The following is a 57,671-nucleotide window of genomic DNA, read 5'->3' as shown; positions in this document are numbered from 1 at the left end:
TGCACAGGTTGTCAGCAACATGGTCGGGCCGTTCATCAAGCTCGGCGGGACCGTCGTCGAGGCTGCGTTGAATGCCGGTTGCCACTACATGGATACCACCGGTGAGCAGGACTGGGTACTCGACGTCCAGGAGAAGTTCAGCGACAAGTATCAGGAGAAGGGCCTGCTTCTCTCGCCCGGTATCGCGCAGATGTACACCACCGGTGAGATCGCGGCCAATATCGCACTGGAAACGCCGGGCCTCGATACGCTCGACATCCTCGTGCTGTGGAAGGGATTTCCCACCTACGCGTCCACTCAGACGATCTTCACCATCCTCAAGGCAAACTGGTACTACCTCGAGCAGAACAAGTACGTGCAGTGGGCGCCCGGCCAGACTTTCGACGTCGTCGTTCCGGGCCAGCACGAAACTGCGCTTGCATTGCCGTGGGGCGGAACGTGCCACCCGGTGTGGTTCAAGAACGATCCGCGAGTTTCCAACGTCAAGGCTGCGGGCGGAGTGTTCGACCGCACCGTGATGGAAGGCGTTGTCGCGACGCAGAAGATCGTGGAGGAGCAGATCAAGACCCTGCCCGCCGACGAGCAGGAAGCCGCCTTGGCCGAGATCGCCGGATCGGTTCAGGCCGGTATGCCCCCTCGTGAAAATCCGCGCATCAACACCTCACTCGACTCCGTCTACGCGTCGGGCCCGCTGGGTCGCTCGCACGTCGTGATCCACGGAAACTGTAACTACAAGCAGACGGGCCTCCTGCACGCCTATGCAGCGCATTCTCTGCTCCAGCAGGCGCCGAAGCGGACCGGGCTTGCCTCGGCTTGCCAGGCGTTCGGCCATCGCGAACTGCTCGGCGCGCTACGTAGTTTCGGGCTGGCTCTGGAGCCGGAAGTAACCATCAACGCCTAACTCGTCGCCCTCGTCATCATGTTCACGGCTCCCGGCGTGTAGCGCGCCGGGAGCCCCGCCCTGGAGGCTCCCCATGCGTTTGACCGACTATCTCGACAAGGGAGCCTCTCTTGGTTCCACCGCACCGTGTTTGACGATGGGGGAGCGCACTCTCTCCTACGGCGAGGTGCAACAGTTCAGCCGACGCTTCGCAGCTTCGCTCGCGGCTTCGGGCATCGCGCCGGGCGAAAAGGTCGCGATTCTGTCCGGCAACGACCCGATCTCGTTCTCCTGCGTATTCGGTATCAGTAGGGCTGGTGCAGTCTGGTGCCCGATCAACCCTCGCAACGAAGCTGCGGAAAACCGAGACCTGTTGGATTTGTTCGATTGTCGCGCTCTGTTCTTCCAGAAGTCCTATGCGCCGCTAGTCGACCAGATCAAGGATGCGCTTCCCCAGTTGGTGACGCTCGTCTGCATCGACGGCGAATCGGAATCGGCACAATCTCTCGAAAGCTGGCTCGGGGAAGACGAACTCGACGTCGCGGCGCCCGACGACGTCACCATGCTGGTCGGCACCGGTGGTACAACTGGACGGCCAAAGGGAGTGATGTTGACCGGGCACAACATCGAGACGATGACCGCAATCACTTTGATGAGTTATCCGTTCGAGGGGTGCCCGGTGTATCTGGCGCTGGCACCGTTGACTCACGCCGCCGGTGTTCTGTGCTTCCCGATCATGGCCCTCGGCGGCGAAGTGGTGATCATGCCGAAGCCCGATCTCGGGTACTTCCTCGCGAACGTTCAGAAGCACAAGGTGACTCACACCTTCCTGCCGCCGACGCTCATCTACATGCTGCTCGAGCACGAGGCCCTGTCGGCCACGGATCTCAGCTCGCTGCAATGCTTCTGGTACGGAGCGGCGCCGATCTCCCCGACCAGACTCGCGGAGGCGATCGACAAGATCGGCCCGGTCATGGCTCAGCTGTTCGGGCAGAGTGAAGCCCCCATGATGATCTCGACGATGTCACCGAAGGAGCACTTCGGCTCGGACGGCACTGTCGCAACGTCACGACTTTCGTCGGCGGGTCGACCGTCGCCGTTGGTGACAGTGGGGATCATGGACGACAAAGGCGCGCTGCTCGGACATGGCGAGCGTGGTGAGGTGGTGATTCGCAGTTCGTTGGTGATGGCGGGTTATTACAAGAACCCCGACGCAACCGCGGAAGCGTCAGCCCACGGCTGGCATCACACCGGCGATATCGGGTACCTGGACGAGGACAATTTCCTGTTCATCGTCGACCGTGCGAAGGACATGATCATCACCGGCGGTTTCAACGTCTATTCGGTCGAGGTGGAGCAGGCACTCATGGCGTATCCGGGGATTCAGGACTGCGGAGTGATCGGGTTGCCGGACGACAAGTGGGGCGAACGCGTTGTGGCAGTGGTGCAACCGCACCTCGGCGCCGACATCGACGGCGCCGAGGTGATGGCTTTCGTGAAGGCTCGCATCGGAAGTGTGAAGACTCCGAAGCAAGTGATCGTCTGGGACGATCTACCTCGCTCCAAGGTCGGCAAAGTTCTCAAGAACGAGATCAAGAGCGATCTGACGGGCTGAGGTCACGACTCGCACACCACGTCTTCGGCCGGCAGTGAGCCGTCGAGCAGGTACGAGTTGACGGCGGCGTTCGCGCAAGTATTCGCGTAGCCCGGGAACACCGCATGAGTGCGGCCTGGAACTGTCACGAGCCGTGAGCCTTTCATCGCTTCATGCATGCCGAGGCCTTCGTCGTACGTCGTGCGGGTGTCACCGGTTGCCTGGATCTGCAATGCCGGAACGTTGTTGTCGATGTCGATCCGCGTAGGGGCCTCACTGCGCCAGAACGCGCACGGCATGATCGTGTTGTGTGTGCCGGCAAAGATCGGCTGATCATCACGGTGCTCCTCCAACTTGTTGCGGTACCACTGGGGATCGCTCGGCATCGATACGTCTCCGCAGACGATGGCGATTGTCCCGGCATAGTCAGGACCGGTTCCCAGTTCGGTCTGGAACCATGCCTGCATCAATCCCGTCAGCTGGGGATGGATGTTCTCGACGGTCTTGCCTGCGGCGAGATCGCGCAACTGAACCAATACCTGTGCGAATGCCTCACTTTCCTTCTCGGTGTCGCCGGTTCCGTTGACGTACATCAGGAATGGAAGGACGTGATCGTCGACGGCATGGTCACCGATCTGTATCGGAGTGGTGGCCGCGTCCGAGATCAGCTTCTCGATGAGGGCGCGAACTTCGGCGGGCGTCGATCCGAGTGCATAGGTGGAGTTGTGTTCTGCTGCCCACTGCGAGAATCCGTCGATCGCTTTCTCGTTGGCCGGGCCCATGTCCTGGAACATCTCGTATCCGTATTTCTTCGGATCCGGTGCACTGTCGAGAACCACACGGTCGATCCTGTCCGGGAACATTTGAGCATAGGTTGCACCGAGGTATGTACCGTACGACCACCCGAAGTACGACGCCTTCTCCTGGTCGAGGGCGCCACGAATCACGTCGAGGTCTCGGGCGATGTTTTGAGTATTGATGTGCGGCAGATAGTCCGGGTACTTGTCCCAGCATGTGTCAGCGGCCTCGCGTGCGAGCGCAACACTCTCGTTCCATCCCTCGTCCGTGGTGCCCGGCGACCGCATCCATGTCATCTGTTCGACGCCGCAGTCGATCGGTGTGCTCTTGCCGAGTCCTCGGGTATCCATGCCGATGACGTCGTATGCCGCTGCGACTTCCGGTGTCATGCCCGCATTCAGAATCTCGGGCAATCCCAGTCCTCGGCCACCCGGGCCGCCGGGGTTGGTGAGCAGGATCCCGCGTCGCTGTGCGGGGTCGGTGGATGCGACCCGCGAGATCGCCACTTCGATCGTTTTGCCGTCAGGGACGGAATAGTCCAAAGGTACTGTGACCATGGCGCATTCACTTGCGGTCGACGCTCCGGTGTCTGTGGCGCATGGCCCCCACTCGAGATCCTGTTCGTAGAACGCGCTGAGATTCGATTGTGGATCTTCCTGCGGAGTAGCAGGATCCGAGCACGCCGCCAATGCAGGTACGGCGAGCGCGGCAGCGGCGATTGTGGTAGCCAGCCACCTTCGTGGTCGAGGCATGCGTGATCTGGGCATGGTGAATCCAGTCATTGTCGTGTCCTTGCGTTGAGCCCATTTTCGGGCAGTGTTGGTCACCCCACTTCGAATGTGGGGGTTGATCAGGGGTTTTCAGAGGCGGGATTGACGGGCGGCGAATTCCGCGGCCACAGCCTTCGCGAATCTTTCCTGGGTGACGGTTCGTCGATCCGCTTGGTGTTCGCGCAGTACCGCTACCAGCCGGGTGGGGGAAGCGTCCTCCGGTGCAGCCTGTTCGGGTAGCACGCTCTCGGTGAAGTCGCAGAACTGAATGGCAAGGGCCGCAATCGTGTCCGCGTCAGCCGGTGCGTCGGCGAGGGCATACATGCGAGTTATCAATTCGACGGCCTGCTCGCGGTTCGGCTCGGCCAATACCCGGCGATGGGCGGACAGGAGTGAATCGCAGACCTCGGGATCGCCCCCGGAGACCGTGAGTGCGAGGATCAGAAGTTCACGCTCGTTGTCGATCCACGCTGTCGGCGCACCGGCAACGACGTACTGTGCGAGCACTTCCGAAAACGCGTCGGGTAGTTCAGGATCGGCATTGCGGCGTAGCGACTCGATGTGCGCACGCTGAACAGCGATCTGTTCGGCCTTCGTCGCCAATTCCTTGTCGAGGGCATCGAGTGCGGACCGAGTGTCGTGAGCGTCGCCGTCGAGTAGTTCGGCGATCTTGGCAACAGGAATCCCCAGATCGCGCAGGCGGCGGATGCGACTCAGTCGTGCCAGGTCCACCGCCCGGTACATGCGGTAGCCGTTGGGTTGGCGTTGTGGTTCTTCGAGAAGGCCGTTCGAGTGGTAGTAGCGCACGGATCTGACGGTGGTGCCGGCCAATTTGGCCAGCTCGCCGATGGTCATCATCGCCCTGCCCTCCCGTGATCGAATCGGATTCCGTCTGTGAAAACCATTCTCCAACCTTGACGCGGCGTCAGGGTCAAGATTCGCGCCGGAGAACGTGACCGTTGACACTTTAAGGAGGCGGACTTAATCTGACTTTTGTCCTTTACGACATCGTCGATTTCGAGGAAGTGCCCTGATGGCTACCCTTTTTCCTGCGGCAACAATCTTTCCGATCCCCACCGACCCGCTTGCTGCGTACGGTCCACTCGTTGCTCGCCGGAATCCCGAGTCGGTAGATCCGGCACCGTACGAACACCTTGCGGTCAAGGCGGTCGCGCCGACGATCGGAGCGGAAATCTCCGGTATTCGACTCGGCGGGGGTCTGTCTGATGCCGTGATTGCGGAACTCCGCCGAGCTCTCCTCGAATGGAAAGTCCTCTTCTTCCGCGATCAGGACCTCGACCGAGCGGAACATCGAGCTTTTGCCGAGCGTTGGGGCGATCTCGAACAGCATCCGTTCTTCAAGTACACGCAGCCCGGGCAGACGGACGTCGATGTCACGACACTGGCGAAGGATGCGATGGTCGGCGGAGTCGAGAACAACTGGCACAACGACGTTACGTGGCACGAGTTTCCTTCGTTCGCAGCAGTTCTTCGTGCGGTGGAGGTGCCGGAGGTGGGTGGTGACACTTTGTGGGCCGATACTGCAGCTGCCTACGATCTGCTTCCTGAAGACATCAAGAAGCGTATCGACCCGCTTGTTGCAGAACACGATTGGATCAACTCGTTCGGCAGGTCGATGCCGGTGGATGCGGTCGAGATGTTGCGTCCGAAGTTCCCCGCTGTGCAGCATCCGGTGGTTCGGATCATTCCGGAAAGTGGCAGGCGGGTGTTGTTCGTCAACATGACCTTCACGCAACGGATCTTGGGTGTGTCAGAAGAAGAATCGAACGAACTTCTCACGATGCTGTATCGCCACGTCAATCGTCCGGAATTTCAGGTCCGTTTGAAGTGGGAGCCGAATACTGTTGCCTTCTGGGACAATCGGACCTGCCAGCACTACGCGGCCAGTGACTACTTCCCGGCTCGTCGTGTGATGGATCGAATCTCGATTGTCGGGGATCGACCGGTGGGCGTCGGGGGCTGATACGACGCTCAGCGCCTCGAGTGTCTACTATGGGAAGTAGTAACGCACCTCACATAGTTTTTCGACGCCTTGTCGATATGATTTCGACAAGGCGTCGATAAAAGTCGGCGTGACTCGTATCGACGACTTTGGAGCTTCCCGAATGTTCCTCGCCCTGCGTGAACTGTGGTTTGCGCGAAATCGATTCCTCTTGATGGGTGCCGTGGTTGCCCTCATCTCGATCCTGATGGTGATTCTGTCCGGCCTCTCGTCCGGACTGGTAAATGACGGTGTCTCCGCTTTGCAGCGGACGCCGATTCAGGCGTTTGCCTTCGCGCCGGACACCAAAGCCGACTCGGCGTTTTCGCGCTCGGTCGTCACCGAGGAGCAGGCGCAGGCATGGCGTATGCAACCCGATGTCCAAGACGCCGAGCTCTTCGGCAACATGATCGTCAATGCAAAAACTCGCAGTGGCACGCCTGTCGATCTCACGCTCTTCGGCATCGAACCTGGCTCCTTCCTCGAGCCCGTCTCCGCCGACGGGAGGGGGCTGCATGCCGACACGGACATCATCGTCAGCTCTACCTTCCGTGACGACGGTGTTGCGATCGGTGACACCGTGATACTCGATCGACTCGGTACGGAGCTGACAGTTGTCGGATTCACCGAAGACAAGCGCACTTTCGGTCACGTCGACGTCGCCTACCTGCCCCTGCGTACTTGGCAGGAGGTTCACGCCGGTGCCAAGATCGGCGAAACCGCCAATGCCAGTGCCTATTCCGAAGCAAGTGTTGTTGCGATTCGGGGCGTTGGTGGCGCGTTGCCGGACCTCGTGTCGGGCGATGCGGCGGCGGGAACGTCCGCAAAGACGCTCGAGGAATCTTTCGACTCCTCACCAGGGTTCTCCGCGGAAATGATGACAATGTCGATGATCAAGGCGTTTCTGTACGCGATTTCGGCCCTGGTGGTCGGTGCATTCTTCAGTATCTGGACGGTTCAGCGCGGTCGTGAACTCGCAGTGTTGCGCGCGATGGGAGCCTCTACCGGCTTCCTGCTTCGTGACGGCATGGCGCAGGCACTGGTAGTGCTGCTTGGTTCCATCGGCCTCGGTGTGTTGCTGGGCTTGGGGCTCGGTTCGGGGCTCGAAGGCGGGGGGATGCCGTTCGCCCTCGAGTCCGGCCCAGTCGTCAACGGCGCAGTGCTCTTGGCGGTACTCGGGCTGGTCGGCGCAGCCGTTGCCATCGTCCGTGTTACCCGTGTCAACCCGCTCACCGCATTGGGAGAAAACCGATGACCACAGTCGAAAAGACCACAACCGGATTGGTATTGACCGCTGTCAGTCTTCGATTCGGTGACGGTGACTCCACCGTGCTCGCCCTCGACAACGTGAACCTGGAGGTCTCGTGCGGCGAACTTGTCGCGATCGTCGGACCGTCAGGCGCTGGAAAGTCGAGCTTGCTCGCTGTGGCAGGCGGACTCGGTCGGCCGTCGAGTGGAACGATTGTCATCGACGGCGTGGACGTGTCGGCGATGCCGGCCCGTGCTCTCGCCAAACTTCGACGAGACAAGGTCGGCTTCGTCTTTCAGTCCGGCAACCTGATTCCAGCGCTGACGGCGCGCGATCAGCTTCGGCTGATTCCCAAGCTCACGGGGCGGCCGGGTCGCGATCCCGAGGAGTTGCTCGACTCGGTCGGTATGAGTCACCGTGCAGATCGTCGACCCGGTCAACTCTCCGGCGGTGAACGCCAGCGCGTCGGTATCGCTCGGGCATTGATGAGCAATCCCTCGCTACTGCTCGTCGACGAGCCGACGGCTGCTCTCGACCGCAAACGCAGCCATGAGGTGGTCGAACTGCTCTCGCGCGAAACTCACGAGGCCGGCGTCGCTACGATCATGGTGACCCACGATCACGACGTGCTCGGGCACTGCGACCGCATCCTCGAAATGGTTGACGGTCGGTTGCGTCAGAGCGAGTAAGCCCGCGAGGGGACTGGAGGAGATTCGGTGCCGAGGATCGATGCGCCCACTGTGGTCGAGCATCGTGCTGCTCAGCGCCGTGCCCTCCTCGACGCTGCACACGCTCTTCTGTCCGAGGCCCCGGACCGGCCGCCGGGGCTCGGTGAGGTGGCAGCGAAGGCAGGGCTCGCCAGGTCGAGTGCCTACCACTACTTCCGGTCCCGGGAAGATCTCCTCAGTGCCGTCGTCGAAGACATGTTCCCGCGCTGGAACGACAAGATCGTCGAGGCGATGGCAGGCGCAGACGATCCGGTATGGGCGTACGTTGAGGCAAACCTCCAACTGGTTGCCGACGGGGAGCATGCGATAGTCGGAGCGCTGGCGACGCTGACCCCACAAACGTTTCGAGATTCGCGGATCATGGAAATGCACGACAGTCTTGTGCTTCCGCTGGTCGAGGCCCTTCGCCTCCGTGGCGTGTCGGACCCGAAGCTCACCGCCAAGTTGATCAACTCGCTGGTGCATACGGGTACTGAACTGATCGAATCCGGTTGCAGCATGGACGAAGTCAGGTCCGCCGTGCGTGAGGTCCTCGCATGACGGGCACCCTCAGGCCGTAATCAGATCCATCCGAAGGTACTCGGTGATGCGGAGCAGCCTCGGGGGTTGGGACACGTCTGAGGAAAGTGCTTGAAATGCTTCGTCTTTCGCGACGAGGCGTGGGGTGCCGAGGCTCACCTCCGTCTCGTCGACCGACAGTCGAGCGCTTCCCGCTTTCAGGACGTTCTGCACCCAGTCCGAGCCTGATCCGTACACCAGAATGAAGACGTAGCCACCCTCGACCGGATAGGCGTCGAGGGGCGTCCGGTAGGTCGTGCCGGATGTGCGTCCGACGTGAGTCAGTACTGGCCATCTACCGCTCGAAATTGCACGCGGGTTGAACACTCGCTTGTTGACATGTCCCCACCATCTCGGCATCGGCATTGCGATCTCCCTTCGCGAGCGCCTTACGAACGTAAGGCTGGCTTACACCTGTAAGGGTGACTTACGCATGTAAGGTTGTCAACGTATTCGTTCCGCCGAGGGGAGTCTGTGTGTCACGGCAACCGCGACAGTCGCTGAACAGGACTCGCGTAATCGAGGGTGCGATCCGCGTTGCCGACGCGGGTGGTGTCGAGGCCGTCACGATGCGACGGGTGGCCCAGGAGCTGGGCATCGAGGCGATGTCGCTCTACCACCACGTGCCCAACAAAGATGCGATTCTCGACGGCGTCGTCGATGCGGTCTTCGAGGCGATCGACCTGCCCGACAGTGAGTGTGTGGATTGGCGAGACGCAATCCGTGGACGCGCCTTTTCTGCTCGCACAGTCCTGTCGCAGCACCGTTGGGCTCTCGGTCTGCTGGATTCGCGACGCAACCCTGGCTCGGCGACCCTGCGTCATCTCGACGCTGTGCTCGGAGTGCTCCGGAAGGCCGGGTTCACACTCCCGATGGCCGCCCACGGAGCCTCGCTGATCGACAGCTACATCGGCGGATATGTTCTCCAGGAGGCGAATCTGCCGATCAGCGGGCCCGTCGACGTCGAAGAGGTTGCGAGTGACATCCTCGAGCACCTTCCGGCTGAAGAGTTGCCCTTCCTTCACGAGATGATCGTCGATCACGGTCTGAGTCCGGCTTACGACCACACGAGTGAGTTCGCCTACGGTCTCGATCTCATCCTCGATGCGCTCGAGGCGCGTCGCGCATCGGCGGCACCGGTCCTCGAATAGCGACGATTCGTGCCCAGTTGCTCACTCGTACTGGGGTAACGCAAGGTGTGTGCATGCGGATGAGCTGCAGTGTCCCTATTGACAGGTGGCTGTATATACAGGACTATACATTCATCAAAAGTGACCCAAGGCACATTACGTAGATGATGTGATGCACGCCGACCGCGGTGGCCGAGTCCTTCGATCGATGGAGTTCTGATGACTGAACGTCTTCCTGGAGAAGACCGGACGGAAGACGACAATGTCCTGCTCGACGGGAAAGGGTTGTCGGTTCACCGGGTGAACGAAATCGCGCGAGAGCCGGCCGTGATTCGACCTGCCGACGCGGCTCTCGAGCTCACACGGCGGTCATGGGAGACCGCGGTTCGGGTTTCCTCCCGTCAAGCGGTGTACGGGCGCACTACCGGGGTGGGCGGGAATCGCGAAACATCCGTCTCCGACGGTGTGCAGCAGGATCTGAGGCTTCTGAGAAGTCACGCAACGGGATCGGGCCCCAGGCTCCCCGACCGGGTGGTGCGCGCCGCGATCGTCATCCGCACCAACCAGATCCTCAACGGCGGCTCAGGTATGCATCCCGACATCATCGACGGTCTGGTTGCTGCTGTTGCTTCGCAGAACCTGCCGACAGTGCACGCACGCGGTGCGATCGGAACGGGTGACCTGAGTGCGTTCTCCGAAATCGCCATGGGGCTGATCGGTGAGAGCCCGCTTCGCGACGGACGCACCGGAATCGGTTGGACTCCGCACCACGGTGATGCGCTTCCGTTCATTTCCACCAATGCGATGACGGTGGCGATCGCCGGCGACACCAGTATCGAAGTCGCGGGGTGGCTTCAGCACTGCTTGGTTGTCAGTGTTCTTTCCGTGCTTGCGTCGCGTAGTTCTGTCGAACCGTTTGCTGCACAAGTACAGTCGGCAAGAATGCACTTCGGTCAAGCGGAAGTCGCAGAGCGGGTTCGCGATCTGCTGGCACCACACGACATCACACCCGTGAGAGTTCAGGACTCGTTCGGGTTTCGCGCCCTACCGCAAATCTTGGGTGCCACCTGGCAAGCGGTGCATCGACTGCAGAACACGCTGAGTATCGAGATGAATTCGTCTTCGGAGAATCCGCTGGTGTCGGTCGAAGACGACATGGTGTTTCACAACGGAAATTTCCACGCAATGCCAATAGCCCTTGCAGTCGACGAGGCGAAGTTGGCGGTCGCCAGTGCTGCCCTGCTCTCGCAATGTCGGCTCGCCAACCTCTCCGACCCCGCAGTCACCGGCCTTCGTGCGTTCCTTGCAGACGGTCCCGACGGCAGCAGCGGAACCATGCTTCTCGAATACACGACTTCTGCTGCCATTGCCGAGATCCGCTCGTCGGCGGCACCGGGGTCGTTGGGCCACACGGTAATTTCGCGCGGCACCGAGGATCACGCAAGTTTCGCATCCCAAGCTGCAACTCAATTGGCGGACATTCTTGCCCAATCTCGATTGGTGCTGGCGTGTGAACTGATCTCGGCAGTTCGCGCACTCTCGCAACAACAGCGTGAGCTGGATCCGGCGACCGAGCTCGGCGCGTACCTCGCGCGTGCGCGTTTGGTGCTGGACACGAGGACCGAAGACCGGCCACTCAGTGCAGATCTGAGTGCCGCCGTGAACTTTCTTTCTCAACCGCTCGACCAGTAAGCAGGTGGACCGAATCACAAGTAGGTGTGTGCTCGAACGGAACTCGACCATTTCTCCTGGGTGCGTCCGGACTCAGGTCGACACGAAAGTAGTTCGTAGATGATCAAATTCGACAAGGTCACCAAGGCGTATCCAGACGGAACCATTGCCGTCGATGCTCTCGATCTGGAGTGCCCGACGGGAAAGATCACCGCGTTGGTGGGTCCTTCCGGCTGCGGCAAGACGACCTCACTCCGCATGATCAACAGGCTGATCGAACCGACGTCAGGCACGATTTCGCTCGACGGCGAGTCCACGGCGGGAATGGATCCGGCCCTTCTGCGTCGACGCATCGGGTACGTGATCCAGCACGCGGGTCTCTTTCCCCATCGCACCATCGTCGACAACATAGCGACCATGCCTCGATTGCTCGGTGCGAGTAAAAAGGAATCTCGCACTCGCGCTATGGAATTGCTCGAAACGGTTGGTCTGACGACCAACTTCGCCGACCGCTATCCGTGGCAGCTCTCCGGAGGGCAGCAGCAACGAGTCGGTGTTGCGCGAGCATTGGCTGCGGATCCGTCATTCATGCTGATGGACGAACCGTTCAGCGCCGTTGATCCGGTTGTTCGCGGCCAGCTGCAAGACGAGTTTCTCCGTCTGCAGAAGGAAATCGGAAAAACGATCATCATCGTCACCCACGACATCGACGAAGCGCTGAAACTCGGGGATCAAGTGGTGGTTCTGCGTACCGGCGGCATTCTTGCGCAGGCGGCGACGCCCCTCGAATTGCTGACTCAACCTGCCGACGAATTTGTTGCCGACTTCGTCGGACGTGACCGTGGGTACCGATCGTTGGGGTTCACGACATTGGACGGCGACCTACCGACGGTGTCAGAACCCGTTGCGCATCTGGGCGATTCCGCTGCGGCGGCCCGCGCACTCACCGGCGATACGTGGCTGTTGGTAGTGGATCCCGCGAACAAGCCGCTCGGGTGGGTGAGGCCGGACGCGCTCACGGATTGTATTCGCCCGGATGACTTGAATCTCAGTGGAACACTTGCTGATTCCACCGGGACGATGCGCGCTCTGCTGGATGCGGCGCTGTCAGCGCCGAGCAAGCGGGGCGTTGTCGTGGACGACGCCGGACGCCTGGTGGGAACCGTCACTGCGCATGCTGCAGTGGAAGCCATCGAGGCTGCCGATCTGGCTGACGCGGGGAGGGCGCTCCGATGAACTTCGAATGGCTTGGACGTCAGTCCGACCGGATCATGGACTTGGTGGGATGGCATGTTCTGCTGTCGTTGATTCCCTTGGTGATCGGCTTGGTGGTCGCGTTGCCGATCGGCTGGGTCGCCTATCGCAGTCGTCGGTTGCATCCCTACGTGGTGGGGACGGCCGGATTGCTCTACACGATCCCTTCGCTCGCGCTCTTCGTGCTCCTGCCTCCAATTCTGGGTACCAAGATTCTGGATCCGATGAACATCATCGTGGCGCTCACCGTGTACACCGTAGCTCTGCTCGTGCGGGTAGTGGCCGACGCGCTCGATTCGGTTCCGCCGGAGACGGTTCTGGCAGCGACGGCGATGGGTTACCGGCCGTATCAGACGCTGTTGAAAGTACAGTTGCCAGTAGGAGTTCCGGTGATCTGTGCAGGTTTGCGCGTCGCAGTCGTCTCGAACGTCAGTCTTGTCTCACTCGGCGCACTCCTGGGTATTCCGCAGATAGGTTCCTTGTTCACCCAGGGATTTCAGTTGCGTTTCTACACGCCCATCATCGCGGGTATCGCTCTGTGTCTGGTGCTGGCGTTGATCCTTGATCTCCTCATCATGTTGGCGAATCGGCTGTTGACGCCGTGGACCCCGAAAGTGACTACATCATGATCAGCTTCCTTCTCGACGGATCCCACTGGACCGGGCCGGACGGCATCCCCACCCTTCTCGTTCAGCATTTGATGTACACATTCGCCGCGCTGGCGGTGGCTGCGGTTATCGCGATCCCGCTCGGTCTCTACATCGGACATACGGGCCGAGGCTCCGTTGTTGTTGCTGGACTGGCCAACTCGCTACGAGCGCTGCCGACCATCGGTCTGCTGATCCTACTGGTTCTCATCATCGCGCCGTCATTCCCGAACAAACTCGCGTATCTGATCCCCAGCCTCATCGTCCTGGTGCTTCTCGCGATCCCTCCCATTCTCACCAACACGTATGCCGGAGTTCGAGCGGTCGATCAGGCTGCGGTCGACGCAGCGCGGGGGATGGGATTTCGGTCGATGCGGATCTTGACCGAGGTCGAGATTCCATGTGCCCTGCCACTCATGTTGTCCGGCATCAGAAGTGCCGTTCTTCAGATCGTCTCCACTGCGACTGTGGCCGCTTACATTTCGTTGGGCGGGCTCGGTCGGTTGCTGATCGACGGAAAAGCTCAGAGCGACTACGGCCAGATGGCGGCCGGAGCCGTACTGGTATCGCTGATTGCCCTGGTTTTCGATCTCGGAATCGGCGCACTGACTGCGCGGGTCGTTTCGCCTGGCCTGACCAGGCGCGATCGGAAGAAGAAGACAGAGAAGCCTGCCGCCACCTCACAGCGCACTGCTGTGCCTGAGCCCGCACCGATCTGAGGACGTTCGACATGAAGAAGGTATTGATCGCCGCGTTGGTCGGCGTGACAGCGGTTGCGTTGTCCAGCTGCGGAATCGGCAAGGACCCCTTGGCTACGGACGGCGGCGGTAGCGCTGAGGGCGCCATCGTGATCGGTTCCGCCGATTTTCCCGAGAGCCAACTGATTGCGACCATTTACGCCGAAGCGCTTCGTGCCAACGGTATCGACGTTACCGAGAAGTTGAACATCGGTAGCCGAGAACTCTATGTACCGGCACTGCGCGACGGTTCCATCGATCTGATCCCCGAGTATTCCGGCGCCTTGTTGCAATATCTGGACAGCAAGACAACGGCGACGGCTTCAGATGAAGTATCCGCTGAAATCGATGCGAAATTGCCCAAGGGCCTGGTGGCTCTCGAGCCCTCGCCCGCAGAGGACAAGGATGTACTTGCCGTCAAACAGGAGACGGCGGAAAAGTATTCGCTGGAGACCGTCGAGGATCTGGTGCAGCATGCCGACGAGTTGACTCTCGGCGGACCGCCGGAATGGAAGACGCGCGAAAACGGCGTCGCCGGCTTGAAGACCAAATACGGCCTGACATTCCGGGAGTTCCTGGCACTCGATGCAGGTGGACCCCTCACGCTCAATGCGCTTCTGAGCGGGCAGATACAGGTTGCCGATGTCTTCAGTACCGATCCTGCGATGCGCTCGGAGAACTTGGTTGCACTCGAGGATACGAAGCACCTCTTCCTCGCGGAGAACATCACACCGATCATCAACGAGCTGAAGGCTCGCGATGACGTCCGCTCAGTGCTCGCGGGGATTTCGGCGGCGCTGACCACCGAAGATCTCATCGAGATGAACCAGCGCGTTGCCGATCTCGACGACATGAGTGACATCGCTCAGGACTGGTTGCAGGAGAACTCCCTGGTGCCATGATCGAAGGCCGGGGTGGCGTCCTTGTCGTCGGCCGAACAGACGATATCGATTCGACCCCGCTCGGGGTAGCGTCGCGAAGTCAGGCATGCCTCGACCTCGCGGCGAGCCGTTCCGACCAAGGATGCCGACATGCCGAGAAGCCGACCGCGCACACCCATTGGACGAGTTCGGAACGGCGCAGCCACTACAACCACGGTTGTAGTGGCCGGCGTGTGTCTGGCATCAGGCTGGAACGCCCATGCAGTTTCCGAGTTGCGCTGTAGTTCCGTTCACGACGCCTGGTGGCACCGGACGGGCAATTCTCACCAGCGAGGGCGTCACCGTCATCGAATCACCGCCGGGAACGCTGACCGACCGCGGCGTCGGTGACGGCTCCACCGTCGCTCAGATCGAATCGGTTTACGGCAACGATCATTCGACACGGACGATTCAGACTGAGTCAGGCCAATCGATCTTCGTCACCACCGGTGATCCGGGGCAAGTCGGTAATGGCGACCCCGGAGGGTTGATCGGCTTTTCGATTCACGACGGTACGGTCGGGCCTCCTGCGATCGGTGGTGTCCCCGGCTTCGAGTACTGCTCGGGCAATTCGTCGACTTCGACTTCACGATTGCCGACTGCATCCACATCCGAGGGGTGCGGAACGATCACGTACCCCGAGACAGGCGTTGTCGCCGCCATCGGCAATCTGCAAGGCGGCATCACTTGTGAGGTGGCAAAGGACATAGTTTGGAGTGCTCGGACAGAACTCGTGGAATCAGTTTTCAGGCAGGCCCGTAGATCTGCTGGAGGCGCGCCGAGGCTAGCGCTGAACCGGCACGTGCTTCGTGACTGTCCGGTGGATCAGACGAGCAGCCGTTCGGGCGGTGCGATTGTCGACGTCGAGGCTCGGGTTCAGTTCGGCGACATCGAGAACCGCGAGTTTTCCGCTGGACGTGACTCGGTCACATACGTATTGGATGGTTTCGAGGCTGACTCCGTAGGCCGCAGGTGCGCTGACGCCCGGCGCCACAGCTGCAGGCAGGACGTCGAGGTCGATGGTCAGGTAGACCAGATCGACGTCGTCGAGGAAGTCTGCGAGGAACTGATCCACGACGCCTCGGCCGATCGCTCCGCATTCTTCGTCGAGCAGATAGCGAACACCGAGGCGGTGAGCCGTGTCGAACAGCGCCGTGGTGTTGCTCGGTTGGCTGATTCCGATCACGCTGTACTGATGCGAGGTGCCTGCCGCGGCTTCGTCCTCGGCGATCTGACGAAAGGGTGTGCCGGAGCTGGGTATCGGATCGCCCCGCAGGTCGAAATGCGCATCCAAGTTGAGGATTCCGAGTTTGGCTCCGGCGGTTCGCAACTCGGAGCCCGCGACGCCGAGGTATGTACCGTAGGCGATTTCGTGTCCTCCCCCGAGAACCACGGGGAAGTGTCCCGAATCAAGCGCAGCGCTGACGGCGTTCCCGAGTGCGGCTTGACCGGCCTCGAGTTCTTCAGCGGACACCGCAACGGTTCCGGCGTCCTGAATCTGCAGTGGTTCGGCCAGCGCCATGGAAGCCAACCCGGCTCGCAAAGCGTCGGGGCCATCCGCGGCGCCGCGGCGGCCCTTGTTGCGGCGGACTCCTTCGTCGCTGGAGAATCCGATCAGAACACAGTCGCCGGGAGCTGTTTCGGCTGAATACGGTTGCACGGCATGATGCCACCGCAGATGCTCGGCAGTGGTGCCGTCGGAGCGCCCGGTCCACGGCTTGGGTTCGATGTCGACTGCGATCTGATGTGCCACGACGGCCTCCCGGTGAGTGTATTTCAGTAGCTTGTGGCGAGTGCGCCGTTTTTCCAGACCTCGCGCACCAGAGGGACGCCCGGGCGGTAGGCGAGGTGGAGGTACGACGGTGCATCGAGCGCGATGGCGTCGGCACGTGTTCCGAGAGAAAGGGTTCCGACGTCGGTGCGCTGCAGCGCCCGGGCGCCTCCTGCAGTGGCTGCCCAGACTGCCTCGGCGGGTGTCATGTGCATGTCTCGCACCGCAATTGCTATGCAGAACGGGAGGCTGGTGGTGTAGCAGGTGCCGGGATTGCAGTCGGCGCCGAGAGCTACTGTGACGCCGGCGTCCAGCAGTGCGCGGGCGTCGGGGTACTTGTTGCGGGTGGAGAAGTCGGCGCCGGGCAACAGTGTTGCGACGGTAGAACTCTGAGCCAGGGCGTCGATGTCCTCGGCGGTGACGTAGGTGACGTGATCGACGGACGCGGCTCTCATCTCGACGGCGAGCTGAACTCCTGGCCCTTCGCCGAGTTGATTGCCGTGGACGCGGGGGATCAGTCCAGCGGCGACGCCTGCGCTCAGGACTGCATGTGCCTGTTCGCGGTTGAACGCGCCTCGCTCGCAGAAGACGTCGATCCACTTCGCGTGTGGCGCACAGGCAGGGATCATCTCGTCGCACGCCATGGCGACGTAGTCATCGGCGCGACCGGCATATTCGGGTGGTGGAACGTGGGCGGCCAGCAGTGTGACCTCGTCGGTGAACTGTCCGGCGATCAGTGCGCTGCGTAGTTCGCTCTCGGTGTTCTGCCCGTATCCGGTCTTGCATTCGACGGTTGTGCTGCCCGAGCGCAGGGATTCGTCGAGTAGGCGTCGAACATTGGCCTGCAATTGTTCGTCGGTGGCCGAGCGCGTCGCTTCGATGGTGTTGCGAATACCGCCGGCGGCGTACTTCTCGCCCGCCATGCGAGCTGCGAATTCCTCGGCCCGCTCGCCACCGAACACCAGGTGCGAGTGACTCTCCACGAATCCGGGGAGCAGGGCCCGACCGCCGAGATCCTGACCGATATCGGCAGCCGGGGCGTCGGCGGAATCGCCGACCCAAGCAACAACGCCCTCGTCGAAAACGATTGCCGCGTCGTGTCGTACGCCGAGCTTGCCCTCACCCAGAGTCGGGTCATTGGTGACGAGGGTTCCGATGTTGGTCAGAACTGTGGTTCGAGAACCATTCGTGGTCAATGTAATTCCTAACTCAGGGTGAGGTGGTGGAGCTGTTTCAGTTCTCGGTCATCGGGATTCGGACGCCGCGCGTGGCCGCCGTGTCGATGGCGTGGTCGTATCCTGCATCCGCATGCCGGATGACGCCCATCCCGGGATCGTTGGTGAGAACTGCTTCGAGCTTCTTGGCTGCGAGTTCGGTGCCGTCGGCGATGCACACCTGTCCCGCGTGGATGGAGCGTCCCATACCGACGCCGCCGCCTTGGTGGAGTGAAACCCACGAAGCGCCGGACGCGGTGTTGACCAGGGCGTTGAGCAGCGGCCAGTCGGCGATCGCGTCGGACCCGTCGATCATCGATTCGGTTTCGCGGTACGGCGAGGCGACCGATCCGGAGTCGAGGTGATCGCGGCCGATGGCGATCGGTGCGGAGAGCTCGCCCGAGGCCACCATCTCGTTGAACTTGAGGCCGGCGAGGTGGCGCTCACCGTATCCGAGCCAGCAGATGCGAGCCGGAAGGCCTTCGAAGGCAACCTTTTCGCCGGCCATGGTGATCCAGCGGCGCAGGTGCTCGTTCTCGGGGAAGAGTTCGAGGATGGCCTTGTCGGTGGCCTCGATGTCCTTGGGATCACCCGAGAGCGCTGCCCAGCGGAAGGGGCCGAGGCCTTCTTCGAAGAGTGGACGGATGTAGGCGGGAACGAATCCGGGGAAGTCGAATGCACGGTCGTAGCCGGCCTTGCGGGCCTCGTCGCGGATGGAGTTGCCGTAGTCGAATACCTCGGCGCCGGCGTCCATGAATCCGACCATGGCCTTGACGTGTGCGGCCATCGCGTTGCGGGAATCTTCGGTGAACTTCTGCGGATCCTTCTCCGACATGGTCTTCATGTCGCCGAAGTCGATGCCGATCGGCAGGTAGGCGAGGGGATCGTGCGCCGAGGTCTGGTCGGTCACGATGTCGATGGGGGCCTTCATCTCCAGCAGCGCCGGGAAGATCTCTGCCGCATTGCCTTCGAGGCCGATGGAGAGCGGCTTCTTGGCATCGCGTGCCGCGGTCGCCAGTTCGAGCGCGTGCTCGATGCTGTCTGCCTTGGTGTCGAGGTACTTGTGGGCGATACGACGGTCGATGCGGGTGATGTCGCAGTCGACGCAGATCGCGACGCCGTCGTTCATGGTGACGGCGAGAGGCTGAGCGCCGCCCATGCCGCCGAGACCCGCAGTGAGGGTGATCGTTCCGGCGAGTGAGCCGTTGTAGCGCTTCTTCGCGATGGCGCCGAAGGTCTCGTACGTACCCTGCAGGATTCCCTGGGTGCCGATGTAAATCCAGGAGCCTGCGGTCATCTGGCCGTACATGGTCAGGCCGAGGTCTTCGAGACGGCGGAACTCTTCCCAGTTCGCCCAGTCACCGACCAGGTTGGAGTTGGCGATCAGCACTCGCGGTGCCCACTCGTTGGTGCGGAAGACACCGACCGGCTTGCCGGACTGCACCAGCATGGTCTCGTCGTTCTTCAGGGTCTTCAGCGTGGCGACCATGGCGTCGAAGGCAGCCCAACTACGCGCTGCGCGACCGGTTCCGCCGTAGACGACGAGGCTGTCCGGGTGCTCGGCAACATCGGGGTCGAGGTTGTTCATGAGCATGCGCAGGGCACCCTCCTGCTGCCAACCGAGCGTCGTGAGCTCGGGGCCGCGGGGAGCTCGGACGGGGCGCGGCTCGTGGCCGGGGGTGCTGATTTCCATTGTGTTCTCCTAGCTTGCTGAAGTTCGAAAGACGTTGGGGGATCAGACGCGAGAGTCGGTCATCGCGGTGTGATCGGGGTAGATCATCGACGAAGGGGGATTGCTCGTGCGCTTGGCGAGTGGGTAATAGATCAGCCCGGTGAACACGATGCCGACCAGCCACGAGATGTCGGCGCCGCCGAGCATGTCCGTGACGGGGCCGGTGTACATCTTCTGGGCGAGGAACGGGATCTGGGCGAGAACGCCGGCGGCGTAGCAAGCCAATGCGGTGAAGTTCCATGCTCCGTATCGACCGTTGACGTCGTACAGCGCCGGAATGTCGATGCGTTCCTTGGAGATCAGGTAGTAGTCGATCAGATTGATCGCACTCCACGGCGTGAACACCATCAGCAACACCAGGACGAAGTTCTTGAAGTTGTCCAGGAAGTCGGCGCTGGCGGCGATGGCGATCAAGACCGAGACCGCAGTGAAACCGAGGATGTAGAGGGTGCGCGCGGTGCTCGAGATTCGCGACTGTCCGTTGAAGGCGGTGACGGTGGTCAGGATCGACATGAATCCGCCGTAGGCGTTGAGCACGTTCACCGTCAGCTTGCCGACCAGGATGACGAAGTAGATCAGGAAGGCGATGGCAGCGGGTCCGGCCAGATCTCCCATGAAGCCGACCTGGTTACCCAGGAACGCGTCGCCGGCGCAGGCCGCGACGAGAGCGCCGAAGGTCATGGACCACTGCGATCCGATGACACTACCGAGGAACGTCGACCAGAACGTGGTGCTCTCGGAAGTGCTGCGCGGCAGGTAACGCGAGTAGTCGGCGACGTACGGGCCGAAGGTGAGCTGCCAACCGGCACCCAGCGAGATCGCGAGCAGGAAGGTGACTATGTCGAAGCCCTTGATGCCGACGTACGAGGCGACGTCGTACTCGAGGAACAGTCGAACGGCCAGGTAGGAGAATCCGACGATGCCCACGACGGTGGCGATCCTGCCGACGATGTGGATCAGCTTGTAGCCGGTGACCGCGACGAATGCGGTGAGGAGACCGAAGACGACGATGCCGACGGTGGGGCTGTCGATGTGCAGGATCTTGTTGACGGCCTGTCCGGCCAACACGGTGCCGGTGGCAGCGAAGCCGAGGTACATCAGGATGACGAGAACAAGCGGTACGACTGCTCCCTTGACGCCGAACTGGGCGCGACTCGAGATCATCTGGGGGAGACCCATACGCGGGCCCTGTGCGGAGTGAAGCGCCATGACAGCGCCACCGAAGATGTTGCCGATCAGAAGTCCGACGATCGCCCAGATGGCGTCCGCGCCGAATACGACGGCGAGAGCGCCGTCGACGATTGCAGTGATCTGCATGTTGGCGCCGAACCAGAGAGTGAACTGGCTGCGCGGGGTGCCGTGTCGTTCTGCATCCGGGACGACGTCGATAGTGCGTCGTTCCGGAGTGAGGATGACCTCGGCCGGTCCATCGTGAGTCATAGGCCTGTCTTTCTGCTGCGAGCCCGTCGAGCGACGGAATCGACGTCGGGGTATTGCCCACCTTCTTCGTGCTTGGTGCTTTGCGCCTTGTGCTTTGTGCGCTGGGTCACTGTCACTGCGGATAAATGTATATGCCTGTATATACAGGCGTCAATACCCGGGACCCGTTTTCGCGTAAATGCTGTGTAACACCGCGCGAGAAATCAGAAACCCTTACCCGGGTTGAGGATTCCGAGCGGGTCGAAGGCAGCCTTGATCGATCGGTGCAGTTGCATGCTGTCCTCACCGAGCTCGAGAGAGAGCCAGCGACGCTTGAGAACGCCGACGCCGTGCTCTCCGGTCAGAGTTCCGCCGAGTTCGAGAGCACGCCGGAAGACCTCGTCCGCGGCGGTCCACACGGCTTCGGGGACCGAGCCGTCGGCAGCGCGGTCGAAGACGAAGGTCGGATGGACGTTGCCGTCACCAGCATGCGCGACAGTCATGATCTTGACCATGTGCTCGGCGGCCGCTCGGTCGATACTCTCGAGCATGTCGGGCAGTTTCGACCGCGGGACCCCGACGTCTTCCACGAGACATTGCCCGAGTCGTTCGGAAGCCGGATAGGCGAGTCGGCGAATCTCGAGTAGCTGTGCGGCTTCTGCCGCGTCCTGCGAGACGGCGACAAAATCGGCGCCCGCCCTCTCGAAGTGTTTCTGCATCGCCGCGGCTGCTGCGTCGGCATCGACCCCGTCGGCCTGTGCGATCAGCATCGCGGCGGTGTTGTCTTCCAATCCGATTCGTTTCCAGTCGTCGACGGCGCGCAGCGTTGCTCGATCGATCAGCTCCAGCAGGCTCGGCCCGATTCCGTCGCGAACGACCGCGGCAACCGCGTCCGCTGCGGAGCGGAGAGAATCGAAACTGCCGACGACGGTGACCGGTGCTCTCTTGGGCTTGGGCTGCAACTTCAGCGTGGCACTCGTGACGACTCCGAGTGTTCCTTCCGAACCGACAAGAAGACTGGTCAAGTCGTATCCCGCAACACCTTTGACGGTCCTTCGGCCTGTCCGCACGATCCGACCGTCGGCGAGCACAACCTCGAGACCCAGGACTGAATCGCGGGTGACGCCGTACTTCACGCAACGCAGTCCACCGGCGTTGGTGGCGATGTTTCCGCCGATCGTGGAGATCTCGAAACTGCTCGGATCAGGGGCGTACATCAGCCCGTACTCGTCTGCTGCTCGGCTGATGTCAGCGTTGATCACCCCGGCTTCCACGACAGCGAGCTGATCGTCCGGATTGACCTCGAGAATCGAGCGCATGCGAGTGGTCGAGATGACCAGGCAGCCCTCGACGGCTGCCCCGCCGCCCGCCAAACCGGTTCCCGCACCGCGGGTTACCACCGGGACACGGTGAGCAGTAGCCCATTTCAGAGCCTCGGAAATGTCGGCCGCAGTTTCGGCGAGCATGACGGCTACCGGATGGCCGGGTTCGGCGAGATGGGCCTCGTCACGGCGGTACGAGTCCATTACCGCAGGGTCGGTGATCAGGCGACTCGAACCGATCGACCGAGCAAGTTCGTGGACGGACATTCTTTTCTCCAGTCGGTCAAAGGTTGTGTGCGAGTGCATCCACAGCGGCGATCACGGCGTCTTCTGCTGCCCGCTCACCTACGGTCACCCGCACTCCCTCGCCGGGGAACATCCGGACCGAGACACCCTGCGCGACGCAGGCCGCTTCGAGTGCAGAAGCTCTCTTGCCGAGAGGGATCCACACGAAGTTGGCACCGCTCGGGACCGTCTCGACGCCGCGCAGAGCCAATTGCTCACGTAGGTGAGAACGACCCGCGGTCACCGTTTCGGCTATCGAATCGGTGTGTGCCGGATCGGTCAGGGCCGCGCAGGCTGCGGCCTCGGCAACGGCGCTGAGCCCGAAGGGCGGTGCAGCGCTGCGAAGATCCGCTGCGATCGCCGAGTTGGTGACGGCATAGCCGGCACGAAGTCCGGCCAATCCGTAAGCCTTGGAGAAGGTTCGGAAGACGACGATGTTGGGAAAGGCTCGAAGCAGGTCGACGCCGTCGACATCGCTGGTCGCGAACTCCCGGTAAGCCTCGTCCAGAAGGATGAGGACGTCACCCGGGATCGAGCGGGCGAACGAGACGAACTCGGCGGTCGAGAACTCGCTTCCGGTCGGATTGTTGGGGTTGCAGACGAGTACTGCGCGGGTCCGCGGAGTCACGGCTGCCGACATTGCACTCAGATCGTGCCGATGTTCGGAATCGAGTGCGACGGGGACACCGCTCGCCCCGGCGATTCCGATCAGTATCGGGTACGCCTCGTAGCTGCGCCACGGGTAGACGACTTCGGTGCCAGGGCCCGTGTATGCGGTCAATACCTGCTGGAGCAGTGCCAACGAACCGGCGCCGACCAATACCTGGTCGTCGCCGACGCCCAGGCGGCCGCTCAACCGAGCGATCAGCGTGTCGCCGAACAGCGACGGATACAAGTGCGAGTGTGAGGCCGCGAGATTGACGGCCTCGAGAATGGCCGCCGAGGGTGCAACCGTCGACTCGTTGCTCGACGCCCGCCACCGAACCTGCTCGAGGCCGGCGGCTTTGGAGTATCGAGGGAGTGCTTCGATTTCGGGTCGGGGGCGAGGCCTCAGCGCACCGGGCGCGCTCATGCCAGGGCGCCGATCGCGTTCTCCGCGGCCGCAACAAGTGCACCCGATGCCGCCAAGTCCACCGCGGCCTCGATCTCGGGGGACAGGAAGCGATCGGTACCCGGCCCCTGCACCTTCTCGCGCAGGGTCCGAAGGACGGCTCCGGTGGCGGGGGAGGGCTCGAGTGGGGAGCGCAAATCGATTCCTCGTGCTGCAGTCAGTATCTCGATCGCGAGAACTCGGGTGAGACCGTCGATGGACCGGCGGAGCTTGCGTGCACCCGACCATCCCATGGAGACGTGATCTTCCTGCATGGCCGAGGAGGGAATCGAATCGACACTGGCCGGGCTCGCGAGTCGCTTGAGTTCGGACACGATGGCAGCTTGTGTGTACTGCGCGATCATCAGTCCGCTGTCGACACCGGGGTCGTCGGCGAGGAAGGGGGTCAGACCGTGATTGCGTGCTACGTCGAGGAAGCGGTCGGTTCGGCGTTCGCTGATACCCGCGACATCCGCGGTCACGATGGCGAGAAAGTCCAAGACGTAGGCCACGGGAGCTCCGTGGAAGTTACCGTTCGACCGAACCCTTCCGTCGAGAGTGACGACGGGATTGTCGACAGCACTGGCCAATTCGCGCCCGGCAACCAGTCGGGCGTGATCGACGGTGTCGCGTGCGCCGCCGGCAACCTGCGGTGCGCACCGCAGTGAGTACGCGTCCTGAACTCTGGTGCAGTCAGGGCCCGCATGGCTGGCGACGATCGGGGAGTCGGCAAGCAAGCGCACCATGTTCGAGGCGGCCGCGCCCTGTCCGGGGTGGGGGCGAAGCGCCTGAAGATCGGCGGCGAACACTTGATCGGTGCCGAGCAAGCCCTCGACGCTCATAGCGGCAGCGATGTCGGCCAACTTGAGCAGATGATCGAGATCGGTGATCGCAAGGGCCAGTTGACCGAGCATCCCGTCGGTACCGTTGATCAGTGCGAGGCCTTCCTTCTCGGCCAGAACCACCGGTTCGAGACCATGGGCAGCCAATGCCGTTGCCGCATCGGTGAGTTCACCGTCGGCGGTGCGGACGGAACCTTCACCGATGATTGCCATCGCCACATGCGCCAGTGGTGCCAGATCTCCCGAGCATCCGAGGCTGCCGTATTCGTGCACCACCGGGGTGATGCCTGCGGTGAGTAGGTCGGCGTACGCCTGTGCGACTACAGGGCGCACTCCGGTCCGCCCGGTGGCGAGCGTCGACAGACGCAGAAGCATCAAGGCCCGGATCACTTCGCGTTCGACTTCCGGTCCCGAACCTGCCGCATGTGAGCGGATCAGGCTGCGCTGCAACTGTGTCCGCAGATGCGCCGGAATGTGCCGGGTGGCGAGTGCGCCGAATCCGGTGGAAACTCCGTAGACCGGTGTGGGGTCTGCGGCCAGGGCTTCGATGCGTGCACGACTTTCGGCGATCGCGGCCAGTGATTCCGCGGTCAATGCAACGCCGTATCCGTTGCGCGCGACGTCGACGACGTCGGCGATGGTGACAGCGCCGATTCCGACCTCGATGGTTCGGGTGGCTGTCTGGGTGGCAGGGGTGGCGTTCATGGGACTCCAATGATGATGCGTGGCTATCTAACAAAGTCTTGTATACGAGACTCTAGTCTTGAATATGAGACGAAAACAAGGCCCGCAAAGTACGGAACGGAGAAATTGGCTACATGTCTGCGGTCGGGGTCTCCACCATTCGATCTCCGAGATCGGCGGAGAACTCGGCGCTGACGGCGCGCACTCGGTCGGCGATCAGGGCACTCTCCTCGGCCGATTTGGAGCCGGAGAGGAAGGTGACGCCGAGAGCTGCGACCGGACGACCGTCCCGTGTGATCACGGGGCTGGCGATGCAGTTGATCCCGGATGTCGTCGCATTCTCTTCGACCGCATATCCGCTCTCACGTGCTGCGGCGAGCAGTTCTCGCAGTTCGGCGAGCGTCGACGGACCCGTTCCGGTCCGCGTCGGCCAGGTGTACCCCTCGTAGAGCGCGCTGATCTGTTCCGCATCCAGACGGCTCAGAATCGCCCGCCCGACTGCGGTGAGATGCGCCGGAAGGCGGGTCCCGATCTCGGTCACCAACCGAACGCCGGGCTTCAGAGGTTCACGTTTGTCGAGGTAGATGACGTCAGAACCCTGAAGTACCGCCAGATGGGAGGTCTCGTCGGTCGACTGAGTGAGTGCCAGCATGAATCGTTGGCCCTCACGGTGAAGTGGGCCGGACCGCATGTACGACGCACCGACTTCGAACGCCGAGACACCCAGGGTCCAGGCGCGTTGATCAGCCCAGTACGAGACGAACCGTCGATCCCGCATGACATTGAGGAGGTGATGCGTCGTACTCTTCGGCAGCTCGAGGGCGCTGGAGATTTCTGCCGTCGCCAGCGGCACACCCCGGCGGGCCAGGAGATCGAGCACGTCGAGCACGCGCTCAGCAGATTTCACGCGGCTCGTCGTCATGTGGGGTGTGTCCTTACGGGTAGGGCTGAGGTGGAGCGGGGAACCACATTGTCTCGGATACGAGACTGAATCGCCAAGTGCTCGGGGTGGTCAGGGTGTCTGGCTGCCGAGTTCCGCGGACAACCGGGCGCAGTGCTCCACCAAGACACGACCGTGGCTGGCGCAGACCTCGTCCGTCAGACGGAATGTCGGGCCCACGACGCTGAGCGCTCCGGCTATCTGACCGACCGCGTTGTAGATCGGCGCGGCAACTCCGGTCGAGTGATCCTCGATGGTGTCGTGCGCAATGGCGTACCCGCTCTCGCCTACCTTGCCGCTCAACGCTGCGCCGACGGCGGTGCCGTCCAGGGGAACGCTCTGGCCCACCCACCCCATGTGGCGGATCGCGTGCGTGCCCTCGATCTGATCGAGATACAGCGCAGTGTCTTTCGGTCCCTTCGTCGACAGGTAGGTCGACTCTCTCGTGGTTTCGGCGATGGCCTTCATCGCGGGCCGCGCTCTCGGCAACAGTTGATTGTCACCGAGTGCGCGAGCCCCGATCTGTAGTAGCCGCGGGCCGACGCGATAGACGTTGTCCTCGCCGCGGACGACGAACTCGGTTTGTTCGAGGCTTCTGATCAGGCGAAGCGCGGTACTGGTTGCCAGATCGGTTGCCTTGGCGGCGTCGCCGAGCGTCAACCCGCCGTGCTCGACGATCGCACCGAGAAGTTCGAACGTGCGATTCGCGCTGCGGGTCACGTCGCCGGGGGCCATGTCCTACTCCAAGTGCCGAGGGATGTCTGCGCTGAATCTATCGCGAGCCCGGCAGTACCTCACCGTGGTGCTCGTCCAGCAGGGGACTGCGGCGGACATCGGGGCGTCGGCTATCACCGAACACGACGGGTTGTCGTACGTAGGAGATTTTTCCTGCTACCGGGTGCTCGAACGATTCGACGACTCCGCGATACTCGGCCTGCGCGGAGGTGAGTGCCTGCTGGACGTCCCAGATTTCCGAGCCGGCGAGGCCCGCGTCGCCGAGAATATCGACCACGTCGGAGACGGTCTTTCCGGCAGCCCAGTTTTCGATCTCCTTGCGCAGTGCCGGTTCGTTCTCGGTCCGGGCGGTGTCGTCGGCAAATCGAGGATCTGCGATCAGGTCGACGCGATTCATCGTCTGCGCCAGCTTCTCGAAACCCGACTGGCTCGCAACCGCGAGGACGAAGAGTCCGTCGTCGGCCTTGTAGGTGTCGAACGGTGTTGACACCGGATGACGGTTGCCGACGCGTGGGGGAGTGAGCCCGGTGGATTGCAGTTGGCTGTGTGCTGTCGGCAGCATGGCGAGCATGCTGTCGAACATCGCGACGTCAAGGTGCTGCCCGAGTCCGCTCGCCCGTGCACTCAGCAGGGCGGTACTGATTCCCCAGGCGGCGAACAGCCCGGCGACCAGGTCTCCGAACGACTCACCCAATCGTGTCGGCCCGGATTCCTCCGAACCGGTGATGCTCATGATTCCCGAAAGAGCCTGGACTACAAGGTCGTAGGCGGCGGCTCCGGACATGGGCCCGTCCTGTCCGAAACCGGAGATGGACGCGTACACGATCCGCGGATTGCGAGCCCGCGCAGCCTCGTAGTCGATTCCCAGGCGCTTGGTGACGCCGGGGCGAAAGTTTTCGACGACGACGTCGGCGGTCTCGATGAGCGTTAATAGCGCCTCACGGTCCCCGTCGTTCTTGAGGTTGAGTGCCACCGAACGCTTGCCACGATTGAGCACGTTGAAGTAGATGCTCTCGCCGTCGCGGAACGGGCCGAGGTGCCGAGAGTCTTCACCGTGTTCGGATTCGATCTTGACGACGTCCGCACCGGCGTCGGAAAGCAGTGCGGTGCAGTAGGGTCCGGCAAGGACGCGTGAGAGGTCGATGACCCGGATGCCGTCGAGTGGGGGAAGTGCAGTCATGTCCGCGCCTTTCAGAACTCGGTGGAACGCGGCGACGGAGCATTGCCGGCAATGGTGAGCAACTGGATCTGCGAGGTGCCCTCGAAGATGCGGAGAATGCGGCAATCGCGGTACAGGCGTTCGATTTCCGATTCGCGCATGAAACCTGCGCCACCGTGGATCTGTACGGTTTGATCGACGATCGAGAAGCAGGCTTCGGTGGCGACGTACTTCGAAATCGATGCGGCGCGGCGGATGTCCTGACCGGCGTCCTTGACGTCGGCGGCCCAGTCTGCGGTGACGCGTGATGCGACAAGTTGCGCGTCGCAGCCACCGAGGAGTAGCTGGATTGCCTGGAAGTCGAAGATCGGCGTGCCGAACTGCTTTCGCTCCGTTGCGTACTCGCGTCCCAGTTCCCAAGCGCGCAAAGCGATGCCGTTTGCCATTGCCGCTACGTCGATGCGTGCTCGGTTCAGGGCGGTCAAGGCAATGTTGCCGCCGCGACCTTCGGTGCCGATCACGGAGTCGAGCGGCAGAACGACGTCGTCGAGGTAGACGGTGTACGTCGGGGCCGAACGAATTCCCATCTTGTCCTGCGGCTCCGAGTAGCTGATTCCCGGAGTTCCCTTGGGGACGACGAAGGCGGTGATGCCTCGGAATCCTGCGCTCGGGTCCGTCTTGGCGAAGAGCACGACCAGGTCGGCTTCCTTGGCGTTGGAGATGTACGTCTTCGATCCGGAGAGATGCCAGCCGTCGTCCTCGCGTCGGGCGACGGTACGCATCGAGGCGATGTCGGAGCCGGCATCGGGTTCTGTGAGTGCAAAGCCGGCCAGTAGTTCGCCCGACGCGAGCTGGGGCAACCAGCGATGCTTCTGCTCTTCGGAGCCGCCGACGAGAATCGGCTCGAGGCCCAGGTAGTGGGCGGTGTAGATCGATGCCAGCGCGGCGTCGGTGCGTGCAACTTCTTCGATGGCGACCAGTTGGGTTCGTGTCGACAGACCCAGGCCGCCGAATTCCTCGGGCACGGAAATGCCCATGAGGTCCTGCTGCCCGAGGCGCTTGACCAGCTGCGCCGGGAACTCCTTGGACTCGTCGCGTGCGGCTGCTCCTGGGTGGATCTCGGCGTTGGCGAAGGCTCGGACAGTGCTGCGGAACTCTGCGAGATCGACGCTGTCGGTGTCGGGCGCGGTCTGGGTAGTCACGGGGGCTCCTTCGAGGCGGAATAGTTACGAATTTCATCTAATGAAATCTAATTGCCACTAGTTGGCATGGACTGACTATGGCCGAGGGTGGCGAATTTGTCCAGGGGTGAAGTTGTTGTGTCGCGGCTCACGTTCTGCAATGATCAACTTGTCTAAGCCTGTATAGACAAGTTGATTGCGGATCGAACCCACTACAAGTCGGAAGCAGCGTGGCTTTCGACGGAAGGTGCTGACATGAGCCTCGTTTCAGTCGACACGACACCGGACTCCGAGAATGTGAGGAGGGTGTCCAGTACGTATTTCGAGGGCTTGTCGGCGGATCGATACGCTGCGCTCGCCGAAGACCGCAAGCTGGCGATTGTCGCCGCGCACATGGACCTTTCGCGTCGACGAGGACACAACTCGTCGATCTCGCGACTCGCGCCGGCCGGGGAGTTAGGGGATGGCCCCGCGATTCAATACGTCGGCGACGACATGCCGCAGCTCGTCGAAGCGGTCTTGGCGACACTTGCCCGTGCCCGCGTGGAACCTGAATTCGTGGTGCACCCCGTGCTTCGCACAGCCGTACAACCGGCGCACAGCACCGAAGACGCCCGGGCCGGGGAGCGCACCGAATCATGGATCCACATAGGACTACCCGCACACTGTTCGGACGCGCAGGCGCAGGTGATCGCGGACGACGTCGCCGGAATCCTCGACCGTATCGCGCGTGCCTTCCGCGATTCCGTGCCCCTGCGGGACCTCGTCGACGAGGCGCGCGAGCAACTGGACTCGAACGGCTACGCCGAAGAAGCTGACTTTCTCCGGTGGTGCAGCGCCGGAAACTTCAGTGTCATCGGTGGTGCGCGAACTGTCGACAGTGACGAGCCGTACGCCATCGGCGTGCTCCCCGATCCAACCGGCTCTTCGGATTCGAAAGCGGCGCCCCTCGCGATTGCAGTGGTGTACCTCCGGCAAGGGTTCGGTGGATCCGAATACGCCACCGAGATCGACGTGTCCGTCGGCGACCGTGCGTACCGATTCGTCGGGTTCTTCACCGCGACCGGTATCGTCGCCGACGTCAGGCGAACCCCGCTCGTGCGAGGACGCGTCGCAGACATCTTCGAGGCCTCAGGATCCACCGTCGATTCGTTTGTCGGACAATCGATGCTGGCAGTGATTCAGTCGATTCCGGTCACAGTGCTCCTGGCGGCCGAGCCGGCCCGAATCGCGGACGCGCTGGACGAACTCACTTCCGTGGACGGCCGCACATCGATCCATCTGTTCTTGCAACCGGTGGGAAGTTCCCCGGTCACAGGGCGAGATCAAGAGTTGTCGGCTTTGCTCTTCGTTCCGCGCGAGAAATTCAGTACGACGATCAGAACAACGGCCGAGTCGGTACTCGCCGACGCACTCGGTGCCCACAATATCGAGTTCTCCAGTCGAGTCTCGGAATCCCCCTTGGCCGTCGTACATTTCACGGCCACAGTCGGCGGCGGCGCGAACTTCGCGTCGGCGCGACAAGCACGGGAGATTCGGGACCTCGTCGTCGACGCGTGCCTGACGTGGGACGAACGATTCGTTCTGGATGCTTCGCACTACGACGAGCGGCGCAGGCGTGCTCGGTTCGCCGAGCGCGTTCCGGTGGCATACAAGCAGGATTTCGACGCTGTCCGAGCCGCCGAGGACATGGCGGTGTTCGAGGGCCTCGCGCCCGGAGAAGTAAGTCCACGGTTGGCCCGTTCTGTCGACGGACCGGGTACTCACCGTCTCGGGCTGTACGTCTCGGGTGATCCGCTCTCGCTGGGCGAGGTGCTGCCCGTATTGCAGAGCCTGGGCGTCGAAGTGGTCGACGAGCGTCCGTACGAGATCGCACCGGCGGGAACCGAACAGTCCAGGATCTACGAGTTCACGCTCGACTATCCGAGTGCTCCGGTCGAAGGCTTCGACAACTTTGCCGCGCGATTCGCGGCGACGTTTGCCGCGGTTCGAAACGGTGACGCCGAGCCGGACTCGTTCAACGAATTGGTCGCGATCGCGGGACTCGGCTGGAAACAGGTAGTGGTGCTGCGGGCATACGCGGAGTTCTTGCAGCAAGCGGGATTTCCTTACAGCACCGGTCGCGTCGCCGAGGTACTTGCCGATCATCCCGAGATCGCCGGCAGATTGTGCGAATTGTTCGAGAGCCGTTTCGATCCTGACGTCGTCGACGGAGATCGAGGTGCACGTGCAGCAGCGGACGTGGAAACGGCCGTGGCGCAGGTGCAAGGACTCGACGCCGATCGGATCCTGCGCGCGTTGTCCGAACTGGTCCGTAACACGTTGCGTACCAACTATTTCGTGTATCCCACTGAATCGCTCGGCGCGCTCTCGTTGAAGTTCGATTCGGAGAAGCTGTCCGTATTGCCTTTCCCTCGACCGAAGTTCGAGATATTCGTGTACTCACCCGATGTAGCAGGTGTGCACCTTCGTTTCGGTACGGTGGCTCGCGGCGGCTTGCGCTGGTCGGATCGGAAAGAGGACTTTCGCACCGAGGTACTGGGATTGGTGAAGGCGCAGGCAGTCAAGAACGCAGTCATCGTGCCTGTCGGAGCGAAGGGCGGATTTGTCGTCAAACGCCCACCGGTTCCAGGGCGGGGCGCAGACGCAGACCGAGAAGCTGCGTTGGCGGCCGGGATCGATTGCTACCGATCCTTCATTCGCGGACTACTCGATCTGACCGACAACGTCGACAAGCAGAGCGGGGCCGTTGTCGCGGCGCGGCGGGTCGTTCGCCACGACGGAGACGACACGTATCTTGTTGTCGCCGCGGACAAGGGAACTGCGAAGTTCTCCGACATCGCGAACGAGGTTGCCGCGGAGTACGGATTCTGGCTCGGCGACGCCTTCGCGTCCGGCGGGTCGGTCGGCTACGACCACAAAGCCATGGGTATCACGGCGAAGGGCGCCTGGGAAAGTGTCAAGCGGCACTTCCGTGAGCTCGGCGTCGATACCCAGCACGATGACTTCACCGCGGTGGGGATCGGAGACATGAGTGGCGACGTCTTCGGCAACGGTATGTTGTGCAGCAGACACATTCGCCTGATCGCGGCGTTCGATCATCGGCACGTGTTCGTCGATCCGAACCCGTCGCCTGAGCGCTCGTACGACGAGCGATCACGTCTCTTTGCGCTCCCCCGATCCTCGTGGGCCGACTACGACCCGACCTTGATCAGTGCCGGCGGCGGAGTGTGGGAACGCTCGGCGAAGCGCGTTCCGATCAGTGACGAGATACGAGAGGCACTGGGCCTCGAGGACGACGTCACCGAACTGACTCCACCGCAACTGATTCGGGCGATTTTGCGGTCCCCGGCAGATCTGTTGTGGAACGGCGGCATCGGAACGTACGTCAAGGCCTCCGGTGAGTCCGACCTCGAAGTCGGCGACAAGAGCAACGACGCCGTTCGGGTGAACGGCAACGAAGTGCGTGCCCGAGTGATCGGTGAAGGAGGCAATCTCGGCCTCACCCAGGCCGGACGGATCGAATACGCACGCGGCGGTGGACGGATCAACACAGACGCCCTCGACAATTCGGCCGGAGTCGATTGTTCCGACCACGAGGTGAACATCAAAATCCTTCTCGACTCCCTGATCAGCTCAGGCGTCGTCACGGACTCACGTCGTGACGCACTACTCGAATCGCTGACCGACCAGGTCGCAGAACTCGTTCTCGCAGACAACCGTTCGCAGAACGAACTGATGGGTACCACGCGGGCGGATGCGGGGGCGATGATCGGTGTGCACGGCAGAGTGATTTCCAACCTCGAATCGCGCGGGATCGTCGACCGTGTCATCGAAGGGTTTCCGACCAAGAAGCAGTTCGCCGCGGCCGAGAAGTCGGGAACGGGGCTGACGTCGCCGGAACTCGCCACACTGATGGCCCACGTCAAGCTCGATCTGAAATCCACGCTGTTGGCGGGAAGCTCGATCGACAACCAGATCTACCGCCAGGTGCTGGCGAACTATTTTCCGGAGGGCGTTCGAGTTGCAGGGGGTGACGCCCTCGACCGGCACCCACTTCGTCGCGAGATCGTCGCGACAGTGCTGACGAACAACGTCATCGATCGAGGCGGCATCACCTATGCGTATCGGCTCGGTGAAGAAGTCGGCGCTGATCCGGAAGACGCAGTACGTGCCTTCACTGTGGTCTCCGAGGTGTTCGGACTGTGGGGGTTGTGGCACGACATCAGCGAAGCCTCGATCTCGACCGCAGTGTCCGACGAGTTGATCCTGCTCACCAGGCGACTGCTCGACCGGGCGTCACGGTGGATGCTGACACGTCGTCCGCAACCGCTGGCCGTCGGGGCCGAGATCAGCAGATTCGGTGATCGCATCGCGGAGGCGTCGGCAGAGCTCGATGACTGGCTGGTAGGCGCAGATCAGCGGAACCTGGCTGCGCGAACGGTCCTCATCACGGACAAGGGCGCGCCGGAGAACCTGGTCAGGCGAGTGGAGATATTGCTCGATCAGTTCGGACTGCTCGACGTGGTGGAGATCGCGGACCTTGCCGATCGGACGATCTCGGAGACCGGCGAACTCTATTTCCGGCTCGGTGAGCATGTTGGGCTCGTCCCGATGCTCAATCGAGTGTCGGCATTGAGCAAGGACGGAAAATGGAACGCGTTGGCGAGGTTGTCGTTGCGGGACGAGTTGTACTCGACGGTGCGGGCCCTGACCCTCGACGTCTTGGCCGACGCGGAAGCGGGTGACACGACAGCGGAAAAACTCTCGAGGTGGGAAGAAAGGAATGCGTCGAGAATCGAGAGGTCCACTCTCGCGCTCGCAGAGATCGAGGCGTCCGGGCAACACGATCTTGCTGCGCTTTCGGTTGCGACGAGCCAATTGCGGCGCATGGTGGGTTAGGTCCGGCGCGGACGCTCGCGGATGGATCGGAAAGGTGCACGAGGCGGATAGACTTCGGAGGCCGAACGGGAGAACCGACTCGGTGGTTTTCGACGAACGGGTGGTGGCGATGGCGATTGCCGAAGTGGACGCAGAACTCGCCGTGCTGTTCAACGAGGCAGGCGGCGAGTCCGCCCCTGCCTACGAACGGGTCAAGAACCTCGTGGTCTCGCAGATCAACTCGGGTCGGTGGACCGAAGGCGATCAGCTGCCTTCGGAGAATCAACTGGTCAGTGCGCTGGGGTTGTCACGAATGACGATCAATCGAGCGCTTCGCGAACTCACCAGCGACGGTCTGATCGTGCGGATGATGGGGGTCGGTACTTTTGTCGCCGCCACGAAGACCGCGTCCCCGCTGTTCGAAGTCAAGAACATCGCCGACGAGATTCAGCGCCGCGGCCACCGTCATCGAACCGAGGTCGTCTTCGTTCGTGAGGAAGAAACCGACCACGGGCAGACGTTCCTTCGTGAATCGGTGGGCAAACGGGTGTTCCATTCGCTGATGGTGCACTTCGAGGACGAAACTCCGATTCAGGTGGAAGACCGATTCGTGAATCCGAACGAGGCGCCCGACTATCTGCGCCAGGACTTCACCGCGATCACCCCCAACAACTACTTGAGTGACGTTGCGCCTCTGGTTCGCGGCGAGCATGTCGTGGAAGCGGTGTTGGGTAGCCCGGACGAATGCGAGCTGTTACGCATCGATCGCGGGGAACCGTGCCTGCTGATTCGCCGCCGCACCTGGTCGGCTAACGGATTGGTCAGCGCGGCGCGCTTGATCCATCCGGGTTCACGCAATCGCTTGGAAGGAACCTTCGAGCGCTGATCGTTTCGAATGGCGAATCCTGAACACTCGCTCGTCCGATTGCACCATTTTCGGGGCCGACTTCGGTGCAATCGACCAGGACGTGACTGCGAGCACACTGAGATCATGGGTGGACGGTTATTGCTTCCGCAACCTCACTTCCCGACGAGTGAGACCTGAGCGGATCCCAGCAACGCCGTCTACGCCGCTCGCTTCCATGATCGAAGGAGTTCGACCTGTGACCGACTTGCCCAAGGACCTACTTGTCGCCCCGAAGTGGCAGGAACGCCTCGACGAACTGGCAGCCAAGCATTCGGTACCGGGCGCGCAGGTCGGTGTGATCGCGCTGGGCGAAGACTGCGCGGCGGATATCCGTGTCATCACCACCGGAGTGACGAGCCTGAACACGCGCGTCGACGTCGACGCAGACACCCTGTTCCAGTACGGATCCGCGAGCAAGATCTGGACGACGACGCTGATCATGCAGCTCGTCGACGAGGGCAAGCTGACGCTGGACACCCTGGTGGTGGAGGTGCTTCCGGAGTTCACGATCGCGGATCCTTCCAACACGAAGGAAATCACGATCCGCCAGTTGCTCACGCACACAAGCGGTATCGACGGAGACCTGTTCAACGACACCGGTGACGGTGACGACTGCGTCGAGAAGTACGTCGACGAACTCGCGACCGCGATCAGCGTCACCGAGCCCGGCGGGCATCTGAGTTACAGCAACGCGGGTTTTGCCGTTGCCGGCCGCATCGTCGAGGTCCTTCGTGAGATGACGTGGGACGAGGCGTTGGTCGAATATCTCTGGAAGCCACTCGGATTGACGCACATCATCACCAAGGCCAAGGACGCGCCGCTGTTCCGCACGGCCGTCGGCCACGTGGCCAACCCGGATCGGACGTCGCCGGACAAGGTGATTCCGACCAAGCAGTGGCTGCTTCCGCGCGGTATCGGTCCGGCCGGGATCATCACCGGATCGGTCAGCTCGCTCCTGACCTTCGGTGCTGCACACATGCGTGACGGACTCGCATTGACGGGTGAACGCATTCTGTCCGAAGAATCCGCGCGCCTGATGCGCACTCCGCAATTCGACCTGACCGCGGTCTCGAGCGTCGATCAGGCCTGGGGTCTCGGCTGGATCCTGTCCGACTGGGGCGGCGTGACGTCCGCGCAGCACGGTGGTGCGACGATCGGCCAGATCACTCGTTTTCACACCTTCCCCGAGCTCGGTCTCGCCATGGCCGTGGTGACCAACTCGCGTGGCGGCGGCGCCCTGGCCCACGACATCGAGAAGGAGATCGCCCAGGAGCTCGATCTCGTTCTGCCGGAGCCGAAGTCCGAGCCGAATGCGGAAGACATCGACCTGTCGCACATTCTCGGAACCTATGAATCGACAACCGTGCGAATCGAACTCACGCGCGGCGAGGACGGCGGATTCCAGGTGCAGAACTTCGCCAAGGTCGAGATCGACGGCGAGCCGCCGGCTCCGCCCACCAAGGTCGTGCCTCTGTCCGCCTCCAGGTTCTCGATCAGTAACGAGAGCGCTTCGGGTGAGATGGCTCATCTCACGATCGATGGCGAGCAATATCTTTACATGACAAGGCTTTTCAAGAAGATTTCCGACTAGTCGCGGCGAGATGATTCTCTCCGCTGAATGAAATCTCGGGCAGGTCGAAGGCGATGAGGGCCCTCGACCTGCCCGCACTACTTTTCGAGGAAAACTCATGATGAAACCTCTCGCTCCTTTTCCGGACGTGAATCACCCCGCGGCACTCGATGCTTACGGCCTTGCGCCGGTCATCGACGGTCACAACGATCTGGCCTGGACGGCTCGCGAAACTGCCGCATACTCGGTGGAGAATCTCGAGAAGGATTCCATCTTCCAAACCGACATCGACAAACTCGGTCGCGGCGGCGTCGGTGCGCAGTTCTGGTCGGTCTACACCCCGTGTGACCGGACGGAGCCAGAGGCGGTTCAGTACACACTCGAACAGATCGACTACGTGTACCGGATGATCGAGCGATACCCGGATACTTTCGAATTCGCGCGTACAGGTGACGACGTGCGTCGCATCTGGAGCGAGGGCAAGGTCGCGTCCTTGTTGGGCGCGGAGGGCGGTCACAGCATCGGCAGCTCGCTCGGTGTCCTGAGAATGATGGCGCGCCTTGGTCTTCGGTACATGACGCTGACGCACAACGACAACACCGGGTGGGCGGACTCCGCGACGGACACTCGAGTACACGGCGGGCTGACCGACTTCGGTCGCGAGATCGTGCGCGAAATGAATCGGCTCGGCGTACTCGTCGACCTGTCGCACGTCTCGGTGGAAACGATGAGAGATGCCATCGAGACGTCTTCGGCGCCGGTGATTTTCAGCCATTCGTCGTGCTCTCAGCTATGCGGTCACCCCCGTAATGTTCCCGACGACGTCATGCGACTGCTCGCGGACAACGGCGGGGTCATCATGATCGCCTTTGTACCCATGTTCCTTTCTGCCGAGTACAACGAATGGTTCAAAGGCGGGCGAGTCGGCCCACGACCGGCGATGACAGTGGACCATCTCGCCGACCACGTCGAGCATGCCCGAGACGTCGCGGGCATCGACCACATCGGTTTGGGCAGTGACTACGATGGGTTCGACGACTTTCCGGACGGTATGCAGGACGTATCCGGTTTCGCGGTGTTGATAGACCGTCTGGCGGAACGCGGTTGGTCCGCGGAGGACTTGGCAAAGCTGATGGGCAACAACGTGTTGCGTGTGCTCGACGAGACCAGTGCGGCCTCGATGTCGAGCCTTTCCTAGCCGTATCGACGCCCGAGAAGATGAGGATGAGAATGAAGAAGATTCGTACCGTTGCACTGAAGCTGGTTGCTTCGGTGTCCGTAGTTCTGGTTGTGCTGGTATCGATAGCGCTCGTATTCAATGTCGGCTCCAGCAAAGCGAGCGTTCCGGCCGGGGAGACGGGCAACCAGTTCGTGTCCGTCGACGGAAAGAACATGAGCTACTCGATCCGCGGCACCGGCGATCAGACCATAGTGCTGTTACCCGGGTTCGGAACGTCCGCACCGATTCTCGACTTCACACCGCTTGTCAACGAGCTCGCACCTGACTACCGCGTCGTCACGATCGAGCCCTTCGGTTACGGCTACAGTGATGGAACGGACAAGGACCGCACGACTGCGAACATCGTCGAAGAGATTCATACGGCAGTACAGTCGCTGGGAATTGACGAATACATCCTCATGGGGCACTCGATCACTGGTCTCTATGCGCTGGACTACACCGCGAAGTACCGTGACGAGGTCACCGCATTCGTGGGTATCGACAGCAGTGTTCCAGGGCAGCCGAACATGGATACCAAATTCCCGATCGACGCACTCCGAGTTGGAAGGCAATTGGGCTTGGCGGAATTGCTGTCCAAGGTCGTCGGTGGTGAAGCCTCGGACGAGTACCTCGATCCCGCCGCAAAGGACGAGATGCGACAGTTGACTGCGAAGAACAACTTCAGCGATACCTATCTCAACGAGATGGATCATCTTTCGAGTAACTTTGCTGAAGCAATCGGCAAGACGTTCCCAGCCGATCTTCCGATTCTGTTGTTCGCCGTGAACAATTCAGAAGTTCAGGGCTGGACAGAGCTGCACGAGGGGCAGGCAGCCTCCGTCGATCACGGAGAGGTGATCTTGCTGGACGGAGACCACTACCTGCACCACACCAGGTCGAAGGAAATCGCCGAGAACCTCGGAAGGTTCTTGGGTGAGCTGAACTGAATCCGGGAGGACGTTAAAGTTGGAGGCGGGGCCATCGAGTCGAGATGGTCCCGCTTCTTTCTTCTCCACTGATCGTTCGGAGGCATTGTGGCGCAGACCTGGTCACGCGAAGAACTGGTGAGCGAGCTGGACTCGGCGTATTCGAAACTCGAAGCGTTACTCGACGGCGTCGCCGAGGCCGATGCGTTCGACGCCGTTGCCGTCGACGCGTGGACGGTGCACGACGCACTCGCTGTGCGTGTCTGGTGGGCAGAGGCCGTCGCAGAGTGGATAGGTGCCGGGCTGCGAGACGAGGCTCCGCAGACGCCGGCGGCAGGTTACAAGTGGACGCAAACACCCGCACTGAACCAGTCGGTTGTCGACGCGAGCATCGACATTCCGGCTCAGGAGCTTCGTGACCGCTTGGGAGCTGCTGTTGCGATATTGCGCAACTACATCGAGACCCTTGACGACGATCAACTGCTGTCGGTCGGGGTTTTCTCGTGGACCCGGACGTGGCCGGTCTCGAGGTGGATCGCCGTCAACACGATCACCCAATACGCGTCGTTGTCGAAAATGATTCGGCGAGTGCTGAAGTCGAACAATCAGCCCTGAAGTCGATGCATCCGCCACACCGTCGGTCCGTCAGTCAGTGAGATTTCGCCTGCTATCGTGAAACCGAACCGTTGGTACAGCGGTAGATTTCGTTCGGTCGACGTATCGAGCCAGCAATTCTGTTCGGTTCGATCCAGTTCCGCCAAAGCATGTTTCAGTAGCGCAGAACCCAATCCGGTTCCGCGTGAGCGCGGCGTCGTACCGATCGTTGCCAACGACCACGCGTTGTCGGGGACGGGAAGCGCAGACAGTTGTTCGTCAGCCTGAAGAACGCGCTCGAACCGATCTCCGTGCAGTTCGACGATCTTCTCGACGGTCGCTTCATCAGGCTCTGGAGCGTCCGGCGGCAGGACTGCGATGACGCCGTTGCCGGAATCGTCTATGTAGGAACGCCCGAACGGTAGTGCCAGGTGTTCGAGGTAGATCCGTTGCAGAGTCGCGACGCGTTCCACGTGGGAGTCTTCGGCGACGCACCAGTTCGTCCAGGGGTAGTCGGCAAACGCCTCGCCGAGAACCTCGGCGGCACGGTCGAGGTCGTCGATGGACAGCGGTCGAACAGAATTCTGCATAGTGCCACTTCAGCACAGTGAGGTCTTCCGTCGCCACTCGATTTCGGCGGTGTAGCAGGTGCGCGGGCCGTGGTCACGTACTTGTGAGTTCATTCAAGAAAGTTGGACGAGGCTGTCGATCCTGCGTTGACTGGTAGTGATCGGGCAATCGCCGAGCTGTCAACTCCGGGCACGTGAGATCCGGGTACGGCGATTCTCCGCGAAAGGAACAGATATGAACAGGCTCGAAAGCAAGAGTGTAGTGATCACAGGCGCCGCCAGTGGAATCGGGCGTGCAGCAGCACAACTCATGGCGGCAGAGGGCGCCAAGGTGTTGGTCGCCGACCTCGATCCTGTGCGTGCAGAGGAAGCGGCGGTGGCGATTCGCGAGACCGGTGGCAATGCACTGGGTTTCGGCGTCGATGTCATGAACGAGGACTCTCTGGCAGCGATGATCGAAAAGGCGGTCGCCGAATTCGGCGGCATCAACGTCCTGTGTAATCACGTGGGCGGTAGTAACCCGCGCAAGGATCTCGACCTGCTCCGGATGGACTTGGACGAGTGGGATCGCGTGATGTCGCTCAACGTCCGCAGCACTGTCGTCGCTTCACGACTTGCCATTCCGCACATGAACAGTGCCGGTGGAGGATCGATCGTCAACACGGCCTCGGTAGGTGGATTGATCGGGGATTCCCTGCAGTCTGCCTACGGATCCGCCAAAGCGGCAGTCATTCGTCTGACGCAGTACATCGCAGTCCAGTACGGAGCAAACGGCGTTCGGTGCAATGCCGTAGCGCCGGGCGCGATCATGACACCCGCTCTCGTGGACAACATCCCCGCTGATGTCATCGACGGCATGAAGCAGGCAAACGCCCTGCCTTACCTCGGCGAACCCGAAGACATCGCGCATGCCATGGTCTACCTGGCTTCGGACGAATCTCGCTACATGACGGGGCAGACCCTGGTGGTCGACGGCGGACTCACCAGCAAGAGTCCGCTCGCGACCGGCCGTTCGTCGATGTTGAGCTGAATCAGCTCCGCCAACCGCTGGGGCCGGCGCCCAGAACCTCGATGGATCCCTGACTGGCGTGTGAATGCTTGGTGCGGTGCGTCATTCGCCACTTTCCGTCGATCCGCGCCCATGAGTCGTGGTAGTCGCCGAGGGTGAAGAAGTTCAGGTGAGCCTTGCTCCCGGTGCCCACATGCATGTCGCTGACATAGGAGCAGCTGGTGGCGAGATCGCCGACCACCTCGACCAGCACGTTACCGATCAGATGTTGGGTGGGACCGCACTCGTCGAGGAACGAGCGGATGGACGCCACTACCTCGGCGGGTCCGCGCAGAGTTCCGGTGCCCAATTCTGCCGTAGCGTCCGGCGTCATGATCCGGTGGAGTTCATCCCACTCTCGCGCATCCATGGCTCGGGCGAACTCGAAGATGGAGCGGGTGATCTCGCGTTCGTCGAGAAGAGTGGTGATGTCGATGCTCATGCTGTGCGCCTTTCTTAACGTCGGGGGGTTAATAAAGGCGCACAGCAGATGTCAGCGGTTGAGCAGCTTGCGCATCGCTTCGGCAGCACCCTTGACCATCTTGTCTCGGGGGAAGCCACTGCGCTTCTTGGCGCCTTCGTAGTTTCCTGCAGCCACCCAGATCGGGCCGTCGGCAAGGTGTTCGAGACCTTCACGTGCAACATCTTCGGGCTCTGCGACGTTCATGCCCGGGATGTCGAAGTTCAGTCCCGCGCGAATCATAGCGGGTGTGCGAGTGACACCGAGAATGAACTCGACGACGTGAACGCCGTACGGCTGGAGTTCGAGCCACAGGCTTTCGGCGAAGATGCGCCCGAATGCCTTGGACGCCGCGTAGATGCTCTGGTGCTCGGAGCCCATGAATCCGGCCAGCGAACCAAGCAGCATGATGCCGCCGCGTCCGCGATCCTTCATCAATCCGCCGAAGTGGTGCGAGAGTTCGAGCTGCTTGTTGATGTTCAGCTCGATGACTCCGGCAAATCCCGTCAGATCACCGGTCACGAACTCGTGGCCGTAGCTGTTGGCGCCGGCGTTGAAGATGAGCAGGCCGACCTCGACGTCGTCGGTGACCGCCTTGATCTGATCGAGCGCGTCCGGAACGAGCAGATCCAATGCGAGAGTGCGTACTTCGACGCCGTTGGCGCGTGCCTTGGCCGCGGTCTCCTCGAGCGGGCCCGGCTTGCGGGCGATGAGAACGAGGTTGATGCCGATCTTGCTGAGCTCGTCGGCGAACCCTGCGCCGACACCTTCTGAACCGCCGGCGATGACTGCCCACGGGCCGTAGTACTGAGGATCGATCATTACTACCTTCTTCGAAAGATGTTGGCTTGACTAGTGAAACGGAGTCGGTACGGGTTCGCTGTCGTCGACGATCGGCTGAGGCACCGGCTCGTCGTTGAGGATCTCGAGTTGGCCCGCTGTTGCAGCGTTCACGATGGACGCGATCAAGGCGCCGCACTGCTTGCGAGGGGCACCGGGTCGTCCCTCTCGCTGCCCGAATTCACGGTCGTCGGCGATTTCGAGGCACTGGGCGCGGGCCTGGTCACTCCACTGAACGGTGGTGTGTTCCCAACTGTTCTTCTGGACCAGGACCTGAGCCTTGCACTCAGCGCACTGAAGAGGCTGCATCTTCGTCTGCCTTCTTTGCAGCGAGGTTGTCTTCGACTTCCTTCTGCCAGGCTGCGACGGGTCGCGCGGTGTCGAGTTCGAATTCGAAGCGCTCGGTCATCTCGGGAGCGATGTCCGCGACATCGACGTAGAACTGTTCGTACCAGCGACGGAGCTGGTAGACCGGGCCGTCTTCTTCGCACAGGAGCGGGTTCTCGATGCGAGTCTTGTTCTTCCAGATCTCGACGTCCTGCTCGAAGCCCTTGGCGATGAACGTGCCGAAGTTCGCGGCCATCGCGTCGGCGGCTTCACCCTGGAAGCGATCCGACTTCTTGACGATGATGCCGTACTGGAGCACGAACTTGTCAGCGCTGACCGGGTAGTGGCAGTTGATGAGCACAGAGTCGACGTTGTAGTCCTCGTACTCGTAGGTCAGGTCGTCGACCATGAAGGAGGGGCCGAAGTACGTGGCAACCGAGTTGCTGCCGACCATCTTCGGGGTGCCTGCTGCGTGGGGACGCATGTCCGAGCGAGCGACGCCGCGCATGTACTGCGTTGCGGCGTGGCCTTCGAAGACGTTCTTGAAGTACGTCGGGAAGGAGTAGTGCACGTAGAAGAAGTGCGCCATGTCGACGATGTTGTCGACGATTTCGCGGCAGTTGGTGTCGACGGTCGTGGTGTACCAGACCCAGTCGCTCCACTCGTCGCTGAGCGCGCCTTCGATGCGGGGGATAGCCACGTCGTCGGTCGGCGGGTTGCCCTCGGGGTCGTGCCAGACGAAGAGCATACCGTCCTGGTCGAGGGTTTGCCAGGCGCGCGTCTTGGCCAGCGGGGGGACGCGGCGTGCGTACGGAATCTTCTGGCACTTGCCGTTGCCGCCCCAGCGCCAATCGTGGAACGGACAGGCAATGGCGTCGCCCTTGATGGCGCCCTGGCTCAAGTCGCCACCCATGTGACGGCAGTACGCGTCGAGGATCTTGACGTTGCCTTCACTGTCGGCGAAGACGACCAGTTTGGTGCCGAACGCCTCGATGGAGTGCGGCTGGCCGTCCTTGAAGGACTCCGTGAGTCCAATGCAGTGCCATCCACGCGCAAAGCGTGTAGGCGCGGTTCCAGCTTGGATCTCGCGAACCTCGTCGTTGTCGGACTGAGTGATCGTCACGATGAGTCCCGTCCTTTCCAGGGGCAGTGTCGACGCCCGACGCTAGGGGAGCGTGAATTGCCTCTGGGGTCTCGTCTCACTGGCCGGGACCAGCGGCGAGCGCGAGGATCCGGCGGCTGATCCCGGCCTCCGGGACTTCCGATCACCGGAACGCGTGACCGACATATCGTGACGGGGCAGCCGTTATGTCTATCTGCCGATCCGCTCCCTCACGGTTCGGTGCGAGGAGTGTCTCCCATGGTCAACAAGGTTCTGAGTTCAGTCCGTGATCTGCTCCCGAAGATCGCGGCCCGCGCTCAGAAGGTCGACGATTCGCGCAAGATCTCCGAACGGACCATCCGGGAGCTGTCCGAAGCCGGCGTCTTCTCCATGCTGGCGCCGAAAAGATACGGAGGTGCCGAGAGCGACCCGGTTCAGTTCTACGAAGTGGTCAGGGCCATCTCGGCTGCCTGCGGCTCGACCGGTTGGGTCGCGTCGGTGGTGGGGGTGCACCCGTGGCATCTTGCACTTTTCGACGACCGAGCGCAGGCCGACGTGTGGGGAGAGGATCAGACGACGCTCATCTCGTCCGCCTACGCGCCGGTCGGTCGACTGACGGCGGTGGACGGTGGTTACGAACTGTCGGGCCAGTGGGGCTTCTCTTCCGGCTGTGATCACGCGAGTTGGGCATTGCTGGGCGCGATGGTGGTCGGCATGGATGGTCGTCCCGTCGATTTCATGACGGTGTTGGTGCCGCGTACGGATTACGAGATCCGAGATGTCTGGGATGTCGTGGGGATGCGCGGCACCGCGAGCAACGAGATCGTGGTCGACAAGGCCTTCGTTCCCGAGCACCGATTGAAGCGCAACTACGAGACCGCACAACTTCGCGGCCCAGGCCAAGCAGTCAATCCTGGTCCGCTGTACAAGCTTCCGTTCGGGAGTATCTTCACCTCGACGGTTGCCGCTCCGTGTGTGGGCATCGTCGCCGGTTGTTACGAGGGGTACCTGGACGTGATGCGTGAGCGCGTCCGTCTGAGTTTGGGTGGTGGACGGTTCAGCGAGGATCAGTTCGCTCAGGTCGCCGTCGCACGTGCGTCGTCGGAGATCGATGCTGCGATTCTGCAGATGGATCGCAATATCCGGGAGATGTACGAACTTGCTGTGGCCGGTCAGGAGCTCCCACTCTCGATGAGGCTGCGTGCGCGTCGTGATCAGGTTCGTGCGACGGAACGCTCGGTGGAAGCGATCGACATGCTTTTCAAGACGGCAGGCGGGAACTCCCTCTCTCGCGGAAACCCGATCGAGCGTGCGTGGCGTGACGTTCATGCGGGCAGCGTTCACGTTGCCAACGAACCCGAGCGCGCGTTGGCGCTCTACGGCCGGGCGGCGTTCGGACTGCCGGTGGAGGACAACCTGATCTGACGGGTTGGCGCGTCACCGGGTGGGGTATTTGCCTTTGGATGAGGGAAGTACCGGCTCTGACCATCGGCTCGATCGTCGACATGGCGGGTGTCGCGCGCGCGAAGGTGATGCCGGCCGGCCGAACCGGTGCCTTCGAGAAAGCCGGTGCGGGAGTCTCACCGAGCTGGAACGTCTTCTGTAGCGACGATCGGATTGCCTTCACCGATTCCTTTTCCGTCGTGGGTGATCTCCGGTTGCGTATCGACCGCTCCGACCTCCGTGATCTCGGCGGGGGCGTGTCGTGGGCGCCGGCGACGTTGCACGAGCAAGACGGTGCGACGGCTGCCGTGTGTACTCGGTCCGCACTCACTGCCGTCGTGGCGCGGCTTGCCGCCGACGGACTGGAAGCTCGGGTGGGTCACGAGATCGAGTTCACTCTTTTCGGTGATGCGTGCAACGGAGCGTGGTCGGCGTACGGGTTAGGTGCAGTCCTGCGCCGCGAGGACTTCCTCAAGGACCTTCTGCGCAATGCCGAACGCGCACAACTTCATATCGAGCAAGTTCATGCAGAGTACGGACCGGAACAATTCGAGATCTCCGTCGCTCCGGCAACTCCTGTTCAGGCTGCCGACCTGGTGATACTGGCCCGGATCTTGATCAGCCGCACTGCCAGAGCCCATGGATTGGCGGCCTCGTTTTCACCGATACCTACGATCGGAGGTGCAGGGAACGGTGCACACCAGCACTTTTCGTTGAACTCAGGTGGGCGGCCCGTCTTCTCCGGTGGCGGGCAGGAGTACGGGATGACCGACAAAGGATCATCAGCTTTGGGTGGAATCCTCTCTCACCTCACGGAATTCACGGCCGTCTTTGCGTCCTCACCGCTCTCCGGGGTCAGGCTGCGACCGGACAATTGGTCGGGGGCCTACGTCTGTTGGGGGCTCGAGAACCGGGAAGCGGCACTGAGGTTCTGCGCAGAGTCACCGTCGAATCCACACGGCGCCAACGCCGAAGTGAAAATCGTCGATCCATCGGCCAACCCGTATCTGGCGACCGCTGCGATACTTGGCCTTTCGCATATCGGTATCGGCACTGCCTCGCCATTGCCGCCGGAAATTGTGGTGAACCCGTCGACTCTCACGGAGGCGGAACGTGATGAGCGCGGGGTGACCCGAGTCCCCACCGATCTGCGCGAGATAGTGCAGAAGTTCAACTCCTCCTCGGTGGCGAAGGAAATCTTCGGGGAGTCGATCATCGAAGCGATGGTGTCAGTGAAGGGAGTTGAGCGCGAGACTTTCTCCCAGATGGACGAGGCGACAACCGTCGAGCGGCTTCGATATACCTGGAGCTGAAAGGGTTGACGCGCAAGATGTCGAGTCCTATGTTTAAGCTATTCCTTAATTAAGGAGTTGCTTACATGGACGAGCGAAGTGGCCGACTCGATGCAGTGTTCAGCGCATTGGCCGACCCGACGAGGCGTGAAATGCTCTCTCGCCTCACTGATGGTTCGATGACCGTCGGTGAGTTGGCCGAGCCGTTCGAAATGAGTCGACCCGCCATCTCTCAGCATCTGAAGGTGCTCGAGCGAGCCGGTCTCATCGAACGAACCGCCACCGCGCAATGGCGCACGTGCACCCTTCGAGCAGAGGGTCTCGACGACGCCAGCGCCTGGGTCGACGAACACCGGCGAGGCTGGAACGAACGCTTCGACCTCCTCGACGAGCGTCTACGTGAGCTGAAGCAACCTCGACCGAAGAAGGAGAAGGACAATGAGTGACCAGAACGTCGATGCCACTGCAGAATTCACCATCACCCGGATCTTCGATGCGCCGCGCGACCTTGTCTGGCAGGCGTGGACCGACCCCGACGAGGCGGCGTGCTGGTGGCATCCGAAGGGCGTCAGCAGTCCTCGGGAGTACGTCACGATCGACCCCCGGGTTGGCGGAACGTACCGCTACCTGATGATCAACGACGAGAACGGAGCCGAGTACCCCACCGGCGGAACCTATCTCGAGGTCGACGAGCCGAAGAGGCTGGTCTTCACCTGGGGAAATCCGAGTGATCCAGTGGATGCCGCACCTCGGATAACGGTCACGCTCGCAGAACGGGGTGACAAAACCGAAATGACCTTCCAGCTGGTAGGAATTCCGGGATTCAAGGGTGACGGGAATGTGTACGACGGATGGGAATCCGCTTTCGACGTGTTGGACGAAGTTCGCGCCGGCGACTAGTCGGGAATCGGACACCGCGACAGCGGTGCCGGTGATTGAATGGGGCTGATAGTCCATTCGTCACCGACGCAGGAGAGCCTGATGGCACCAGAAGTTGCGGTAGTTCTCGAGGGATACACCTACGTCGAATGCCCGCGCTGGCACGAGAACCGGATCTGGGTATCGGACTTCTACACCTACCAGGTGATTTCGGCCTGCGAGGACGGGACAGACATACGCGTCGAGGCGGAGGTTCCAGGGCAGCCGTCCGGGCTGGGGTGGCTTCCGGACGGCAGATTACTGGTCGTCTCCATGCGGGACCAGAAGATTCTGCGGCGAGAATCCGATGGCGAGTTGGTGGTGCACGCAGACTTGTCCGGGTACGTCAGTGCCAACGTCAACGACATGCTGGTCGACGCACAGGGACGAGCGTACGTGGGCAACTTCGGGTTCGATCTGATGAACCTGGCCCCCGTCGAGACGGCAGATCTCCTCCGCGTCGACCCGGACGGATCGGTGCACGTCGTCGCGCGAGATCTCCACTTCCCCAACGGAATGGCTCTGACGTCGACCGGAGATCTGCTCGTGGACGAAACGCTGGGAAATCGAATCAGTGCGTTTGCCGTCCAGGCCGACGGCTCTCTGGGTGAACGCCGCGACTGGGCGTCGTTCGGGCCGGTGCCTGGTGGACCCGAGATGGAGACCACCCTCGCTCAGATCGTCGTTGCGGCGGACGGGTGTTGTGTCGACGGAGACGATTCGATGTGGGTGGCCGATGCCCTCGGAAGCCGTGTTCTTCATGTGGGCGCCAGCGGGGAGATAGTCGACGAAATTGCCTTCGACAGCGGTGTCTTCGCTTGCGGACTCGGCGGTTCCGACGGTCGTACCCTGTTCGTTTGTGCCGCCCCGGATTTCAATGAACACGCTCGCAAGGTGGCTACCGAAGGAAAGCTGCTGTCGATTCGCCTGGAGCCTTTGAGCTGATATGGAATTGGTGACCTCGCTACCTGCCGACACTCCGCTGCGGCAGGTAGCTCAGCACGTCCGACGCATCGAGAACCTTGGTTTCGACACGGTGCACATCTCCGAAACCATTCGTGATCCGTTTGCGGTGGCGGCCCTGGCCGTCGAGCACAGCAGTACTCTCACTGTCCGGACGTCGATGGTTGTCGCGTTTGCGCGCAGTCCCATGGTGACGGCTTTGGCTGCCTGGGATCTTGCGGGTTTCTCGGGTGGGCGATTTCAACTGGGGCTTGCGACGCAGGTGCGTGGGAACATCGTCGGGCGGTACTCGATGCCGTGGACGGATCCTGTTGCGCAACTGCGTGATTACGTCAGCGCTGTACGCGAGATCTTCCGAGTTTTTCAGGAGGGCGGTGAACTCGACCATGCCGGAACGCACTACACCTTCGACCGGCTGCAGCCCTACTTCAATCCGGGGCCGCTCGATGTTCCGGCTCCGGAGATCTGGACCGGGGGAGTGAACTCGCGCATGTGCTCACTGGCGGGAGCCGTCGCCGACGGTTTTGTTTCTCACCCCACCAGCTCCCATCCGAAGGTGCTCGCGGAGAGGATCATTCCATCGTTGACGGCAGGAGGAAGGAAGCCGCGACTGATTGCCGTTCCGAAGATGATCACCGGCAAAGATCCTGCCGCGATACTTGCTCAACGAGAAGCGGTGCGCAGTGAACTTGCCTTTCTCTACTCCACTCCGGCGTACCGAGTCGCGCTGGAGGTCCTCGGATTATCCGAGGTCGGGGAAGAACTGACAGTGATGGCGCGGGCAGGTGATTGGGCTCGACTACCTGCCGTCCTCACCGACGATGTTCTCGACAGGCTGGTCACGCAATGCACCTACGCCGAACTCCCCGAGGTGCTGAGTTCGAAATACGCGAGTCTCTGCGACGGCATTGCACTGGCGGTGCCGGCGAATCCCGCCGACGACCGCGTCTTCGCAGCGATGTGTGAGGAGATTCGAGCCGCCGCAGCGTCTGCCCCGTGACGTCCAGTCGGCGCGAACTACACTCTCGACATGGGGCGCGTCTACGAAGGCATCGATGAAAAGCTCACCACGTGGTTGCAGGCTCAACCGCTGTTCGTCGTTGCCACCGCACCGTTGTCTGCTGACGGGTTGGTCAATTGCTCACCCAAAGGGGGAGTCGGATCGTTTGTGGTGCTGACATCCACCCGGGTGGCGTACCTCGACCTCACCGGCAGCGGTGTGGAAACCATCGCGCACGTGCGCGAGAACTCGCGAATAACACTGATGTTCATGGCGTTTGACGGACCACCGAAGATCGTACGACTGCACGGTCACGGACACGTTCTGCTTGCAGGGTCGGAACCGTTCAACGAGCTTGTCGGTAGGTTCCCTGAGCACCCGGGGCTGCGGTCGATCGTCGTGGTCGATCTGACGCGCATTTCGGATTCGTGCGGATACGCAGTACCGCTGATGGACTACCAATCCGATCGTGACGTGCTCGACCGCGTAGCGGAGAAGAGGGGGCCGGAGCGGCTCATCGCCTATCGCGCCGAGAAGAACGCGAAGAGTGTGGACGGGTTGCCCGGTATCGACCTGGAGTGATACAAAATCGCGTCGCCGTGCGAAAGAGTGTGGGGCAGGTGATTCTGACATTGCCTGCCCCACGTCCTCGTTGTGCTGGTTACTTCGCCATGTCCTGGGCTGCTCGGTACGAGAAGACCATGGCCGTGCCGAGCGGAACGCCAGGACCGGGGTAGAAGCGGCCGCTCAGTGACGCGCTCGTGTTGCCGGCGGCGTACAGGCCGTCGATGGCGCTGCCGTCGGCACGCAGGACTCGACCGTTGACGTCGGTGACCAATCCGCCCTTGGTGCCGAGGTCACTGAGGACGATGCGGGCCGCGTAGAACGGACCGTTCTCGATCGCCGTCAGAGCAGCATTCGCGCCGCCGTTGGGTGGGCAGAAGAACGCGTCGTACGGGTCTTCGCCGCGATGGAACTCTTCGTCGACACCCAGCTTTGCGGCGTCGTTGAACTTTTCGACAGTGCTGCGCAATGCGTCGGCCGGCAGTCCGGTCTTGGCGGCGAGTTCTTCGAGAGTGTCGGCGGCGACCCAGGTTCCGGCCTCGAGGTGCTTGGCGGGCGCCGTGTTCGGGATGCAGATGGCAGGTAGTCCGCCACCCTCGCGCGAGTCGAAGATCATGAACGACGGCACTGCAGAACCGTTGTCGTCGTGCGCATCCATGGCCCGGCCGAACTGGTCGTACGGGAGAGACTCGTTGAGGTAACGCTCGCCCGCGTTGTCGACGACGAGTCCGCCGCGAACGCCGACCATGAATGCGGCGCTGCCGTCCGGCTGCTCGACGCCGGGGCAGAACCACGCCTGATCGAGCAAAGCGGTTGCGCCACCGACAGCAATTCCGGCGGAGATCGCGTCACCGGTGTTGGCGCCGAAGGGACCCATACTCCAGATCGCTTTGCCGGGGGTGCCGGCCTGCTCACGCATCTCGGCGTTGCCTTCGATGCCGCCCGCTGCCATCAGCACACCGCGGTTCGCCTTGATTCGCTGGGTTTCGCCGCCGGATTCGACCTCGGCGCCGACAACCCGACCGTCTTCCACGATCAGGGAGGTGAGGATGGATTCGGTACGAAGTTCTGCGTTACCGGTGCTCTGGACTGCGGCCAGCAGTCGGCCGATCAGTGCGCGCCCACCGATCATCGGGCCGGGAGCATGATCCTGACCGGTGCGGTCTTGGTCGAGTTCCGGACGCACCTTGCCGGCGAGGTCACCGATGTCGGCGGGATCGAGATCGAGAGGGTTGATGGAGCGTCCCGTGTCCATCCGGCCTTCGGCCTTGTAGTAGTCGGGGAACGCACGGAACTCGAATTCGATGTGCGGGTTCTGCTCGAGTAGTGCGACGACATCGGGAGCGGTCTCGACATAGGCATCCTGGCGCTCGGACTCGGCGTCGCCGAGCAATGCGCGCAGATAGGTGCGTGCGTTCTCCGTCGAGTCGGGGAGTCCCGCACGTTCCTGTACTTGGGTTCCCGGCAGCCAGATGGATGCGCCCGAGTACGCGGAAGTTCCGCCGAAGCGATCGGTTTTCTCGAGGACGATCGTCGTCAATCCTCGAGCTGCCGCGGTGTATGCGCCGGTCAGCGCGCCGCCGCCGGAGCCGACTACCAACACGTCGCACTCGGTGGTCCAGTCCTGCATCATTGCGTCCTTACTCCAAGAGGGTGGGGTGTCCACGGAATACCGCACGGGGAGAGAAGGCCATGCCAGGTCCCACTGAGCGGGCAATATGCCGAGATGGGTGGTCGAGATGAGAGAATTGGCGAGGTCGTTCGCGACCGGGACACAGAATCGATGATGGGGGCGACGTTGCCGAGAATTGCCGAGGTCAGGGACGCTGCAGAGCCCAGTTCGGACGAGCAGCGGGCGCGCCATGTGCGGATGCTGGAAGCGGCAGCCGAATTGGGGACCGAGAAGGAACTCTCACGGGTACAGATGCACGAGGTCGCCAAGCGGGCGGGCGTGGCCATCGGCACTCTTTATCGCTATTTCCCCTCGAAGACGCACCTCTTCGTCGCTGTGATGGTCGAGCAGATCGACCAGATCGGTGCCAGCTTTGTCAGGCATCAGGTTCAGTCGGACAATCCGCAGGATGCGGTGTACGAGGTATTGGTTCGCGCGACTCGCGGGTTACTGCGTCGGCCGGCTCTCTCGACTGCGATGCTGCAGTCGTCCAGTACCGCCAACGTCGCGACGGTGCCGGACGTGGGAAAGATCGATCGCGGCTTCCGGCAGATCATTCTCGATGCGGCCGGGATCGAGAACCCCACCGAGGAAGACAACACCGGGTTGCGTCTGCTGATGCAGTTGTGGTTCGGGGTCATCCAATCGTGCCTCAACGGTCGAATCTCCATCCCCGATGCGGAGTACGACATCCGCAAGGGATGCGACCTGCTTCTGGTGAATCTCTCACGGCACTGACGTGACTTCGCCCCTCTCTGGGGTGGGTTCGTCATGTTCGCAAAATTGAAATCAATTCTATTTTTGAATCCGCATCAGTTGAGAGTTGATGTCAATCCGGACATTGCCCTGGCATCATTAATAGAATAAATTACAGAAAATTAGACGGTGAGCCAGCTCACCGACCGAAAACTCCACGAAGGAGCGAACATCATGGGTCATGCAGTCATCGTCGAGGCCGCTCGGACACCGATCGGCCGTCGTCGCGGCGCCCTGGCGGGACTGCACCCCGCCGAGATTCTGGGAGCAGCGCAGCTCGGCGTTCTCGAACGGGCAGGCGTCGCACCGGAAGACATCGGACAGATCATCGGCGGCTGTGTCACCCAGGCAGGTGAGCAGTCCAACAACGTCACGCGGCAGGCGTGGCTGCACGCCGGATTGCCGTACAGCACCGCGGCAACCACTATCGACTGCGCCTGTGGATCCGCCCAGCAGGCAGTGCATTTGATTTCCGGCCTGATTTCGTCTGGTCAGATCTCGGCCGGTATCGGCTGCGGCGTCGAGGCTATGAGCCGTGTGTTCCTGGGTCAGGCAAACGCACCCGGAACGGGAAACCCGTACCCGGACGACTGGACCATCGACATGGGTGACCAGTTCACCTCCGCGCAGCGAATTGCCGAGAAGCGTGGGATCACGCGCGCCGACGTCGACGCGTTCGGTCTGGAATCGCAGCGCCGCGCAGCTCAGGCTTGGGCAGAAGGACGCTTCGACCGCGAGATCGTGCCCGTCAAGGCTCCCGTGGTGGACAAGGAAGGCGTGCCTACCGGTGAGATCGCCACTGTCACTCGCGACGGGGGACTGCGTGAGACGACGGCAGAAGCGCTGGCTGGGCTCAAGCCGGTCATCGAAGGCCATATCCACACCGCCGGCAACTCGTCGCAGATCAGTGATGGCGCGGCTGCGGTACTGCTGATGAGCGAAGAGCGCGCACAGGAACTGGGATTGAAGCCCCGCGCGCGGATCGTCGCGTCCGGCATGGTCGGATCCGATCCCTTCTATCACCTGGACGGGCCGATCGAGTCCACCCAGATGGTGCTCGACAAGGCCAAAATGACCTTGGACGACATCGATCTCGTCGAAATCAACGAAGCCTTTGCCTCGGTCGTGCTCTCCTGGGCGCAGGTTCACGGCGCAGACCTGTCCAAGGTCAACGTCAACGGTGGTGCGATCGCGCTCGGACATCCCGTCGGTTCCACGGGCGCGCGTCTGATCACCACTGCGCTGCACGAACTCGAGCGCTCGAACAAGTCGACGGCTCTGGTCACGATGTGCGCCGGTGGCGCTCTCTCGACCGCCACCATTATCGAACGCATCTGACCCGTACTGACACTGTCGAATTGACGAGGTAGACATGACTATTGGATTGAGTGAAGAAGATCGTGACCTCCGCGACTCCGTACGGGGCTGGGCGGCGCGTCACGCAACACCCACCGTCGTCCGTGAAGCCGTCGAGGCGAAGGTCGAAACTCGCCCCCAACTCTGGAACGGGCTTGCCGAGCAGGGGCTTCTCGGACTACACGTAGCCGAGGAATTCGGCGGCGCAGGATACGGATTGGTCGAACTCGCCATCGTCGTCGAGGAACTTGGACGCTCGATGGTTCCCGGACCATTCCTGCCGACGGTAGTGGTCAGCGCTGTTCTCAGCGATGCCGGAGAAACGGACAGACTGCCAACGCTCGTGGATGGCAGCACGCTCGGAGCTGTTGCACTGCAGCCGGGGTCGCTGAAGATCACCCGCGACGGCGACAGCACCACCCTCAGCGGAACGTCCAGTCAGATTCTCGGCGGCCATGTCGCTGACCTGTTCCTCCTCGCGACGGACAGCGGATTCGTTCTGCTCGGACGTGACCGCCTCGAGGTCACGGACTTGGCCAGCTACGACGTCGTGCGTCGTAATTCCGAGGTCACCGTCGACGGTTTGGTGCTCACCGATTCCGAGATCCTCACCATCGATACCCAGCGTGTACTCGACATTGCCGCAACACTGTTCGCGGCCGAGGCATCAGGCTTGGCCGACTGGGCAGTCACGACGTCGGCCGACCACGCGAAGGTGCGTCAGCAGTTCGGTCGCCCGATCGGCCAGTTCCAGGGTGTCAAGCACAAGGCTGCACGTATGCTCGTTCTTTCCGAGCAGGCACGCGTCTGCGCTTGGGACGCTGCGCGCGCGCTGACTCCCGCCAACGGCGTCGGTGCCGAAGAGGCTTCTCTCGCAGCAGCCGTCGCCGGAGCCACGGCCCTCGAGGCTGGCTTCTCCGTCACGCGTGACTGCATCCAGGTGCTCGGCGGAATCGGCTACACGTGGGAGCACGACGCGCACCTGTACCTGCGCCGCGCGCAGTCCCTGCGAATTCTGCTGGGTTCCACGGCATCCTGGCGTCGTCGCGTTGCCGAGCTGACCATTGCCGGAACCCGTCGCGTGCTCAGCGTCGAGCTGCCGCCCGAGGCCGAGGCGATCCGAGCCGACGTCCGAGCCGAGCTCGCTCCTGCACTCGAACTCGAAGGCGCCGCCCAGAAAACGTATCTCGCGGAAAAGGGCTACACCGCACCGCACTTCACGGCTCCGTGGGGCAAGTCCGCCGACGCCGTCAGCCAGCTGGTCATCGCCGAAGAACTGCGCGCTGCGAAGATCAAGCCGCACGACATGATCATCGGCAACTGGGTCATCCCGACGCTCATCGCGCACGGCAACGAAGAGCAGCTCGCCAAGTTCGTCCCGCCGTCACTGCGCGGGGACATCGTCTGGTGTCAGCTCTTCTCCGAGCCCGGCGCAGGTTCCGACCTCGCCGCGCTGAGTACAAAGGCCACCAAGGTCGACGGTGGCTGGAAGTTGCAGGGCCAGAAGGTGTGGACGTCGATGGCACGCGACGCGCACTGGGGAATCTGCCTCGCGCGCACCGACGCCGACGCACCCAAGCACAAGGGCCTGTCCTACTTCCTCATCGACATCAAGAACAGTGGCCTCGACATTCGTCCGCTGCGCGAGATCACCGGTGAAGCACTGTTCAACGAAGTCTTCTTCGACGACGTCTTCGTTCCCGACGAGTGCCTGGTCGGCGAGCAAGGCGACGGCTGGAAGCTCGCTCGCACCACGCTGGCCAACGAGCGTGTCTCGCTGTCCAACGACTCGTCGCTCGGATCGGGTGGCGAGGCTCTTCTGAGCCTGGTCGACGGACTGCCCGGTGGCATCGACGACGAGCAGCTGACCGTGCTCGGAAAGGTGCTGTGCGATGCGCAATCCGGTGGTCTGCTCGGTCTGCGCACCACGCTGCGCTCGCTCACCGGCGCGCAGCCGGGTGCCGAATCCTCGGTGGCGAAGCTGATCGGTGTCGAGCACATCCAGCAGGTCTGGGACGTGGCAATGGAGTGGGCCGGACCGAGTTCACTTCTGGGCGAACAGCATCGGATGTCTGCAACCCAGATGTTCTTGAACTCGCAGTGCATGTCCATCGCGGGTGGTACAACCAATGTTCAGCTCAACATCATCGGTGAGCGAATCCTGGGTCTGCCTCGCGACCCTGAACCGGGAAAGTGACCTGCACATGAGCAATCGCACCTTCGTCATCGGCGTCGGCATGACCAAGTTCGAGAAGATCGAGACCCGCGACTGGGAATACCCGGACATGGTGACCGAAGCCGTCTCGAATGCCCTGACCGATGCCGGGATCGGCTACGGCCAGATTCAGCGTGCTGCGGTCGGTTACGTGTTCAACGCGTCGACAGCAGGACAGCGAGCTCTCTACGAGACCGGTCTGACCGGCATTCCGATCTTCAACGTCAACAACAACTGCGCGACCGGCTCGACGGCGCTGATGATGGCGCGCGAGTGGGTCCAGGCCGGACAAGCCGAGTGCGCCTTGGCCGTCGGCTTCGAGAAGATGACCAAAACGGCGTTGACCGGTAACGGTGAGATGCCCAAGGTCACGACCTTGGACTCTCAGCTGAAGATCATGGTCGAGGGTTACGGGTTCGCCCGATCGCCGATGACAGCTCAGCTGTTCGGTAACGCTGCCGTCGAGCACATGAAGAAGTACGGCACCACGGTCGAGCAGATCGCAGCGGTGGCGGTCAAGAATCACAAGCATTCGGTGAACAATCCGTACGCACAGTTCCGTGACGAGTACACCCTCGAACAGGTACTCGGCGACAAGATGATTCACGAGCCGCTGACACGTTCGCAGTGCTCGCCGACCTCGGACGGCGCCGGAGCCGCGATCGTCGTGAGCGAGAAGTTCGTGCGTGAGCACGGCCTCGAAGACCGGGCGATCGAAATCGTCGCACAGGCGTTGACCACTGACACCGAGGCAGCGTTCGCCGAGAAGTCGATGATCGACGTGGTCGGCGCGCCGATGACGGCAGCTGCGGCAGAGCAGGTCTTTGCGCAGGCCGGGATCACCATCGATGACGTCGACGTCATCGAACTGCACGACTGCTTCGCGATCAACGAGATCATCACCTACGAGGGCCTGGGGATGTGCGCGGTCGGAGAAGGCGGAAAGCTCGTCCAATCCGGCGCGACCACGTACGGCGGCCAGTGGGTCGTCAACCCGTCGGGTGGTTTGATCTCGAAGGGACACCCGCTGGGCGCGACGGGCTTGGCGCAGTGCGCCGAACTCACGTGGCAGCTCCGCGGGACCGCGGATGCGCGGCAGGTCGAAGGCGCTCGTATTGGCTTGCAACACAACCTCGGACTGGGCGGCGCGTGCGTCGTGACGGTCTACCGAGCCGGAACTTTGGAGAACTGATGGCTATCGATCTCGAGGTGGCGTTGGCCGCCGAACCGACTGTGCGCGAGGCGTCGTGGACCGATCGCGACGTCATGCTCTACCAATTGGGACTCGGGGCAGGGGCGAATGCTCTCGATCCCGCCGAACTGACCTGGGTGTACGAAAAGGGGCTGAAGGTACTCCCGACGTTTGCAATGGTTGCAGGCCAGGGAGTTTCGGCGGGTGTACTGCCCGCACCGTCGATGAGTATGCCGGGAATCGACATCGATCTGCGAAAGATCCTGCACGGTGGGCAGTCGCTGGCACTTCACGCGCCCATCCCGTCGACGGGTGCTGCCCGTATTTCCTCTCGGGTCGCCGATGTCTGGGACAAGGGAAAGGCAGCTGTGATCGTTCTCGAGACGGCGGCCGAGGACCTGGACGGGAATCCGTTATGGACCACCGGAATGCAGATCTGGGCGCGCGGCGAAGGTGGATTCGGCGGCAACACCGGGCCCGAAGTTGTTGCCGGGGTGCCTGATCGAGCGCCCGACAAGGTACTGACGTCGAGCACGAGTCCCTCA

At 62.0% G+C, this 57,671-nt stretch carries 52 protein-coding genes (2 of these 52 only partly in view); 31 read left to right on the top strand and 21 right to left on the bottom strand.

Annotated elements, in window-relative coordinates:
* Together P0M12_RS07605 and P0M12_RS07600 are read left to right on the top strand one after the other, a co-directional pair.
* Window positions 1-901 carry the 3' portion of a DUF5938 domain-containing protein gene (locus P0M12_RS07605; protein WP_003940189.1) on the top strand. The gene continues 221 nt to the left of window position 1, outside the view, so the window shows 901 of its 1,122 coding nt (coding positions 222-1,122); its start codon lies off the left edge, out of view; its stop codon occupies window positions 899-901.
* Between the two features lie 73 nt (window positions 902-974).
* Window positions 975-2,495 carry an AMP-binding protein gene (locus tag P0M12_RS07600; RefSeq protein ID WP_277377566.1) on the top strand — a complete coding sequence of 507 codons (1,521 nt, stop codon included), beginning with the start codon at window positions 975-977 and terminating at the stop codon, window positions 2,493-2,495.
* A 2-nt stretch (window positions 2,496-2,497) separates the two neighbouring features.
* Here the strand turns inward: P0M12_RS07600 and P0M12_RS07595 are convergent, their stop codons facing one another.
* Together P0M12_RS07595 and P0M12_RS07590 are read right to left on the bottom strand one after the other, a co-directional pair.
* Window positions 2,498-4,054 (bottom strand): alpha/beta fold hydrolase, encoded by a 1,557-nt coding sequence (locus tag P0M12_RS07595; protein WP_042926109.1) that lies wholly within the window; start codon window positions 4,052-4,054, stop codon window positions 2,498-2,500.
* A gap of 78 nt (window positions 4,055-4,132) precedes the next feature.
* Window positions 4,133-4,900 carry a MerR family transcriptional regulator gene (locus tag P0M12_RS07590; RefSeq protein ID WP_269611045.1) on the bottom strand — a complete coding sequence of 256 codons (768 nt, stop codon included), beginning with the start codon at window positions 4,898-4,900 and terminating at the stop codon, window positions 4,133-4,135.
* A 175-nt stretch (window positions 4,901-5,075) separates the two neighbouring features.
* Between P0M12_RS07590 and P0M12_RS07585 the strand changes: the two genes are divergently transcribed.
* From P0M12_RS07585 to P0M12_RS07570, 4 genes are all read left to right on the top strand, one after another.
* A complete protein-coding gene (locus P0M12_RS07585; protein WP_003940070.1) occupies window positions 5,076-6,026 on the top strand; it encodes a TauD/TfdA family dioxygenase in 951 nt (316 codons plus the stop codon).
* 142 nt (window positions 6,027-6,168) lie between these two features.
* Window positions 6,169-7,299, top strand: coding sequence for an ABC transporter permease (locus tag P0M12_RS07580; protein ID WP_003940527.1), 1,131 nt, complete (start codon window positions 6,169-6,171; stop codon window positions 7,297-7,299).
* Complete coding sequence (locus P0M12_RS07575; RefSeq protein WP_003939803.1) at window positions 7,296-7,982, top strand: ABC transporter ATP-binding protein; 687 nt, start codon at window positions 7,296-7,298, stop codon at window positions 7,980-7,982. Before P0M12_RS07580 ends, P0M12_RS07575 begins: the two co-directional genes overlap by 4 nt.
* 27 nt (window positions 7,983-8,009) lie before the next feature.
* Entirely contained in the window at window positions 8,010-8,561 is a 552-nt protein-coding gene (locus P0M12_RS07570) for a TetR/AcrR family transcriptional regulator (RefSeq protein WP_007732757.1), read from the top strand.
* A gap of 9 nt (window positions 8,562-8,570) precedes the next feature.
* On the opposite strand, the gene P0M12_RS07565 is transcribed toward P0M12_RS07570, so the two are convergent.
* Window positions 8,571-8,945, bottom strand: a complete 375-nt coding sequence (locus tag P0M12_RS07565; RefSeq protein WP_007732755.1) for a nitroreductase family deazaflavin-dependent oxidoreductase — start codon at window positions 8,943-8,945, stop codon at window positions 8,571-8,573.
* Between the two features lie 110 nt (window positions 8,946-9,055).
* On the opposite strand from P0M12_RS07565, the gene P0M12_RS07560 reads away from it, so the two are divergent.
* The 6 genes from P0M12_RS07560 to P0M12_RS07535 all read left to right on the top strand — a co-directional run bounded on the left by P0M12_RS07560 (window position 9,056) and on the right by P0M12_RS07535 (window position 14,920).
* A complete protein-coding gene (locus tag P0M12_RS07560; protein ID WP_007732754.1) occupies window positions 9,056-9,730 on the top strand; it encodes a TetR/AcrR family transcriptional regulator in 675 nt (224 codons plus the stop codon).
* Between the two features lie 198 nt (window positions 9,731-9,928).
* Window positions 9,929-11,401, top strand: coding sequence for an aromatic amino acid ammonia-lyase (locus P0M12_RS07555; RefSeq protein WP_007732752.1), 1,473 nt, complete (start codon window positions 9,929-9,931; stop codon window positions 11,399-11,401).
* A gap of 99 nt (window positions 11,402-11,500) precedes the next feature.
* Window positions 11,501-12,616: an ATP-binding cassette domain-containing protein gene (locus tag P0M12_RS07550; protein ID WP_003940114.1), complete on the top strand. Its 1,116-nt coding sequence runs from the start codon at window positions 11,501-11,503 to the stop codon at window positions 12,614-12,616.
* A complete protein-coding gene (locus P0M12_RS07545; protein ID WP_003940005.1) occupies window positions 12,613-13,263 on the top strand; it encodes an ABC transporter permease subunit in 651 nt (216 codons plus the stop codon). Before P0M12_RS07550 ends, P0M12_RS07545 begins: the two co-directional genes overlap by 4 nt.
* Window positions 13,260-14,000 carry an ABC transporter permease subunit gene (locus P0M12_RS07540; protein ID WP_003939798.1) on the top strand — a complete coding sequence of 247 codons (741 nt, stop codon included), beginning with the start codon at window positions 13,260-13,262 and terminating at the stop codon, window positions 13,998-14,000. The genes P0M12_RS07545 and P0M12_RS07540 overlap by 4 nt, the downstream gene beginning before the upstream one ends.
* An 11-nt stretch (window positions 14,001-14,011) precedes the next feature.
* The gene (locus tag P0M12_RS07535) at window positions 14,012-14,920 is read left to right on the top strand and encodes an ABC transporter substrate-binding protein (protein WP_007732747.1); all 909 of its coding nucleotides are present in this window, start codon (window positions 14,012-14,014) and stop codon (window positions 14,918-14,920) included.
* A gap of 522 nt (window positions 14,921-15,442) precedes the next feature.
* Here the strand turns inward: P0M12_RS07535 and P0M12_RS07530 are convergent.
* The 12 genes from P0M12_RS07530 to P0M12_RS07475 form a co-directional block, all read right to left on the bottom strand.
* Window positions 15,443-15,601, bottom strand: coding sequence for a hypothetical protein (locus P0M12_RS07530; RefSeq protein WP_155419213.1), 159 nt, complete (start codon window positions 15,599-15,601; stop codon window positions 15,443-15,445).
* 121 nt (window positions 15,602-15,722) lie between these two features.
* Window positions 15,723-16,691: a formimidoylglutamase gene (gene hutG / locus P0M12_RS07525; protein ID WP_007732746.1), complete on the bottom strand. Its 969-nt coding sequence runs from the start codon at window positions 16,689-16,691 to the stop codon at window positions 15,723-15,725.
* A 23-nt stretch (window positions 16,692-16,714) separates the two neighbouring features.
* The gene (hutI, locus tag P0M12_RS07520; protein WP_277377565.1) at window positions 16,715-17,905 is read right to left on the bottom strand and encodes an imidazolonepropionase; all 1,191 of its coding nucleotides are present in this window, start codon (window positions 17,903-17,905) and stop codon (window positions 16,715-16,717) included.
* A 37-nt stretch (window positions 17,906-17,942) separates the two neighbouring features.
* A complete protein-coding gene (hutU, locus tag P0M12_RS07515) occupies window positions 17,943-19,616 on the bottom strand; it encodes a urocanate hydratase (RefSeq protein ID WP_007732742.1) in 1,674 nt (557 codons plus the stop codon).
* Window positions 19,617-19,658: 42 nt separating this feature from the next.
* Window positions 19,659-21,095, bottom strand: a complete 1,437-nt coding sequence (locus tag P0M12_RS07510; protein ID WP_003940251.1) for a cytosine permease — start codon at window positions 21,093-21,095, stop codon at window positions 19,659-19,661.
* A 203-nt stretch (window positions 21,096-21,298) separates the two neighbouring features.
* Window positions 21,299-22,663 carry an FAD-linked oxidase C-terminal domain-containing protein gene (locus P0M12_RS07505; protein WP_007732738.1) on the bottom strand — a complete coding sequence of 455 codons (1,365 nt, stop codon included), beginning with the start codon at window positions 22,661-22,663 and terminating at the stop codon, window positions 21,299-21,301.
* Window positions 22,664-22,679: 16 nt separating this feature from the next.
* Entirely contained in the window at window positions 22,680-23,753 is a 1,074-nt protein-coding gene (locus tag P0M12_RS07500; RefSeq protein ID WP_007732736.1) for a histidinol-phosphate transaminase, read from the bottom strand.
* On the bottom strand, window positions 23,750-25,318 hold the full coding sequence (gene hutH, locus P0M12_RS07495; RefSeq protein ID WP_007732730.1) for a histidine ammonia-lyase: 1,569 nt from the start codon (window positions 25,316-25,318) through the stop codon (window positions 23,750-23,752). The genes P0M12_RS07500 and hutH overlap by 4 nt, the downstream gene beginning before the upstream one ends.
* A 109-nt stretch (window positions 25,319-25,427) precedes the next feature.
* On the bottom strand, window positions 25,428-26,219 hold the full coding sequence (locus P0M12_RS07490; RefSeq protein WP_007732728.1) for an IclR family transcriptional regulator: 792 nt from the start codon (window positions 26,217-26,219) through the stop codon (window positions 25,428-25,430).
* 90 nt (window positions 26,220-26,309) lie between these two features.
* Complete coding sequence (locus P0M12_RS07485) at window positions 26,310-26,972, bottom strand: IclR family transcriptional regulator (RefSeq protein ID WP_003939923.1); 663 nt, start codon at window positions 26,970-26,972, stop codon at window positions 26,310-26,312.
* Window positions 26,973-27,009: 37 nt separating this feature from the next.
* Entirely contained in the window at window positions 27,010-28,152 is a 1,143-nt protein-coding gene (locus P0M12_RS07480; RefSeq protein WP_007732727.1) for a CoA transferase, read from the bottom strand.
* 11 nt (window positions 28,153-28,163) lie between these two features.
* Window positions 28,164-29,333, bottom strand: a complete 1,170-nt coding sequence (locus P0M12_RS07475) for an acyl-CoA dehydrogenase family protein (RefSeq protein WP_007732726.1) — start codon at window positions 29,331-29,333, stop codon at window positions 28,164-28,166.
* 234 nt (window positions 29,334-29,567) lie between these two features.
* Here P0M12_RS07475 and P0M12_RS07470 point away from each other — a divergent pair, with 234 nt between their 5' ends.
* The 6 genes from P0M12_RS07470 (at window position 29,568) to P0M12_RS07445 (ending at window position 39,430) form a co-directional block, all read left to right on the top strand.
* The gene (locus P0M12_RS07470; protein ID WP_238565226.1) at window positions 29,568-34,214 is read left to right on the top strand and encodes an NAD-glutamate dehydrogenase domain-containing protein; all 4,647 of its coding nucleotides are present in this window, start codon (window positions 29,568-29,570) and stop codon (window positions 34,212-34,214) included.
* 109 nt (window positions 34,215-34,323) lie between these two features.
* A complete protein-coding gene (gene hutC / locus P0M12_RS07465) occupies window positions 34,324-35,079 on the top strand; it encodes a histidine utilization repressor (RefSeq protein WP_024487384.1) in 756 nt (251 codons plus the stop codon).
* A 217-nt stretch (window positions 35,080-35,296) separates the two neighbouring features.
* Window positions 35,297-36,691, top strand: coding sequence for a serine hydrolase domain-containing protein (locus tag P0M12_RS07460; RefSeq protein ID WP_228232244.1), 1,395 nt, complete (start codon window positions 35,297-35,299; stop codon window positions 36,689-36,691).
* A gap of 97 nt (window positions 36,692-36,788) precedes the next feature.
* Entirely contained in the window at window positions 36,789-37,868 is a 1,080-nt protein-coding gene (locus tag P0M12_RS07455) for a dipeptidase (protein ID WP_007732718.1), read from the top strand.
* Between the two features lie 32 nt (window positions 37,869-37,900).
* Complete coding sequence (locus P0M12_RS07450; RefSeq protein WP_231782554.1) at window positions 37,901-38,836, top strand: alpha/beta hydrolase; 936 nt, start codon at window positions 37,901-37,903, stop codon at window positions 38,834-38,836.
* An 87-nt stretch (window positions 38,837-38,923) separates the two neighbouring features.
* The gene (locus tag P0M12_RS07445; protein ID WP_277377564.1) at window positions 38,924-39,430 is read left to right on the top strand and encodes a ClbS/DfsB family four-helix bundle protein; all 507 of its coding nucleotides are present in this window, start codon (window positions 38,924-38,926) and stop codon (window positions 39,428-39,430) included.
* On the opposite strand, the gene P0M12_RS07440 is transcribed toward P0M12_RS07445, so the two are convergent.
* Window positions 39,421-39,999 (bottom strand): GNAT family N-acetyltransferase, encoded by a 579-nt coding sequence (locus P0M12_RS07440; protein WP_231782552.1) that lies wholly within the window; start codon window positions 39,997-39,999, stop codon window positions 39,421-39,423. The genes P0M12_RS07445 and P0M12_RS07440 overlap by 10 nt on opposite strands.
* Before the next feature lie 214 nt (window positions 40,000-40,213).
* On the opposite strand from P0M12_RS07440, the gene P0M12_RS07435 reads away from it, so the two are divergent.
* Window positions 40,214-41,008, top strand: a complete 795-nt coding sequence (locus P0M12_RS07435; protein WP_007732699.1) for an SDR family NAD(P)-dependent oxidoreductase — start codon at window positions 40,214-40,216, stop codon at window positions 41,006-41,008.
* 1 nt (window position 41,009) lies between these two features.
* Here the strand turns inward: P0M12_RS07435 and P0M12_RS07430 are convergent, their stop codons facing one another.
* The 4 genes from P0M12_RS07430 to P0M12_RS07415 are packed head-to-tail and all read right to left on the bottom strand — an operon-like array spanning window position 41,010 to window position 43,776.
* Entirely contained in the window at window positions 41,010-41,468 is a 459-nt protein-coding gene (locus tag P0M12_RS07430; RefSeq protein WP_007732698.1) for a nuclear transport factor 2 family protein, read from the bottom strand.
* Between the two features lie 51 nt (window positions 41,469-41,519).
* The gene (locus tag P0M12_RS07425; protein ID WP_020909164.1) at window positions 41,520-42,308 is read right to left on the bottom strand and encodes an SDR family NAD(P)-dependent oxidoreductase; all 789 of its coding nucleotides are present in this window, start codon (window positions 42,306-42,308) and stop codon (window positions 41,520-41,522) included.
* A 30-nt stretch (window positions 42,309-42,338) separates the two neighbouring features.
* Window positions 42,339-42,635, bottom strand: a complete 297-nt coding sequence (locus P0M12_RS07420; RefSeq protein ID WP_047270703.1) for a hypothetical protein — start codon at window positions 42,633-42,635, stop codon at window positions 42,339-42,341.
* On the bottom strand, window positions 42,613-43,776 hold the full coding sequence (locus P0M12_RS07415) for a Rieske 2Fe-2S domain-containing protein (protein ID WP_277377563.1): 1,164 nt from the start codon (window positions 43,774-43,776) through the stop codon (window positions 42,613-42,615). The genes P0M12_RS07420 and P0M12_RS07415 overlap by 23 nt, the downstream gene beginning before the upstream one ends.
* A 237-nt stretch (window positions 43,777-44,013) precedes the next feature.
* On the opposite strand from P0M12_RS07415, the gene hsaA reads away from it, so the two are divergent.
* The 7 genes from hsaA (at window position 44,014) to P0M12_RS07380 (ending at window position 49,953) form a co-directional block, all read left to right on the top strand.
* Window positions 44,014-45,180 carry a 3-hydroxy-9,10-secoandrosta-1,3,5(10)-triene-9,17-dione monooxygenase oxygenase subunit gene (gene hsaA / locus P0M12_RS07410; RefSeq protein ID WP_042448427.1) on the top strand — a complete coding sequence of 389 codons (1,167 nt, stop codon included), beginning with the start codon at window positions 44,014-44,016 and terminating at the stop codon, window positions 45,178-45,180.
* A gap of 38 nt (window positions 45,181-45,218) precedes the next feature.
* Entirely contained in the window at window positions 45,219-46,511 is a 1,293-nt protein-coding gene (locus P0M12_RS07405; protein ID WP_277377562.1) for a glutamine synthetase family protein, read from the top strand.
* A gap of 65 nt (window positions 46,512-46,576) precedes the next feature.
* On the top strand, window positions 46,577-46,936 hold the full coding sequence (locus P0M12_RS07400) for a metalloregulator ArsR/SmtB family transcription factor (protein WP_007732695.1): 360 nt from the start codon (window positions 46,577-46,579) through the stop codon (window positions 46,934-46,936).
* A complete protein-coding gene (locus P0M12_RS07395) occupies window positions 46,929-47,390 on the top strand; it encodes an SRPBCC domain-containing protein (protein ID WP_277377561.1) in 462 nt (153 codons plus the stop codon). The genes P0M12_RS07400 and P0M12_RS07395 overlap by 8 nt, the downstream gene beginning before the upstream one ends.
* An 81-nt stretch (window positions 47,391-47,471) precedes the next feature.
* On the top strand, window positions 47,472-48,353 hold the full coding sequence (locus P0M12_RS07390; protein ID WP_277377560.1) for an SMP-30/gluconolactonase/LRE family protein: 882 nt from the start codon (window positions 47,472-47,474) through the stop codon (window positions 48,351-48,353).
* A 1-nt stretch (window position 48,354) separates the two neighbouring features.
* Window positions 48,355-49,371 carry a TIGR03617 family F420-dependent LLM class oxidoreductase gene (locus P0M12_RS07385; RefSeq protein WP_050656598.1) on the top strand — a complete coding sequence of 339 codons (1,017 nt, stop codon included), beginning with the start codon at window positions 48,355-48,357 and terminating at the stop codon, window positions 49,369-49,371.
* Window positions 49,372-49,401: 30 nt separating this feature from the next.
* Window positions 49,402-49,953, top strand: a complete 552-nt coding sequence (locus P0M12_RS07380) for a pyridoxamine 5'-phosphate oxidase family protein (RefSeq protein WP_073512548.1) — start codon at window positions 49,402-49,404, stop codon at window positions 49,951-49,953.
* A gap of 79 nt (window positions 49,954-50,032) precedes the next feature.
* On the opposite strand, the gene P0M12_RS07375 is transcribed toward P0M12_RS07380, so the two are convergent.
* A complete protein-coding gene (locus P0M12_RS07375; RefSeq protein ID WP_037128865.1) occupies window positions 50,033-51,565 on the bottom strand; it encodes an FAD-dependent oxidoreductase in 1,533 nt (510 codons plus the stop codon).
* A gap of 153 nt (window positions 51,566-51,718) precedes the next feature.
* Here P0M12_RS07375 and P0M12_RS07370 point away from each other — a divergent pair, with 153 nt between their 5' ends.
* From P0M12_RS07370 to P0M12_RS07350, 5 genes are all read left to right on the top strand, one after another.
* Complete coding sequence (locus tag P0M12_RS07370) at window positions 51,719-52,345, top strand: TetR family transcriptional regulator (RefSeq protein WP_030536987.1); 627 nt, start codon at window positions 51,719-51,721, stop codon at window positions 52,343-52,345.
* A 192-nt stretch (window positions 52,346-52,537) separates the two neighbouring features.
* Complete coding sequence (locus P0M12_RS07365; RefSeq protein ID WP_007732681.1) at window positions 52,538-53,701, top strand: steroid 3-ketoacyl-CoA thiolase; 1,164 nt, start codon at window positions 52,538-52,540, stop codon at window positions 53,699-53,701.
* 34 nt (window positions 53,702-53,735) lie between these two features.
* Complete coding sequence (locus tag P0M12_RS07360; RefSeq protein WP_277377559.1) at window positions 53,736-55,916, top strand: acyl-CoA dehydrogenase; 2,181 nt, start codon at window positions 53,736-53,738, stop codon at window positions 55,914-55,916.
* 7 nt (window positions 55,917-55,923) lie between these two features.
* Window positions 55,924-57,126: a lipid-transfer protein gene (locus tag P0M12_RS07355; protein ID WP_277377558.1), complete on the top strand. Its 1,203-nt coding sequence runs from the start codon at window positions 55,924-55,926 to the stop codon at window positions 57,124-57,126.
* Window positions 57,126-57,671: the 5' portion of a MaoC/PaaZ C-terminal domain-containing protein gene (locus P0M12_RS07350; RefSeq protein WP_054826825.1), read on the top strand. The gene runs 324 nt beyond the window's last position; the window shows 546 of its 870 coding nt (coding positions 1-546); it begins with the start codon at window positions 57,126-57,128; its stop codon lies beyond the right edge, outside the window. The genes P0M12_RS07355 and P0M12_RS07350 overlap by 1 nt, the downstream gene beginning before the upstream one ends.

This window comes from Rhodococcus sp. RCBS9 (genome assembly GCF_029457415.1).
In the GTDB taxonomy this organism is placed as follows: Bacteria; Actinomycetota; Actinomycetes; order Mycobacteriales; family Mycobacteriaceae; genus Rhodococcus_F; species Rhodococcus_F qingshengii.
Note: the sequence above shows the minus strand (reverse complement) of the source record. Positions and strands in the feature narration are given on the sequence as shown.

Excerpts from the sequence above, each read along its gene's own strand:
- P0M12_RS07600 (WP_277377566.1), top strand. The coding sequence starts at position 975 with ATGCGTTTGACCGACTATCTCGACAAGGGAGCCTCTCTTGGTTCCACC.
- P0M12_RS07595 (WP_042926109.1), bottom strand. The coding sequence starts at position 4,054 with ATGACTGGATTCACCATGCCCAGATCACGCATGCCTCGACCACGAAGG.
- P0M12_RS07590 (WP_269611045.1), bottom strand. The coding sequence starts at position 4,900 with ATGATGACCATCGGCGAGCTGGCCAAATTGGCCGGCACCACCGTCAGA.
- P0M12_RS07585 (WP_003940070.1), top strand. The coding sequence starts at position 5,076 with ATGGCTACCCTTTTTCCTGCGGCAACAATCTTTCCGATCCCCACCGAC.
- P0M12_RS07580 (WP_003940527.1), top strand. The coding sequence starts at position 6,169 with ATGTTCCTCGCCCTGCGTGAACTGTGGTTTGCGCGAAATCGATTCCTC.
- P0M12_RS07575 (WP_003939803.1), top strand. The coding sequence starts at position 7,296 with ATGACCACAGTCGAAAAGACCACAACCGGATTGGTATTGACCGCTGTC.
- P0M12_RS07565 (WP_007732755.1), bottom strand. The coding sequence starts at position 8,945 with ATGCCGATGCCGAGATGGTGGGGACATGTCAACAAGCGAGTGTTCAAC.
- P0M12_RS07555 (WP_007732752.1), top strand. The coding sequence starts at position 9,929 with ATGACTGAACGTCTTCCTGGAGAAGACCGGACGGAAGACGACAATGTC.
- P0M12_RS07550 (WP_003940114.1), top strand. The coding sequence starts at position 11,501 with ATGATCAAATTCGACAAGGTCACCAAGGCGTATCCAGACGGAACCATT.
- P0M12_RS07545 (WP_003940005.1), top strand. The coding sequence starts at position 12,613 with ATGAACTTCGAATGGCTTGGACGTCAGTCCGACCGGATCATGGACTTG.
- P0M12_RS07540 (WP_003939798.1), top strand. The coding sequence starts at position 13,260 with ATGATCAGCTTCCTTCTCGACGGATCCCACTGGACCGGGCCGGACGGC.
- P0M12_RS07535 (WP_007732747.1), top strand. The coding sequence starts at position 14,012 with ATGAAGAAGGTATTGATCGCCGCGTTGGTCGGCGTGACAGCGGTTGCG.
- P0M12_RS07530 (WP_155419213.1), bottom strand. The coding sequence starts at position 15,601 with ATGGCGGCGACAACGCCTGTCTCGGGGTACGTGATCGTTCCGCACCCC.
- hutU (WP_007732742.1), bottom strand. The coding sequence starts at position 19,616 with ATGGAAATCAGCACCCCCGGCCACGAGCCGCGCCCCGTCCGAGCTCCC.
- P0M12_RS07510 (WP_003940251.1), bottom strand. The coding sequence starts at position 21,095 with ATGACTCACGATGGACCGGCCGAGGTCATCCTCACTCCGGAACGACGC.
- P0M12_RS07505 (WP_007732738.1), bottom strand. The coding sequence starts at position 22,663 with ATGTCCGTCCACGAACTTGCTCGGTCGATCGGTTCGAGTCGCCTGATC.
- P0M12_RS07500 (WP_007732736.1), bottom strand. The coding sequence starts at position 23,753 with ATGAGCGCGCCCGGTGCGCTGAGGCCTCGCCCCCGACCCGAAATCGAA.
- hutH (WP_007732730.1), bottom strand. The coding sequence starts at position 25,318 with ATGAACGCCACCCCTGCCACCCAGACAGCCACCCGAACCATCGAGGTC.
- P0M12_RS07490 (WP_007732728.1), bottom strand. The coding sequence starts at position 26,219 with ATGACGACGAGCCGCGTGAAATCTGCTGAGCGCGTGCTCGACGTGCTC.
- P0M12_RS07485 (WP_003939923.1), bottom strand. The coding sequence starts at position 26,972 with ATGGCCCCCGGCGACGTGACCCGCAGCGCGAATCGCACGTTCGAACTT.
- P0M12_RS07480 (WP_007732727.1), bottom strand. The coding sequence starts at position 28,152 with ATGACTGCACTTCCCCCACTCGACGGCATCCGGGTCATCGACCTCTCA.
- P0M12_RS07470 (WP_238565226.1), top strand. The coding sequence starts at position 29,568 with ATGAGCCTCGTTTCAGTCGACACGACACCGGACTCCGAGAATGTGAGG.
- hutC (WP_024487384.1), top strand. The coding sequence starts at position 34,324 with ATGGCGATTGCCGAAGTGGACGCAGAACTCGCCGTGCTGTTCAACGAG.
- P0M12_RS07455 (WP_007732718.1), top strand. The coding sequence starts at position 36,789 with ATGATGAAACCTCTCGCTCCTTTTCCGGACGTGAATCACCCCGCGGCA.
- P0M12_RS07450 (WP_231782554.1), top strand. The coding sequence starts at position 37,901 with ATGAAGAAGATTCGTACCGTTGCACTGAAGCTGGTTGCTTCGGTGTCC.
- P0M12_RS07440 (WP_231782552.1), bottom strand. The coding sequence starts at position 39,999 with ATGCAGAATTCTGTTCGACCGCTGTCCATCGACGACCTCGACCGTGCC.
- P0M12_RS07435 (WP_007732699.1), top strand. The coding sequence starts at position 40,214 with ATGAACAGGCTCGAAAGCAAGAGTGTAGTGATCACAGGCGCCGCCAGT.
- P0M12_RS07430 (WP_007732698.1), bottom strand. The coding sequence starts at position 41,468 with ATGAGCATCGACATCACCACTCTTCTCGACGAACGCGAGATCACCCGC.
- P0M12_RS07425 (WP_020909164.1), bottom strand. The coding sequence starts at position 42,308 with ATGATCGATCCTCAGTACTACGGCCCGTGGGCAGTCATCGCCGGCGGT.
- P0M12_RS07420 (WP_047270703.1), bottom strand. The coding sequence starts at position 42,635 with ATGCAGCCTCTTCAGTGCGCTGAGTGCAAGGCTCAGGTCCTGGTCCAG.
- hsaA (WP_042448427.1), top strand. The coding sequence starts at position 44,014 with ATGGTCAACAAGGTTCTGAGTTCAGTCCGTGATCTGCTCCCGAAGATC.
- P0M12_RS07405 (WP_277377562.1), top strand. The coding sequence starts at position 45,219 with ATGAGGGAAGTACCGGCTCTGACCATCGGCTCGATCGTCGACATGGCG.
- P0M12_RS07400 (WP_007732695.1), top strand. The coding sequence starts at position 46,577 with ATGGACGAGCGAAGTGGCCGACTCGATGCAGTGTTCAGCGCATTGGCC.
- P0M12_RS07395 (WP_277377561.1), top strand. The coding sequence starts at position 46,929 with ATGAGTGACCAGAACGTCGATGCCACTGCAGAATTCACCATCACCCGG.
- P0M12_RS07390 (WP_277377560.1), top strand. The coding sequence starts at position 47,472 with ATGGCACCAGAAGTTGCGGTAGTTCTCGAGGGATACACCTACGTCGAA.
- P0M12_RS07385 (WP_050656598.1), top strand. The coding sequence starts at position 48,355 with ATGGAATTGGTGACCTCGCTACCTGCCGACACTCCGCTGCGGCAGGTA.
- P0M12_RS07380 (WP_073512548.1), top strand. The coding sequence starts at position 49,402 with ATGGGGCGCGTCTACGAAGGCATCGATGAAAAGCTCACCACGTGGTTG.
- P0M12_RS07375 (WP_037128865.1), bottom strand. The coding sequence starts at position 51,565 with ATGCAGGACTGGACCACCGAGTGCGACGTGTTGGTAGTCGGCTCCGGC.
- P0M12_RS07370 (WP_030536987.1), top strand. The coding sequence starts at position 51,719 with ATGATGGGGGCGACGTTGCCGAGAATTGCCGAGGTCAGGGACGCTGCA.
- P0M12_RS07365 (WP_007732681.1), top strand. The coding sequence starts at position 52,538 with ATGGGTCATGCAGTCATCGTCGAGGCCGCTCGGACACCGATCGGCCGT.
- P0M12_RS07360 (WP_277377559.1), top strand. The coding sequence starts at position 53,736 with ATGACTATTGGATTGAGTGAAGAAGATCGTGACCTCCGCGACTCCGTA.
- P0M12_RS07355 (WP_277377558.1), top strand. The coding sequence starts at position 55,924 with ATGAGCAATCGCACCTTCGTCATCGGCGTCGGCATGACCAAGTTCGAG.